Annotated in this window: 63 protein-coding genes and 2 tRNA genes (2 of these 65 running past the window's edge); 55 read left to right on the top strand and 10 right to left on the bottom strand. The window is 31.9% G+C overall.

Going from position 1 to position 57,671, the window contains the following annotated elements; genetic code table 11:
* The 44 genes from tuf to EDC58_RS07285 all read left to right on the top strand — a co-directional run.
* Positions 1-377, top strand: partial view of an elongation factor Tu gene (gene tuf, locus EDC58_RS07510; protein ID WP_123352908.1) — the end only. It extends 823 nt beyond the left edge of the window; the window shows 377 of its 1,200 coding nt (coding positions 824-1,200); its start codon lies off the left edge, out of view; the stop codon is at positions 375-377.
* Positions 378-408: 31 nt separating this feature from the next.
* Complete coding sequence (gene rpmG / locus EDC58_RS07505) at positions 409-561, top strand: 50S ribosomal protein L33 (protein ID WP_007475321.1); 153 nt, start codon at positions 409-411, stop codon at positions 559-561.
* A 51-nt stretch (positions 562-612) separates the two neighbouring features.
* Positions 613-689: transfer RNA gene (locus tag EDC58_RS07500), tRNA-Gly, on the top strand.
* A gap of 3 nt (positions 690-692) precedes the next feature.
* Positions 693-768 (top strand) — tRNA-Trp (locus EDC58_RS07495).
* A 26-nt stretch (positions 769-794) separates the two neighbouring features.
* Positions 795-983, top strand: coding sequence for a preprotein translocase subunit SecE (gene secE, locus EDC58_RS07490; protein ID WP_123352900.1), 189 nt, complete (start codon positions 795-797; stop codon positions 981-983).
* Between the two features lie 8 nt (positions 984-991).
* The gene (gene nusG, locus EDC58_RS07485; RefSeq protein ID WP_123352899.1) at positions 992-1,534 is read left to right on the top strand and encodes a transcription termination/antitermination protein NusG; all 543 of its coding nucleotides are present in this window, start codon (positions 992-994) and stop codon (positions 1,532-1,534) included.
* Positions 1,535-1,544: 10 nt separating this feature from the next.
* A complete protein-coding gene (gene rplK, locus EDC58_RS07480; protein ID WP_123352898.1) occupies positions 1,545-1,970 on the top strand; it encodes a 50S ribosomal protein L11 in 426 nt (141 codons plus the stop codon).
* 40 nt (positions 1,971-2,010) lie between these two features.
* Positions 2,011-2,712: a 50S ribosomal protein L1 gene (gene rplA / locus EDC58_RS07475; RefSeq protein WP_123352897.1), complete on the top strand. Its 702-nt coding sequence runs from the start codon at positions 2,011-2,013 to the stop codon at positions 2,710-2,712.
* An 83-nt stretch (positions 2,713-2,795) separates the two neighbouring features.
* Positions 2,796-3,278 carry a 50S ribosomal protein L10 gene (rplJ, locus tag EDC58_RS07470; protein ID WP_123352896.1) on the top strand — a complete coding sequence of 161 codons (483 nt, stop codon included), beginning with the start codon at positions 2,796-2,798 and terminating at the stop codon, positions 3,276-3,278.
* A 29-nt stretch (positions 3,279-3,307) separates the two neighbouring features.
* Positions 3,308-3,682: a 50S ribosomal protein L7/L12 gene (gene rplL / locus EDC58_RS07465; protein WP_123352895.1), complete on the top strand. Its 375-nt coding sequence runs from the start codon at positions 3,308-3,310 to the stop codon at positions 3,680-3,682.
* A gap of 77 nt (positions 3,683-3,759) precedes the next feature.
* A complete protein-coding gene (gene rpoB, locus EDC58_RS07460) occupies positions 3,760-7,899 on the top strand; it encodes a DNA-directed RNA polymerase subunit beta (RefSeq protein ID WP_123352894.1) in 4,140 nt (1,379 codons plus the stop codon).
* Positions 7,886-12,397 carry a DNA-directed RNA polymerase subunit beta' gene (gene rpoC, locus EDC58_RS07455; protein ID WP_123352893.1) on the top strand — a complete coding sequence of 1,504 codons (4,512 nt, stop codon included), beginning with the start codon at positions 7,886-7,888 and terminating at the stop codon, positions 12,395-12,397. Before rpoB ends, rpoC begins: the two co-directional genes overlap by 14 nt.
* A 113-nt stretch (positions 12,398-12,510) precedes the next feature.
* Entirely contained in the window at positions 12,511-12,882 is a 372-nt protein-coding gene (locus tag EDC58_RS07450; protein WP_123352892.1) for a hypothetical protein, read from the top strand.
* A gap of 10 nt (positions 12,883-12,892) precedes the next feature.
* Positions 12,893-13,378: a hypothetical protein gene (locus EDC58_RS07445; RefSeq protein WP_123352891.1), complete on the top strand. Its 486-nt coding sequence runs from the start codon at positions 12,893-12,895 to the stop codon at positions 13,376-13,378.
* Between the two features lie 3 nt (positions 13,379-13,381).
* Positions 13,382-14,239: a hypothetical protein gene (locus EDC58_RS07440; protein WP_123352890.1), complete on the top strand. Its 858-nt coding sequence runs from the start codon at positions 13,382-13,384 to the stop codon at positions 14,237-14,239.
* Entirely contained in the window at positions 14,236-14,874 is a 639-nt protein-coding gene (locus tag EDC58_RS07435) for a C39 family peptidase (RefSeq protein WP_123352889.1), read from the top strand. The genes EDC58_RS07440 and EDC58_RS07435 overlap by 4 nt, the downstream gene beginning before the upstream one ends.
* A 66-nt stretch (positions 14,875-14,940) precedes the next feature.
* Positions 14,941-15,324, top strand: coding sequence for a 30S ribosomal protein S12 (gene rpsL / locus EDC58_RS07430; RefSeq protein WP_123352888.1), 384 nt, complete (start codon positions 14,941-14,943; stop codon positions 15,322-15,324).
* A 215-nt stretch (positions 15,325-15,539) separates the two neighbouring features.
* Complete coding sequence (gene rpsG / locus EDC58_RS07425) at positions 15,540-16,010, top strand: 30S ribosomal protein S7 (RefSeq protein WP_123352887.1); 471 nt, start codon at positions 15,540-15,542, stop codon at positions 16,008-16,010.
* An 80-nt stretch (positions 16,011-16,090) separates the two neighbouring features.
* Positions 16,091-18,172, top strand: coding sequence for an elongation factor G (fusA, locus tag EDC58_RS07420; RefSeq protein ID WP_123352886.1), 2,082 nt, complete (start codon positions 16,091-16,093; stop codon positions 18,170-18,172).
* Between the two features lie 37 nt (positions 18,173-18,209).
* Positions 18,210-19,160, top strand: a complete 951-nt coding sequence (locus EDC58_RS07415; protein ID WP_136779826.1) for an extracellular solute-binding protein — start codon at positions 18,210-18,212, stop codon at positions 19,158-19,160.
* A 542-nt stretch (positions 19,161-19,702) separates the two neighbouring features.
* On the top strand, positions 19,703-20,602 hold the full coding sequence (locus tag EDC58_RS10020) for a hypothetical protein (RefSeq protein WP_211325238.1): 900 nt from the start codon (positions 19,703-19,705) through the stop codon (positions 20,600-20,602).
* Positions 20,589-21,290, top strand: a complete 702-nt coding sequence (locus EDC58_RS07405; protein ID WP_123352883.1) for an ATP-binding cassette domain-containing protein — start codon at positions 20,589-20,591, stop codon at positions 21,288-21,290. Before EDC58_RS10020 ends, EDC58_RS07405 begins: the two co-directional genes overlap by 14 nt.
* Positions 21,287-21,742, top strand: coding sequence for a chromate resistance protein ChrB domain-containing protein (locus EDC58_RS07400; protein WP_123352882.1), 456 nt, complete (start codon positions 21,287-21,289; stop codon positions 21,740-21,742). Before EDC58_RS07405 ends, EDC58_RS07400 begins: the two co-directional genes overlap by 4 nt.
* A 56-nt stretch (positions 21,743-21,798) precedes the next feature.
* Positions 21,799-22,623 carry a TolB family protein gene (locus EDC58_RS07395; protein ID WP_123352881.1) on the top strand — a complete coding sequence of 275 codons (825 nt, stop codon included), beginning with the start codon at positions 21,799-21,801 and terminating at the stop codon, positions 22,621-22,623.
* Entirely contained in the window at positions 22,620-23,660 is a 1,041-nt protein-coding gene (locus tag EDC58_RS07390; protein WP_123352880.1) for a FlgD immunoglobulin-like domain containing protein, read from the top strand. The genes EDC58_RS07395 and EDC58_RS07390 overlap by 4 nt, the downstream gene beginning before the upstream one ends.
* 9 nt (positions 23,661-23,669) lie before the next feature.
* Complete coding sequence (locus EDC58_RS07385) at positions 23,670-26,399, top strand: FlgD immunoglobulin-like domain containing protein (protein WP_123352879.1); 2,730 nt, start codon at positions 23,670-23,672, stop codon at positions 26,397-26,399.
* 9 nt (positions 26,400-26,408) lie between these two features.
* Positions 26,409-26,783 carry a hypothetical protein gene (locus tag EDC58_RS07380; RefSeq protein WP_123352878.1) on the top strand — a complete coding sequence of 125 codons (375 nt, stop codon included), beginning with the start codon at positions 26,409-26,411 and terminating at the stop codon, positions 26,781-26,783.
* Complete coding sequence (locus EDC58_RS07375; protein WP_123352877.1) at positions 26,783-30,283, top strand: RHS repeat-associated core domain-containing protein; 3,501 nt, start codon at positions 26,783-26,785, stop codon at positions 30,281-30,283. The genes EDC58_RS07380 and EDC58_RS07375 overlap by 1 nt, the downstream gene beginning before the upstream one ends.
* Positions 30,270-30,593: a hypothetical protein gene (locus EDC58_RS07370; RefSeq protein ID WP_123352876.1), complete on the top strand. Its 324-nt coding sequence runs from the start codon at positions 30,270-30,272 to the stop codon at positions 30,591-30,593. The genes EDC58_RS07375 and EDC58_RS07370 overlap by 14 nt, the downstream gene beginning before the upstream one ends.
* Positions 30,594-31,010: 417 nt before the next feature.
* Positions 31,011-31,343, top strand: a complete 333-nt coding sequence (locus tag EDC58_RS07360; RefSeq protein ID WP_123352874.1) for a toxin C-terminal domain-containing protein — start codon at positions 31,011-31,013, stop codon at positions 31,341-31,343.
* Positions 31,270-31,929: a hypothetical protein gene (locus EDC58_RS07355; protein ID WP_170151129.1), complete on the top strand. Its 660-nt coding sequence runs from the start codon at positions 31,270-31,272 to the stop codon at positions 31,927-31,929. The genes EDC58_RS07360 and EDC58_RS07355 overlap by 74 nt, the downstream gene beginning before the upstream one ends.
* A gap of 111 nt (positions 31,930-32,040) precedes the next feature.
* Complete coding sequence (locus EDC58_RS07350; RefSeq protein ID WP_136779821.1) at positions 32,041-32,343, top strand: hypothetical protein; 303 nt, start codon at positions 32,041-32,043, stop codon at positions 32,341-32,343.
* A complete protein-coding gene (locus EDC58_RS07345) occupies positions 32,340-32,711 on the top strand; it encodes a hypothetical protein (protein ID WP_123352871.1) in 372 nt (123 codons plus the stop codon). Before EDC58_RS07350 ends, EDC58_RS07345 begins: the two co-directional genes overlap by 4 nt.
* 625 nt (positions 32,712-33,336) lie before the next feature.
* Positions 33,337-33,924: an RHS repeat-associated core domain-containing protein gene (locus tag EDC58_RS07335; RefSeq protein WP_123352869.1), complete on the top strand. Its 588-nt coding sequence runs from the start codon at positions 33,337-33,339 to the stop codon at positions 33,922-33,924.
* Positions 33,925-33,971: 47 nt separating this feature from the next.
* Entirely contained in the window at positions 33,972-34,430 is a 459-nt protein-coding gene (locus EDC58_RS07330) for a hypothetical protein (protein WP_123352868.1), read from the top strand.
* An 11-nt stretch (positions 34,431-34,441) separates the two neighbouring features.
* Complete coding sequence (locus EDC58_RS10410; protein WP_123352907.1) at positions 34,442-34,801, top strand: RHS repeat-associated core domain-containing protein; 360 nt, start codon at positions 34,442-34,444, stop codon at positions 34,799-34,801.
* Positions 34,785-35,150 (top strand): hypothetical protein, encoded by a 366-nt coding sequence (locus EDC58_RS07320; RefSeq protein WP_123352867.1) that lies wholly within the window; start codon positions 34,785-34,787, stop codon positions 35,148-35,150. Before EDC58_RS10410 ends, EDC58_RS07320 begins: the two co-directional genes overlap by 17 nt.
* Positions 35,128-35,550 (top strand): hypothetical protein, encoded by a 423-nt coding sequence (locus tag EDC58_RS07315; protein WP_123352866.1) that lies wholly within the window; start codon positions 35,128-35,130, stop codon positions 35,548-35,550. Before EDC58_RS07320 ends, EDC58_RS07315 begins: the two co-directional genes overlap by 23 nt.
* Before the next feature lie 427 nt (positions 35,551-35,977).
* Positions 35,978-37,186 (top strand): ATP-binding protein, encoded by a 1,209-nt coding sequence (locus EDC58_RS07310; protein ID WP_123352865.1) that lies wholly within the window; start codon positions 35,978-35,980, stop codon positions 37,184-37,186.
* Between the two features lie 63 nt (positions 37,187-37,249).
* Positions 37,250-37,744 carry an RHS repeat-associated core domain-containing protein gene (locus EDC58_RS10315; RefSeq protein ID WP_123352864.1) on the top strand — a complete coding sequence of 165 codons (495 nt, stop codon included), beginning with the start codon at positions 37,250-37,252 and terminating at the stop codon, positions 37,742-37,744.
* Positions 37,744-38,328, top strand: a complete 585-nt coding sequence (locus EDC58_RS07300) for a hypothetical protein (RefSeq protein WP_123352863.1) — start codon at positions 37,744-37,746, stop codon at positions 38,326-38,328. The genes EDC58_RS10315 and EDC58_RS07300 overlap by 1 nt, the downstream gene beginning before the upstream one ends.
* A 135-nt stretch (positions 38,329-38,463) precedes the next feature.
* Positions 38,464-38,772, top strand: a complete 309-nt coding sequence (locus EDC58_RS07295) for a hypothetical protein (RefSeq protein WP_123352862.1) — start codon at positions 38,464-38,466, stop codon at positions 38,770-38,772.
* Complete coding sequence (locus tag EDC58_RS07290) at positions 38,769-39,083, top strand: hypothetical protein (RefSeq protein ID WP_123352861.1); 315 nt, start codon at positions 38,769-38,771, stop codon at positions 39,081-39,083. The genes EDC58_RS07295 and EDC58_RS07290 overlap by 4 nt, the downstream gene beginning before the upstream one ends.
* 65 nt (positions 39,084-39,148) lie before the next feature.
* Positions 39,149-40,147 (top strand): M99 family carboxypeptidase catalytic domain-containing protein, encoded by a 999-nt coding sequence (locus EDC58_RS07285; RefSeq protein WP_123352860.1) that lies wholly within the window; start codon positions 39,149-39,151, stop codon positions 40,145-40,147.
* On the opposite strand, the gene EDC58_RS07280 is transcribed toward EDC58_RS07285, so the two are convergent.
* Together EDC58_RS07280 and EDC58_RS07275 are read right to left on the bottom strand one after the other, a co-directional pair.
* The gene (locus EDC58_RS07280; protein ID WP_123352859.1) at positions 40,144-40,581 is read right to left on the bottom strand and encodes a hypothetical protein; all 438 of its coding nucleotides are present in this window, start codon (positions 40,579-40,581) and stop codon (positions 40,144-40,146) included. The genes EDC58_RS07285 and EDC58_RS07280 overlap by 4 nt on opposite strands.
* Before the next feature lie 407 nt (positions 40,582-40,988).
* Positions 40,989-41,384, bottom strand: coding sequence for a DUF6858 family protein (locus EDC58_RS07275; RefSeq protein WP_123352858.1), 396 nt, complete (start codon positions 41,382-41,384; stop codon positions 40,989-40,991).
* A 109-nt stretch (positions 41,385-41,493) separates the two neighbouring features.
* Between EDC58_RS07275 and EDC58_RS07270 the strand changes: the two genes are divergently transcribed.
* Genes EDC58_RS07270 through EDC58_RS07250 form a run of 5 tightly spaced genes read left to right on the top strand, consistent with a single transcriptional unit; the run spans position 41,494 to position 45,209 of the window.
* Positions 41,494-42,537: a M99 family carboxypeptidase catalytic domain-containing protein gene (locus tag EDC58_RS07270; RefSeq protein WP_123352857.1), complete on the top strand. Its 1,044-nt coding sequence runs from the start codon at positions 41,494-41,496 to the stop codon at positions 42,535-42,537.
* A gap of 9 nt (positions 42,538-42,546) precedes the next feature.
* Positions 42,547-42,849, top strand: coding sequence for a hypothetical protein (locus EDC58_RS07265; protein WP_123352856.1), 303 nt, complete (start codon positions 42,547-42,549; stop codon positions 42,847-42,849).
* 25 nt (positions 42,850-42,874) lie between these two features.
* Entirely contained in the window at positions 42,875-43,114 is a 240-nt protein-coding gene (locus tag EDC58_RS07260; RefSeq protein WP_123352855.1) for an HP1242/YdcH family protein, read from the top strand.
* Positions 43,086-43,934 (top strand): peptidoglycan metallopeptidase Pgp3, encoded by an 849-nt coding sequence (gene pgp3, locus EDC58_RS07255; protein ID WP_123352854.1) that lies wholly within the window; start codon positions 43,086-43,088, stop codon positions 43,932-43,934. The genes EDC58_RS07260 and pgp3 overlap by 29 nt, the downstream gene beginning before the upstream one ends.
* 60 nt (positions 43,935-43,994) lie before the next feature.
* A complete protein-coding gene (locus EDC58_RS07250; protein ID WP_123352853.1) occupies positions 43,995-45,209 on the top strand; it encodes an L-cysteine desulfidase family protein in 1,215 nt (404 codons plus the stop codon).
* Here EDC58_RS07250 and EDC58_RS07245 read toward each other — a convergent pair.
* Genes EDC58_RS07245 through nadA form a run of 3 tightly spaced genes read right to left on the bottom strand, consistent with a single transcriptional unit; the run spans position 45,201 to position 47,864 of the window.
* Positions 45,201-46,019, bottom strand: coding sequence for a PhoH family protein (locus EDC58_RS07245; protein ID WP_123352852.1), 819 nt, complete (start codon positions 46,017-46,019; stop codon positions 45,201-45,203). The genes EDC58_RS07250 and EDC58_RS07245 overlap by 9 nt on opposite strands.
* 49 nt (positions 46,020-46,068) lie before the next feature.
* On the bottom strand, positions 46,069-46,896 hold the full coding sequence (gene nadC, locus EDC58_RS07240) for a carboxylating nicotinate-nucleotide diphosphorylase (RefSeq protein ID WP_235823197.1): 828 nt from the start codon (positions 46,894-46,896) through the stop codon (positions 46,069-46,071).
* Positions 46,893-47,864: a quinolinate synthase NadA gene (nadA, locus tag EDC58_RS07235; protein WP_123352851.1), complete on the bottom strand. Its 972-nt coding sequence runs from the start codon at positions 47,862-47,864 to the stop codon at positions 46,893-46,895. The genes nadC and nadA overlap by 4 nt, the downstream gene beginning before the upstream one ends.
* Before the next feature lie 61 nt (positions 47,865-47,925).
* Here nadA and plsY point away from each other — a divergent pair, with 61 nt between their 5' ends.
* Genes plsY through EDC58_RS07210 form a run of 5 tightly spaced genes read left to right on the top strand, consistent with a single transcriptional unit; the run spans position 47,926 to position 51,297 of the window.
* The gene (gene plsY / locus EDC58_RS07230; RefSeq protein WP_123352850.1) at positions 47,926-48,534 is read left to right on the top strand and encodes a glycerol-3-phosphate 1-O-acyltransferase PlsY; all 609 of its coding nucleotides are present in this window, start codon (positions 47,926-47,928) and stop codon (positions 48,532-48,534) included.
* Positions 48,535-48,542: 8 nt separating this feature from the next.
* Entirely contained in the window at positions 48,543-48,869 is a 327-nt protein-coding gene (locus EDC58_RS07225) for a dihydroneopterin aldolase (protein WP_123352849.1), read from the top strand.
* A gap of 40 nt (positions 48,870-48,909) precedes the next feature.
* On the top strand, positions 48,910-49,578 hold the full coding sequence (hsrA, locus tag EDC58_RS07220) for a homeostatic response regulator transcription factor HsrA (RefSeq protein WP_123352848.1): 669 nt from the start codon (positions 48,910-48,912) through the stop codon (positions 49,576-49,578).
* 1 nt (position 49,579) lies between these two features.
* Entirely contained in the window at positions 49,580-49,834 is a 255-nt protein-coding gene (locus tag EDC58_RS07215; protein WP_123352847.1) for a YfhL family 4Fe-4S dicluster ferredoxin, read from the top strand.
* Positions 49,834-51,297, top strand: a complete 1,464-nt coding sequence (locus EDC58_RS07210) for a Ppx/GppA phosphatase family protein (RefSeq protein ID WP_123352846.1) — start codon at positions 49,834-49,836, stop codon at positions 51,295-51,297. The genes EDC58_RS07215 and EDC58_RS07210 overlap by 1 nt, the downstream gene beginning before the upstream one ends.
* On the opposite strand, the gene EDC58_RS07205 is transcribed toward EDC58_RS07210, so the two are convergent.
* Both EDC58_RS07205 and bamA read right to left on the bottom strand, forming a co-directional pair.
* Positions 51,294-52,595, bottom strand: a complete 1,302-nt coding sequence (locus EDC58_RS07205; RefSeq protein ID WP_123352845.1) for an APC family permease — start codon at positions 52,593-52,595, stop codon at positions 51,294-51,296. The two genes, EDC58_RS07210 and EDC58_RS07205, sit on opposite strands and share 4 nt — an antisense overlap.
* Before the next feature lie 10 nt (positions 52,596-52,605).
* The gene (gene bamA, locus EDC58_RS07200; RefSeq protein WP_123352844.1) at positions 52,606-54,786 is read right to left on the bottom strand and encodes an outer membrane protein assembly factor BamA; all 2,181 of its coding nucleotides are present in this window, start codon (positions 54,784-54,786) and stop codon (positions 52,606-52,608) included.
* A 71-nt stretch (positions 54,787-54,857) separates the two neighbouring features.
* Between bamA and EDC58_RS07195 the strand changes: the two genes are divergently transcribed.
* Positions 54,858-55,685, top strand: a complete 828-nt coding sequence (locus EDC58_RS07195; protein ID WP_123352843.1) for a prephenate dehydrogenase — start codon at positions 54,858-54,860, stop codon at positions 55,683-55,685.
* On the opposite strand, the gene EDC58_RS07190 is transcribed toward EDC58_RS07195, so the two are convergent.
* From EDC58_RS07190 to EDC58_RS07180, 3 genes are all read right to left on the bottom strand, one after another.
* Positions 55,678-56,199 carry a thiamine phosphate synthase gene (locus EDC58_RS07190; RefSeq protein ID WP_123352842.1) on the bottom strand — a complete coding sequence of 174 codons (522 nt, stop codon included), beginning with the start codon at positions 56,197-56,199 and terminating at the stop codon, positions 55,678-55,680. The genes EDC58_RS07195 and EDC58_RS07190 overlap by 8 nt on opposite strands.
* Positions 56,200-56,202: 3 nt before the next feature.
* Complete coding sequence (locus tag EDC58_RS07185) at positions 56,203-56,883, bottom strand: F0F1 ATP synthase subunit A (RefSeq protein WP_123352841.1); 681 nt, start codon at positions 56,881-56,883, stop codon at positions 56,203-56,205.
* Between the two features lie 89 nt (positions 56,884-56,972).
* Positions 56,973-57,671: the 3' portion of a TIGR02757 family protein gene (locus EDC58_RS07180; RefSeq protein WP_123352840.1), read on the bottom strand. Its footprint extends 18 nt past the window's final position; the window shows 699 of its 717 coding nt (coding positions 19-717); the start codon falls outside the window, past its right edge; it ends in the stop codon at positions 56,973-56,975.

The raw sequence follows: 57,671 nt of genomic DNA, 5'->3' as shown, positions 1-57,671 counted from the left end.
AAGCTGGTGACAACGTAGGGGTACTTCTAAGAGGTATCGGAAAAGACGAAGTTGAAAGAGGTATGGTTCTTGCTAAACCTGGAAGTATTACACCTCATACAAAATTTGAAGCAGAAGTTTACGCATTAACAAAAGAAGAAGGTGGTAGACATAAACCATTCTTTAACGGATATAGACCACAATTCTACATCAGAACAACTGACGTAACTGGTACTATTCAATTACCAGAAGGTGTAGAAATGGTTATGCCTGGTGATAACGTAAAATTAACTGTAGAATTAATCGCTCCAATCGCACTTGAAGAAGGTACAAGATTCGCTATCAGAGAAGGTGGTAGAACTGTAGGTGCGGGAGTTGTAACTAAAATTATCGAATAAGGGTTCTCCCCTTATTTTTTAAAGGATAAAGATGAGAGAAATTATTCATCTAAAATGTACTGAGTGTGGAAGATTTAACTACCACACAACAAAAGAAAAAAGAAAACATCCTGAGAAATTCGAGATTAGAAAATATTGTAAATGGTGTAATAAACACACTATTCACAAAGAATCTAAACTTTAATTTCGGGCTCTTTGCCCTTTCATTAGACTCTATAAAGTTAGGGTCTAATGAGCGGGCGTAGCTCAGTTGGCTAGAGCGTCAGCCTTCCAAGCTGAGGGTCGCGGGTTCGAGTCCCGTCGCCCGCTCCACTTAGGGCAGTAGCTCCAATGGTAGAGCGGCGGTCTCCAAAACCGCTTGTTGGGGGTTCGAGTCCCTCCTGCCCTGCCACTAACCAATTTTTGGAAGAGGTAATTATGGATAAAATAAAAAAATTTATCAATTATGTAAAAGAAGCAAAAGAAGAATTAAACAAAGTAATTTTTCCAACAGCTCAACAAGTAAAACAATCATTTATAGCTGTAACATTAATGGTAACGGTAGTGGCGTTATTTTTAAGCTTGATTGATTTAATTATGAGTTCAATTCTTAAAGTAGTATTATAAGGAATATTATGGATAATAATAAAAATATGCAATGGTACGCTCTACAAGTTTATTCAGGTAGTGAACTAACTGTAAAAAAAGCTATTGAGAACTTAAAACAAGAATTGAATTTGCATGATAAAATCGGCGAAGTAGTAGTGCCTACCGAAGAAGTTATCGAAGTAAAAAACGGTAAAAAGAAAATTTTTGAGAGAAGTATTTATCCAGGATATGTATTTTTAGAAGCGGATTTAGATACTGCGTTGTGGCATAAAATCCAATCTCTTCCAAAAGTTGGTAGATTCATTGGTGAATCTAAGAAGCCAACTCCTCTAAAAAAAGAAGATATTGAAAAAATATTGGAAAAAGCAAAACAAAAATCTGCGCCTAAACCTAAAGTTAGCTTTGAAGAGGGCGAAGTGGTAAGAATTATCGAAGGTCCTTTTGCTAACTTTACAGGTGAAGTTGAAGATTTTGATTATGAAAAAGGTATGCTAAAACTAAACGTTACGATTTTCGGTAGAAGCACACCTGTAGAAATTCATTACACAAAAGTAGAAAAAATAGTATAAAGGATTCGGGATGGCAAAAAAAGTAGTAGAAGTATTAAAACTTCAAATCCCAGCTGGTAAAGCGAACCCATCACCTCCTGTCGGTCCAGCACTTGGACAAAGAGGTATTAACATTATGGAATTCTGTAAAGCTTTCAACGAAAAAACTAAAGATATGATGGGCTTTACAATTCCTGTTGAAATTACTGTTTATAACGATAGAAGTTTTACTTTTATCACAAAACAACCACCGGCAACTGACTTATTAAAAAAAGCTGCTGGTATTCAAAAAGGTAGTTCAAATCCTCTAAAAGAGAAAGTTGGAAAAATTACAACTGCTCAACTTAGAGAAATTGCTGAGAAAAAACTACCTGACTTAAATACAGATGATGTAGAAGTAGCAATGAAAATTCTTGCAGGAAGTGCAAGAAGTATGGGTATTGTAATAGAAGACTAAGACCACAGTGTGGTAGCAAAAATATTGCGTAGGAGTGAAAATGGCAAAAAAACATGGTAAAAGATATTTAGAACTGCTAAAAAAAATCGATAAAGATGTATATTCATTAAAAGAAGCAGTTGAAAAAGTAAAAGAATTAAAATCTGCAAAATTTGATGAAACAGTAGAATTAGCTTTAAGACTTGGAGTTGACCCAAGACATGCCGACCAAATGATTAGAGGTAGCGTAGTACTTCCGCACGGTACTGGTAAAGAAGTTAAAGTAGCAGTACTAGCAAAAGGTGAAAAAGCAGACGAAGCAAAAGCTGCTGGTGCTGATATCGTAGGTGAAGATGAAGTACTTGAAATGATTCAAAACGGAAATCTTGATTTCGATATTTTAATCGCTACTCCTGATATGATGGGTAAACTTGGTAGATTCGGTAAAATTTTAGGACCAAAAGGTCTTATGCCAAACCCTAAAACAGGTACTGTAACTATGGATGTTGCTCAAGCTGTTAAAAATGCTAAAGCTGGGCAAGTTAATTTCAGAGTTGATAAAAAAGGTAATATGCACGTTGGAATTGGAAAAGCAAGTTTCAGTGCTGAACAATTACTTGAAAATGCAATTGCTTTCGTAGAAAAAATTAATAAAATGAAACCGGCAAGTGCAAAAGGTAGATATATTCAAAATGCTGCACTAAGCCTAACAATGAGCCCAAGCGTAAAACTTGACGTTAACGAATTAGCTGAATACAAATAGGCCGAGTGCCTAAGTCCAAGTGACTTAGAAAGCAGGTGGGTTAATCCCTTAATACCCTGCCGAGTCTAAGAGAAAGGAGCTTTATGAAGAAAGAACTAAAAAAACAAATCGTTGAAGAGCTAACTCAAGAGTTTACAAAAGAAGTTAGCGTTTTTTATGCTGATTTTAAAGGTCAAACTGTAAAAGAACTAGAAGCTTTAAGAAAACAAATCAGAGAAGCTGAAGGTAAAACAAGAGTTGTAAAAAACACTCTTGCAAGAATCGCATTTGCAAATAACGGAATCGATGTTGATTTCGAAGAAAATAATATTTTCGTATGGGGTGAAGATCAAATCACTCTTGCAAAAATTTTAGTTAAACATGCAACGGCTCATAAAGACTCTTTTAAAATTAAGGGTGCAGTAATTGAAGGTGAAGTAAAAGATGCTGCATATGTTGAAGAAGTAAGCAAACTTCCAACAAAAGACGAGCTTCTTGGTATGGTTGCATTCATGATGAAAGCTCCTATTGCAAAATTTGCATGGGGACTTAACAAATTAATCGAGAAAAAAGAACAAGAACAATAAAAAATATAAATTAAATAGGAGGAGTAGATATGGCTTGTACATTTGAACAAATTTTAGAAACTATTGAAAACTTAACAGTAAAAGAACTTAACGAATTAGTTAAACTTTTCGAAGAAAAATTCGATGTAAGCGCACAACCTACAGTAGTAGCTGGTGCAGCAGGTGGAGCAGCTGGTGGTGCTGGTGAAGAAAAAACTGAATTCGATGTAATTCTTAAAGATGCTGGTGCTAAAAAAATTAACGTAATTAAAGTTGTAAGACAAATTACTGGTGCTGGACTTAAAGAAGCTAAAGAACTAGTTGACGGTGCGCCAAGCACAATTAAAGAAGCTGTAAGTAAAGAAGAAGCTGAAGAAATCAAAAAAGCACTTGAAGAAGCAGGAGCAACTGTAGAAGTTAAATAATTTCTCTTGCTTTTTTTCTTTTTTTATGATATATTAACTTTTTTATACCTCTACACAAATTCTGCGCAGGAGAGCCTATGTTAAACCAACTAAAATCAGCAAATAGATTAAGACTTGATTTTTCTAAAATTCCACAAATACTTGATATTCCGAATTTACTACACTTACAACAAAATTCGTTTCAAGATTTCATAAATGTTAAAGAACCTGAAAAAAGCGGTATTCACAAAGTATTTAAGTCTATGTTTCCGATTACGGATGCGCAAAATAGAATTACTTTAGAATATGCGGGAATTGAATTTAAAAAACCTAAATATACCGTTAGAGAATGTATGGAAAAAGGTCTTACATATTCTATACCTATTAGAATCAAAGTCAGACTTATAGTACATGAAAGAGATGAAAAAACCGGTGAAAAAATCGGTATTAAAGATATAAAAGAGCAAACTTTATTTATTAGAGATATTCCTTTAATGACTGAAAGAACAAGCTTTATTATTAACGGCGTTGAAAGAGTTATCGTAAACCAACTTCATAGAAGCCCGGGTGTTATCTTCAAGCAAGAAGAAGCACAAAATTCAAATAAATTATTATATTCGGCACAAATTATCCCTGATAGAGGTAGTTGGGTTTATTTTGAATATGACGTAAAAGACGTTTTATATGTTAGAGTAAATAAAAGAAGAAAAGTTCCTGTTACGATACTTCTTAGAGCTATGGATTATAGCAAAGAAGATATTTTAAAAATGTTTTATCCAATAATTGATATTTTTGTAAAAAATAATAAATTTTTAATGAAATCGACTCAACTTGAAGTTGGAAAATTAGATTATGATTTAAAAGATGAAGACGGAAATATAATAGTTCCAGCAGGTAAAAGAATAACAAAAAGAAAACTAAAAGAAATTCAAGAAAAATATGAGTTTGTTGAATATCCTATCGAAACACTTCTTGATAGACATTTGGCAGAACCGGTATACGATCCGGTAACAGGTGAAGTTTTATTTGATACGTTAACTGTTTTAAATGAAGTAAAACTTAAAAAAATAGCTGAATCTCAAATTGAGCATTTTAAAATCGTAAATGACTTGGCTGACGGTGTTGATGACGGTATTTTGAGAGCTTTTCATCAAGATATGGAAACATTAAAAATTTTAAAACAAACTGAGGGCATCGAAAACGAAAACGATTTGGCAAGAATCAGAATTTATAAAGTTATGAGACCTGGGGAGCCTGCAAACCCTCAAACTGCAAAAGAGTTGTTTGAAAAATTATTCTTCGATCCTGAAAGATACGACTTAACAAAAGTCGGGCGTATGAAAATGAATCATAAACTAGGTCTTAACGTTCCTGATGAAGTAACTGTTTTAACATATCAAGATATTATTAAAACTATTCAATACTTAATAGGTGTTAAAAACGGTGTTGGACAAATTGACGATAGGGACCATTTAGGAAACAGAAGAATCAGAAGTATCGGAGAATTGCTTGCAAACAAACTTCAAGACGGTCTTGCAAAAATGCAAAAAACTATTAAAGACAAAATGACGACCGTTACGAATGTAAACGACCTGCTTCCTATGGATTTGGTAAATACTAAACTTGTAACGACAACAATTTTAGACTTTTTCGCAACAGGTCAGCTTTCTCAATTTATGGACCAAACAAACCCACTTAGTGAAGTTGCACATAAAAGAAGACTTTCAGCACTTGGTGAGGGTGGTGTTACAAGAGAAAGAGCCGGATTTGAAATTAGGGACGTTCATCCGAGCCATTACGGAAGAATTTGTCCGATTGAAACGCCTGAGGGACAAAACATCGGTCTTGTTAATACTTTATCAACTTATGCTAAAGTAAATGAATTCGGATTTATCGAAGCTCCTTATAGAGTGGTTAAAGACGGTCGCGTTACTGACGAAATCGTATATTTGACAGCAACTCAAGAAGAAGAAAAAGTAATCGCTCCCGCTTCTGTAAGAATTGACGAGCAAACGGGAGAAATTCTTGATGATTTGGTAGAAGCGAGAAAAGACGGCGAAATTATTCTTGTTGATAAAAAAGAAGTGGATCTTTATGACCTAAACCCTAAAATGATCGTAGGGGTCGGTGCGTCACTTATTCCGTTCCTTGAACATGACGACGCAAACAGGGCGTTAATGGGATCGAACATGCAACGTCAAGGTGTTCCGCTACTTAGAAGTGAGGCGCCGATTGTCGGTACGGGAATGGAAAAATACGTAGCGCGTGATGCGTGGCAAATCGTAAAAGCTAAAAGAGGCGGAAAAGTTATTAAAGTAGACGCTAAAAACATCTATATTTTAGGTGAAGACGAAAACGGTGCGTATATTGACCATTACGGACTTGAAAAATACCTTAGAACCAACCAAAATACATGTTTTGACCAAAGACCGATTGTAAAAGTCGGAGATGTTGTAAAAGCCGGAGACGTTATTGCCGACGGTCCAAATATGGATAACGGGGAAATCGCACTTGGTAAAAACGTTCTTGTTGCATTTATGCCGTGGAACGGATACAACTTCGAGGATGCTATCGTTTTAAGTGAGAGAATTATTAAAGACGACGTATATACATCTGTACATATTTATGAAGAAGTATGTGAAGTTAGAGAGCTAAAACACGGGCTTGAAGAATTGACAGCGGATATTCCTGGTGTAAAACCTGAGCATTTAACTCATCTTGACGAGAGCGGAATTATTAAAGTAGGTACATACGTAAAACCTGGAATGATTTTAGTTGGTAAAATTTCACCAAAAGGTGATGTAAAACCTACGCCTGAAGAGAGATTATTAAAATCTATTTTCGGTGACAAATCAGGACATGTCGTAAATAGTTCTCTTTATGCACCTGCAAGTATGGAAGGTGTGGTAATAGACGTTAAAGTTTACACTAAAAAAGGTTATGAGCTTGACGAAAGAGCTAAAAAAGCTTATGAAGAAGAAAAAGCTAAAATTGAAGAAATTTATCAGAATCAATTAAGTATTATCGATAAAGAAGAGATTTTAGCACTTGCAAACTTACTTTCAAGCAAACCTTTAATCAAAGACGTTGAACTAAACGGAAAAACATACAAAGCCGGCGAAACTATTCCAAAAGAAGAGTTACAAAACATTAACAGATTCTTATTACTAAGTCTTGTTGAATATTTCGATGAAGAAACTCAAAAAGAATTCGAAAACGTAAAAGCTAAATATCAAAAAGAAAAAGAAAAAATCAGACGTGATTACGACGAAAAACTTGAAGTGCTTGAAAGAGACGACATCCTGCCAAACGGTGTTGCGAAAATGGTAAAAGTATATATTGCAAACAAAAGAAAAATCAAAGTCGGTGATAAAATGGCAGGTAGACACGGTAACAAAGGTATCGTAAGTATTATCGTACCTGAAGAAGATATGCCTTATATGGAAGACGGAAAAACTGTTGATATCGTATTAAACCCTCTTGGGGTACCTTCAAGGATGAATATCGGGCAAATTCTTGAAGTGCATTTAGGACTTGTAGGTAAAAAATTGGGAGAACAAATTCAAAATATCCTAAAAGAAAAACAAGACGATATGATGAATAAACTAAGAGCCAAAATGAAAGAAATAGTAAAAGTGGCTCATTTCGGAGAACATTTTGAAAAATTCCTTGATAGCTTAACAAACGAAGAGTTATTAAAATATGCTCAAGATTGGGCTAAAGGAGTTAAATTCTCAACTCCTGTATTCGAGGGTGTTACTGAAGAAGAATTCAAAAAACTATTCGAACTTGCAGGAATTCCGGAAGATGGAAAAACTCAACTTTATGACGGAAGAACGGGTGAGCCTATTAAAGAGAGAGTTAATGTCGGATATATGTATATGTTAAAACTACATCACCTTGTTGATGATAAAGTTCACGCAAGAAGTATCGGACCGTACAGCTTGATTACTCAACAACCTGTAGGTGGTAAAGCACTATTCGGTGGACAAAGATTCGGGGAAATGGAAGTATGGGCACTTGAAGCTTACGGTGCGGCATACAACCTAAAAGAGATGCTAACTACGAAATCGGACGATGTTGAAGGTAGAAATAGAGCGTATAGAGCTCTAACAAGAGGAGAAAACGTTCCGATTGAAGGGCTTAGTGAAACATTCTTTGTATTATCTAAAGAGCTTAGAGCACTTGGACTTGATTTAGAGTTTTATAAAAAGGAAGAAGACAATGAAGAATTTTAAATACGTAAAACTTGACTGGGACGAAGAAAACAGACCGCAAGATATCGATGCGGTACAAGTAAAAATAGCAAGCCCTGAAGAGATTCTTTCTTGGTCTCACGGTGAAGTTAAAAAACCTGAGACTATTAACTATAGAACTCTAAAACCGGAACGCGACGGGCTTTTCTGTGCGAAAATTTTCGGTCCTATTAACGATTACGAATGTCTTTGCGGTAAATACAAAAAAATGCGCTACAAAGGAATCGTGTGTGAAAAATGTGGTGTAAAAGTTACTACTTCAAAAGTAAGACGTGAAAGATTCGGTCATATTGAGCTTGTAACACCTGTAGCGCATATTTGGTATGTAAGTAACCTCCCAAGTAGAATCGGTACGCTTCTTGATATAAAAATGAAAGACCTTGAGAGAGTTCTTTATTATGAAGCGTATGTTGTTTACGAACCTGGCGATGCACCTGTAAAAAGAGGTGACGTATTAGTTGAAGAAGAATACCGAAAACTTGTAGAGTTATACGGAGATACCGGTTTCCATGCTGAAATGGGTGCTGAGATTATCAGAAAAATGCTTGAAGAATTAGACCTGCCAGAAATGTATTATTCTCTAAAAGAAGAGCTTAAAAACACAAAAAGTGAAGCGAGAAAAAAAGAGATTGTTAAAAAACTTAAAATCGTAGAAGGATTCCTAAATAGCGACAATAGACCTGAGTGGATGATTATGTCTGTTATTCCGGTATTACCGCCTGATTTAAGACCTCTTGTAGCACTTGACGGAGGTAAATTCGCGGTAGCTGATGTTAACGACCTTTATAGAAGAGTTATTCACAGAAACCAAAGACTTAAAAGATTAATCGAACTTGACGCGCCTGAAATTATTATCAGAAACGAAAAAAGAATGCTTCAGGAAGCGGTTGACGCACTATTTGATAACGGAAGAAGAGGTAACACTATTAAAGGCGCGAACAAAAGACCTCTTAAATCTTTAAGTGATATTATTAAAGGTAAAACGGGAAGATTCAGACAAAACCTTCTTGGTAAAAGGGTTGACTATTCAGGAAGAAGCGTTATTGTTGTGGGACCAAATCTAAGAATGGATCAATGCGGTCTTCCTAAAAAAATGGCGCTTGAATTATTCAAGCCTCATCTAATCGGTAAACTTGAAGAGAAAGGTTACGCAACAACTATCAAACAAGCAAAAAAACATATCGAAGAAAAAACTCCGGAAGTTTGGGAATGTTTGCAAGAAGTGGTAGATCAATATCCGGTATTGTTAAACAGGGCGCCAACACTTCATAAATTATCTATTCAGGCGTTCCACCCGGTACTAATCGACGGAAATGCGATTCAATTGCATCCGCTTGTTTGTGCGGCGTTTAACGCCGACTTCGACGGTGACCAAATGGCGGTACACGTACCTTTATCTCAAGAAGCGATTGCGGAAGCTAAAATTTTAATGTTAAGTAGTATGAACATTCTATTACCGGCATCAGGTAAAGCTATTGCTGTACCAAGCCAAGATATGGTACTTGGTGTTTATTATATTTCACTAATCAAAGACGGCGTAAAAGGCGAACATAAACTATTCGCAAGTCCGGAAGAAGTGCTTATTGCTTTTGATGAAGGTGCTGTTGATTTACATGCGAAAATCAAAGTAAAAGTAAAAGGCGAAATAGTAGAAACTACGCCTGGTAGAATGATTTTACACTCAATTACGCCTGATTTCGTACCGGTTGAGATGTATAATAAAATCATGAAGAAAAAAGACATTTCGGCGTTGGTTGATTATGTATATAAAGTGGGCGGACTTAAAGTAACTGCCGAATTCCTTGATAAATTGAAAGATTTAGGTTTCAGATATGCTGCGAAAGTCGGGGTATCTATCTCTATGGCTGATATTATCGTACCTGAAGACAAACCTAAAATTATTCAAGAAGCATTGCAAAAAGTAAAAGAAGTTCAAGAGCAATATAAAAAAGGTCTTTTAACAGAGCAAGAAAGATACAACAAAATTATCGATATCTGGACAAAAGTGGATAACGATATTAAAGAAAAACTTCTTGAAATTATGAAAAAAGACAAAGACGGATTCAACTCAATTTATATGATGGCGGATTCGGGAGCAAGAGGTAGTGCGTCTCAGATTAAACAGCTTGCAGGTATGAGGGGTCTTATGGCAAAACCTAACGGAGAAATTATCGAGACTCCAATTATTTCGAACTTTAAAGAAGGTCTGAACGTACTTGAGTTCTTTATTTCGACTCACGGTGCGAGAAAAGGTCTTGCGGATACGGCTCTTAAAACGGCGAGTGCGGGATATCTTACAAGAAAACTTGTTGACGTATCTCAAAACTTTAGAGTTACAATGCAAGATTGCGGTACTCACGAAGGTGTTGAAGTTACGGATATTACCGACGGTTCGACATTGGTTGAGTCTCTTGAAGAGAGAATTTACGGAAGAGTACTTGCGGATGACGTATATGACCCTATTACTAACGAAGTGTTATTTACTGAGGGTACGCTAATTACTGAAGAAGAAGCGAAAGAGATTGTAAGAAAAGGTGTTAAGTCTGTAAAAGTCAGAAGTGCTCTTACTTGTAAAGCGCCTAAGGGAATCTGTGCTAAATGTTACGGAATGAACTTGGCTGAGAGAAAACTTGTAAAAGTAGGTGAAGCCGTAGGTATTATCGCAGCTCAATCAATCGGTGAGCCCGGTACTCAGCTGACACTTAGAACGTTCCATACCGGTGGTATTGCGGGAAGTACGCAAGAAGAAAGACAAATCGTAGCGAGCAAATACGGATATATCAGATACTACAATATCGAAACATATGATAGAGACGGAAAAAGAATCGTTGCAAACAGACGTAATGCGGCTGTATTGTTGGTGGAGCCTAAGCTAAAAGCGCCGTGTGACGGAATCGTAAAAGTTGAAACTCAACACGAAGAAGTGATTATCGAAGTACATTGTGATGATGGAAGTATCAAAAGATATTCTTTAAGAAAAAACGATATCGTAAAAGGTACCGAGCTTGCAGGTATTGCAGGTAAAACGGAAGGAAAACTATATATTCCTTACAAAGACCAAAAAGTAAATAAAGACGACGCTATCGTTGAGGTAATCAAAGAAGCTTGGTACGTACCTCAAAGGATACCTTACGGTGCGGAGCTTAAAGTTGCGGATAACGAGCCGGTACCTCAAAAAGTTGAAAGTAAAGCAAGCGGTATTATTAAATACTATAAATTGACAGGTGATCATCTTGAAAGAGTTTATGACCTAAAAGCCGGAACTGAAATCGGATATGACAATGAATTTAAAGGTCTGTTTGCTGTAGTTGTTGATGCAAACGACAGAGAGGCGGATAGATATTATATCGTTAGAGGTTCTAAAATTCTAAAAGACGATAATGCAGAAGTAAAAGCCGGCGAAGTAATTGCGGAGCCGATTAGCGGTGAGAGCAAAGTGGTTGCGGAGTGGGATCCGTTTGCTAACCCAATCTTAGCTGAAGCTGACGGCGTTGTTAAATTCGAAGACGTTATCGACGGATTTACGGTTACGACTCAAATTGACGAGCTTACGGGTGAGTCAAGAATTATCGTAAAAGAGTATTTACCAAAAGGATATCATCCGAGAATCCTTCTTGCGGCAAAAGACAAAGTATACGAATACGTACTTGAGCCTAAAACGGTTATTCACGTACAAGAAGGTACTGAAGTTAAACAAGGGGATATCCTTGCTAAAACACCAAAAGCGGTTGCAAAATCAACGGATATTACAGGGGGTCTTCCGAGAGTTAACGAATTATTCGAAGCAAGAAGACCTAAATCACCTGCAATTATCAGTGAAATTGACGGATATGTGAAATTCGGTAAATCTATTAGAGGTAAACAAAGACTTATCGTAGAAGGTGAAACAAGCGTAAAAGAATATCTTGTACCGGCGGATAGACAAATCTTGGTGCATGAGGGAGATTTCGTTCATGCGGGTGAGAGACTCACTGACGGACAAGTTTCAAGTTATGATATTTTAAATATCCTTGGAGAAAAAGCGTTACAACAATATATCGTTAGCGAAGTTCAAAAAGTATATAGACTCCAAGGGGTTAATATCAACGATAAACATATCGAACTTATCGTAAATCAGATGCTAAGACAAGTAAGAATCGTAGATAGCGGCGATACTAAATTTATCGAAGGCGATTTGGTAAGTAGAAAAATGTTTAACGAAGAAAACGAAAGAATTAAAAAATTCGGTGGAGAGCCGGCTATTGCGGAACCTGTGCTTGTAGGTATTACAAGAGCTGCGATTCAAAGTGACAGCTTTATTTCGGCGGCATCGTTCCAAGAAACGACAAGAGTTCTTACGGAAGCAAGTATTCAAGGAAAATTCGATTACCTTGAAGACTTCAAAGAAAACATCGTACTTGGTAGGGTTGTACCTGTTGGTACTGGTATGTTCTATCACAAAGACAGAGACCTCAAACTTGAACACGGAGAGGATGAATAATCCTCTTTTTTCTTCATTTTTTCTTTTTTTCAATCAAAAGTGTCAGTGAAAAACCTTGACTTTTAGAGAGAGAGAGTATAATAGCCTCCTAAATATTTCAAAAGGAGGAAGTGATGAAAAAAGTACTTAAAGTTTTGTTGGTATTATTTTTTAGTGTCGGACTTGCTTCTGCTTCAAATCTAAAGCAGAATGATATTGATTTTGCTTTTAGTGGTGTTAAATCTTCTGAAATTGTTTTGTTAAATAAAACCGATATGACGAAAATAAAAGGTGCAGGTTGGTTTAAACACTTTAGACATTCTCTTAGACATTTCGGACATTCAATTAGACATTGGAGCCATTCTATTTATAAAAAAATTAGAAGAATACCGAGATGGAGAAGATATAGACTTGCTTTACAGGCAATTGGTGTAATTGGAGCTATATATACTGGAGGTGCAATTTATCCTACTTTTCAAGGTTTTGCTTATTCTATTGCATGGTAAAGGAGCTATAATGAAAAAAATTATTTTTTTCTTTTCTTTTTTTGTTTTTTTGTTTGGTATGTCATTTTCAAACGATTATAAAAAATATGTTAGTGTTGGTTTAGGAGTTTGCAAAAGTAAAAAATATAATGGGTTTAATATTTCAACTGATTTTGGTTATAAAAATAATAAGGATAGATTTTATTTAAATCTTTCTAATTTAAATTTTGATACACAAAATGATTTAGGATTATTTTCTTACTCATTAAATTACGATAAATTTATATTTAATGATGTAAATTTTATGCCTTTTGTAGGGTGTGGTATAAATTTTATTGAAATAGGTGATGATAATGGAGTTTATGATAATAAGTTTGGTTTTAATTTAAAGGCTGGATTATTATATAACTTTGGTACTCATTGGTCTCTAAATTTAAAAGAAATTTATACATATATAAATCATAAAGACATAAAATACACATATGGAACTACATTAAATTTAGAGTATCAATTTTAAAAAATGAAAAAAATATTCTTTTTATTATTCCCTTTCCCTTTTTTATTGTTTGGGAAAATGTTTACAATAGAGGACAATAATAAAATTAATATTTCAACCGGATTTAATTATATTAATTCTTGTTCTTCAAATAGTAATACTAATTTGATTGTCTTGAAAACTTTGAATGGTGATTTTGTAAAAGTTCCTGTTAATAGTGTAAATAATCAGTTAAAAGAATATATTGATACTTATATGTCATTCAAATATTCAGTTAATGAAAAATTATCTTTTATTGCTACTATTGACTATTATTTTTCTTTTTTAAAATCTTTGAATGAGCCTTATAAAACTATTTATCAAAAAGGATTTAATTATTTAAGTATCGGTACATTGTATAACATAAAACAAGAAACTGAAACTCCTGCATATTATTTAAAAATTACTACAAATGCAATAGAAAATATTCAATTTGATAATAATAGAAAAAATAAAAATTTCACAAATTTTAATTTTACAATAGGTAATTATTGGACTATTGATCCTTTAGTGTTTAATTTTGAATTTAGTTATATTCTGTATAGAAAATTAAATTATAGACAAAATTCGATAAAATATGGAAATATATATGATGTATCTCCGAATGTTATATTTAATATTAATCCTTTAATTTCAATAGGGTTTGGTGTTGATGTGCAATATTCTAAAAAAGATAAGATAAACGGTAATTATTCCGATAATGATGTTGTATTATTATTGCCAAATTTTTCGTTAGTCTATCAAATTGGTATACACTCTTCTTTAAATGTTAAATATTCTTGGCAAAATAATTTAACTCCTCAAAACACAATATCTATTGAATACTCTTTAGATATCAAATGAAAAAAATATTATTTCTTGTTTTAGGCATTTTACTTTTGGCAAAAAATTATAATTTGCCTAAATCGGTGTTATTCTCTTCACACAGTTGGATTAATTATAGGGATAAAAATGTGGAAAAGCAAAATTTTGATTATAGTTGCGGAAGTGCTTCTTTGGCTACTATTTTACATTATTTTTATAATAAAAACATAAAAGAAAAAGATGTATTGAAATATTTTTTTAAAAATAAAAAAAACGATGAGGTTTCTTTTTTAGATTTGTCAAATGCAGCGAAATATTTTGGTTTTAAAGCAGAAGGAATTGAAATTAAAAATATTAATTTATTGAAAAAATTAAAAATTCCAGTAATAATTTATTTGAATTTAGGGGGTTTTTATCATTTTAGTGTTTTGAAAAAAGTTAAAAACTATAAGGTTTATTTAGCTGATCCTACTTTTGGAAATACTGTTTTACCTTTTAAATATTTTGAAAAAATTTTTTTTCTAAAAAAAGGATATATGCTTCTTATTTTACCTAAAAATAAAAATATTGATATAAATTGGGATTTTGTAAAAATAAGAAATGGACAGGATGATAAAATTATTGATTTTTTAAAATTTAAAAATGATATTCCTTTCCCTTTTCGAGGGAAATAATAGTTTGTAAAAAATTGGAAATCTTGATATAATTCCGCACTAAAAACTTTATGAAAAAGGAAGGAAATGCCTACTATAAACCAATTAGTAAGAAAAGGTAGAAAAAAGGTGATTAAAAAATCTAAATCACCAGCACTTGTAAGCTGTCCTCAAAGAAGAGGGGTTTGTACGAGAGTATATACTACTACTCCTAAAAAACCAAACTCAGCGTTAAGAAAAGTTGCAAAAGTTAGACTAACTTCTGGATACGAAGTAATTAGTTACATTCCTGGTGAAGGACACAACCTACAAGAGCACAGCATCGTGCTTGTAAGAGGTGGTAGGGTAAAAGACTTACCAGGGGTTAAATATCACATCGTTAGAGGTGCTCTTGATACTGCGGGTGTTAAAGGAAGAGTACATTCAAGAAGTAAATACGGTACTAAAAAAGCTGACGCTGGTAAAAAATAATTTTTTAATAGCGTGTTAGAGTTGAGGTAAAAATAGCATTCGTTGGTTTTGGTTATAGTAGGAGCATAATAAGTGAAAAGTGTAAAATATAAAGTGAAAAGTTATTGAGTTTTAATTTTTCACTTTTAACTTTTAACTTGAAATTGCTCCTCACTGCCAAAAGGTAGAGTAAGGGTCGTCTGATGACGACTAAAAACTGAAGAGAAGGAGACATAATGAGAAGAAGAAGAGCCCCAAAAAGACCTGTAATGCCGGATCCGGTATATAACAGCGAAGTAGTTACAAAATTTATTAATAAAGTTATGTGGGACGGTAAAAAAACATTAGCTGAAAGAATTGTTTACGGAGCGATCGAGAGACTTAATGAAAAAGAAGAAGGTACAAAAGGTATCGATATTTTCTTTAAAGCTATCGAAAACGTAAAACCTCTACTTGAAGTTAGAAGTAGAAGAGTTGGTGGTGCTACATATCAAGTACCTATGGAAGTAAGACCTGAGAGACAACAAACTCTTGCAATCAGATGGATTGTTGATGCTGCAAGAAACAGAAACGAAAGAACAATGGTTGAAAGACTTGCAAACGAACTTTGGGATGCTGCTAACGAAAGAGGAGCAGCGTTCAAGAAAAGAGAAGATACTCATAGAATGGCTGAAGCTAACAAAGCGTTCGCTCACTTCAGATGGTAAGAGAATAATGGATAGAATATATAATTTTTTCTCTTTCCTCTTTTCCTCAATAACACTACAATTACAAACAAGGAGATAATATGCCAAGAAAAACGCCTATTGAAAAGGTAAGAAATATCGGTATTGCTGCTCACATCGACGCAGGTAAAACAACTACTACTGAGAGAATTCTTTACTACACAGGTGTAAGCCACAAAATCGGTGAGGTGCACGAAGGTGCGGCTACTATGGACTGGATGGAGCAAGAAAAAGAAAGAGGTATTACAATTACTTCTGCGGCTACTACATGTTTCTGGAAAGATCACCAAATCAACATCATCGATACACCGGGGCACGTTGACTTTACTATCGAAGTTGAAAGAAGTATGAGAGTACTTGACGGTGCTATTGCGGTATTCTGTGCTGTTGGTGGGGTACAACCTCAATCTGAAACTGTTTGGAGACAAGCAAACAAATACCATGTACCAAGAATTGCATTTGTAAACAAAATGGACAGAATCGGTGCTGATTTCTATAACGTTGAAAAACAAATCAGAGAAAGACTAAAAGCTAACCCTGTTCCGATTCAAATTCCTATCGGTGCTGAAGATAACTTCAAAGGTGTTGTTGACCTTGTAAGAATGAAAGCTCTTGTATGGGAAGACGAAGCTGCTCTTGGAAGTAAATATGAAATTCAAGATATTCCAGCTGAACTTCAAGAAAAAGCTGAAGAATACAGAGAAAAACTAATCGAAGCGGTAGCTGAAACTGACGAAGAATTAATGGAAAAATACTTCGCAGGTGAAGAGTTAACTGAAGAAGAAATCAAAAAAGCTATCAAAAAAGCAACACTTGAGCTTGAAATCGTTCCTATGCTTTGCGGTACTGCGTTCAAAAACAAAGGTGTTCAACCACTACTTGATGCGGTAATCGATTATTTACCTGCTCCTACTGAAGTTACTTGGATTAAAGGTATCGACCCTAAAACAGGTGAAGAAATCAGCGTAAACCCTGGTGATGATCAACCGTTCTCAGGACTTGCGTTTAAAATTATGACCGACCCGTTCGTTGGTAAATTAACATTTACAAGATTTTATTCAGGTGTTATTAAAGCGGGAAGTTACGTACTTAACTCAACTAAAAACAAAAAAGAGAGAGTTGGTAGACTTCTAAGAATGCACGCAAACAAAAGAGAAGAAGTTCCTGAATTCTACAGCGGAGAAATCGGAGCTATCGTCGGTCTTAAATATACATTGACAGGGGATACTCTTTGTGATGAAAGCAGACCTATTATTCTTGAAAAAATGGAATTCCCTGATCCGGTTATCAGCGTAGCTGTTGAACCTAAAACTAAAGCCGACCAAGAAAAAATGGCGCTTGCACTTCAAAAACTTGCTGAAGAAGACCCGAGCTTCAGAGTAACAACAGATGAAGAAAGCGGACAAACTATTATTTCAGGTATGGGTGAATTGCACCTTGAAATTATTGTAGACAGACTTAAAAGAGAATTTAAAGTTGAATGTAATACAGGTAAACCTCAAGTTGCATACAGAGAAACATTCAAAAACCAAGTTGAACAAGAATACAAATACGCAAAGCAATCTGGTGGTAGAGGTCAATACGGACACGTATTCATCAGAATGATTCCACAAGAGCCTGGAAAAGGTTATGAATTCGTTGATTTAATTAAAGGTGGGGTAATTCCAAGAGAATACATCCCTGCAGTTGATAAAGGTATTCAAGAAGCGGCTCAAGCAGGTGTACTTGCCGGATTCCCGGTAGTTGACTTTAAAGTGGAACTTTTCGACGGAAGTTACCATGAAGTTGACTCATCTGAAATGGCGTTTAAGTTAGCTGGTTCTATGGCGTTTAAAGAAGGTATGAAAAAAGCAAATCCTGTTATCTTAGAGCCTATTATGAAAGTTGAAATCGAAGTTCCTGAAGAATATATGGGGGACGTTATCGGTGATATCAACAGAAGAAGAGGTCAAGTAAACTCTATGGAAGATCAACATGGAATCAAAAAAATTACGGCATTCGTACCTCTTGCTGAAATGTTCGGGTATTCAACAGACCTAAGAAGTATGACTCAAGGTAGAGGTACTTACTCAATGGTATTCGATCATTACGAAGAAGTACCTAACAACATCGCAGAAGAAATCATCAAAGAAAGACAAGGGTAACCCCTTGTTTTTCTTTAAAATTAGAAACAAAGTGTCGATGATTTTTATTATTTTAATGGGATTTTTTTTTAGCGGTTGTGAAAAAGAAAAATATTTAGTTGTATATACTTCCGTAGATGAAGTATATTCATCTAAAATATTTAAAGAATTTGAAAAAGAAACCGGCATAAAAATAAAACCGGTTTATGATGTTGAGTCTGCGAAAGCTGTTGGATTGGAGAAGCGTCTTTTACTTGAAAAGAATCATCCTCAGGCTGATATTTTTTGGAATTCGGAACCTTTAAGGACTGCTCGATTAGCAAAACAAGAAATTTTTCAATCATATCTTGAATTTAATGTCTCTTTATACAGAAACTCTAACTATTATGATAAAAATAAAAAATGGTTTGCATTGGGTGAGAGATATCGTGTTATAATCATAAATAAGAATAAAATTAAAAAGATTCCTAAAAAATTTAAAGAAATTTGGAATTATAAAAAAATAGCAATTTCAAATCCTTTTATGGGCACAACTGCTACTCATTTTGCAGCTTTATATCATAAATTGGGAGAGAAGGGTTTTATCGAGTTATTAAAAAAAATAAAGAATTCAAAAGTTGTTATTTTAGCAGGGAATTCAGTTGTAAAAGATATGGTTGCTAAAGGTAAATATGTAGTGGGTATAGTAGATACAGATGATGCTAACGTAGCTTTAAAACATAAACTTCCTATTAAAATTATTTATTATAATCAAACAAATAATGGTGTGTTCGGCATTTTTTCTACGATTTCAATTATTAAAAACGCTCCTCATCCTGATTTAGCGAAAAAATTTATGAAATTTGTTTTAAATAGAAAAACCGAAAAATTTCTAATTGACGAGGGTTTATTTAAATCGTCCGTTTTTAAAAACGGATATCGATATAATATTAAATCTTGGACTTTAAATCCGAATATATATATAAACGATTTAAATAAAAGTACAGGTTTACTTAGAAAGTTTTTATGAAATTACAATTATCATTTTTATTGTGGGTTGTGTTTTTTTTAATTCTATTTTTGCCGTTCGTATTTATTTTTTTTAAAATAGTTAGTTTTTTTGATTTTGATGTTTTTAAAAACTTTTTTTTATCTATCGAATTTATTAACTCGTTTTTAATTTCCTTAGTTACTTCAATATCGGTTGTTATATTTTCTATAATTATTGCACTGTTTTTTATAACAAATAAAGAAAAACTTTTATTCGTATTTTTAATTGTTTTATTCGGTGTTTCTAAATATACATACCTTTCGTTGTTTGAAAATTTTATTCATAATGATTTTTTATTGGTTATTCTTATTAATTTTTTGCATTATTTACCTTGGGGAATAGTTTATTTTGTTTTTATATTAAAATATGAATTTTCAGGTTATTTGTATCATTTTAATAAATTTGAGTTTTTTTGGAGGTATTTTAAGTTTATCGTTTTGAAAAAAATTTGGAAACATATCGGTTTTTTTTTAATTTTTATTTTTTTGTCTTCTTTTTCTTCTCAAGAGATAGCTTCTTTTTTGGGAATAAAAAACATTTCTGAAAAAATCATATCTTTTATAATGCTGACGGATAATATTAATCAGATATTTTCAATCGTTTCTTTTCAGGTTATTTTAATTTTTTTGCTCTCTTTTTATCTATTGTTGATAGATAACGAATATATAATTAATAGAAAATATCTTAATTTTTCGAATTTAGTTTTGTTCGAAAATCAAAAAATTATAAGTAGTATAATTTTATCGGTTTTTTTTATATTGTTGCTTGTTTTAATTCAAAGTTTAATATCGAAAATATTTTTTCAATCATTAAAAATAGATGAGAATTTAGTTGTTTTTATAAAAACGCTTTTGATTTATACTCCTATAACGTTATTTGTAATATTTTTGGGAGAGCTTTTAATTATCGGTTTAAAAAAGTTTTTAAAGGTTCATTATTATAAAGGTTTATTTTTCTTTATTATTGTATATTTATTAATTCCTCATTCTATAATAGGATTTTTTATTTTAAATTTTTTTGGTGAGATTATTAATAATTATTACGTATTGTTTTTTTTAGGAAATATTTATATTTCTTTACCAATAGTTTTGATTATGTTGTATCTGTTTCAAAAAAGAACAGATAGCTTTTTAGCAAATAAATTATCAACAATTAACTATATAATGAAAGTATTGGTGTTTGAGAAATTTATAATATGGATTGTGATTTTTTTTATGACATTAATTTATTTATTGAACGATTTATCAATTACAATATTATTATCGCCTCCCGGATTGGAAACATATATCGTAAAAGTATACAACTTGTTACATTATGGAGATTATAATACGGTAAAATTTTTAGAGTTAGTGCAAATTTTATTTGTATTAATAAGTACGGGAATGATTATTTTATTAAGGTTTAGAGATGATAAAAGTTGATTATTGTAATTTGAAATTTAAAAACGGTTTTGAACTTAATGTAAAAAATATTGTTTTTAAGCAAGGCGAACAAGTACATATTATCGGTGAATCAGGAAGTGGTAAGAGTGTATTTATTAAAGCTATTTTGAATTTGATTAAAAGTAAATCCGAAATTTATAAAATAGAAAAAGAAGAGAAAATCTTTAATACCGATATTAGATTTCGAAATAATATCGCATATTTATCACAGAATAATTTGATTTGGGAGCATTTGAGTGTTGAAGAACATATTAATTTTGTTTTATCAAATGGCAAAACTTTAAAATATCAAAAAGAAACGGATGAATTTCTTGAAATTTTCAATTTACAAAATAGAAAAAAAGAAAAAGCTAAAAATCTTTCTTTTGGCGAGCGCCAGAGGCTATCTTGTGCTGTAGTTTTAGCCTCTAAACCTAAATATTTATTTTTAGATGAACCTTTTTCAAATTTGGATGTAGTAAATATCAATAAGATATCTTCAATTTTAAAAGAGTTTTATAAAAAATATAATTTTTGTGTAATAAATATTACACATAATTATATCGGAATTGATAATTCGGATAGAGTAATAGTTTTTGAGAATGGAAAAATTGTATTTGACGGTTTATATAAGGATATGGATTCGAGTAGGTCCGAGTGGATTAAAGAGTGGAGAGGGTTGATATGAAAAAATTTTTTATTTTTTGCTTGTTTTTATATTTTGCGTTTGCGAAAAGCTACGTGGGATATTATCCCTTAGAGCCTGATACCGCTTTGACTTTTTGGGCAATACAAAAATATAAGGATAAAGATGCGAAGTTTTTTTTAGTTGATAAAAAAAGTGCGATTAATTTGAAAAAAACTATAAAAATAAATACTTCCGATGCAAAGATAAAAAGAAACGGAAGATTTACCGCTTTTGAGATATTTTTGTATAAAAATAAAATAAAAAGCAATGAGTGTATAAAAAGATTGATTAAGATAGATAAGGTATTAGAAATTATGCCGTGGATGAAGAATCAATTTCCGGATATTTTAGCTTTTGAAAATAGATTGAGAAATTTATCTCCTAAAAAGAGCGGAAAAGTAAAATTGAAACGATTATTTTTATTTATAGATGAATTTTGTAAAAAATATTAAAAAGTATTTGACAAAAAAATTAAATTTAGATTAAATTCTTTTTAAAAAGAGTGTCAATGAGAAATATCGTTTTTGTTTTGTTTCTTATAATGTTTTCTTATGCTCAGTCACCTAAATTTTCTTTTGTGGGATTGAAAAATTCCAAATGGAATTTATATATATGTGAGAATAGTCATTGTAAAGAGATTAATACTGAATATGAAATAAGAAACTATGATATATATGGCAAAAAAATAGTTTATTTAGGTTCGGATGAAAATTTAAGGTTAATAAAAGACAAAAAAGAGTCCGTCTTAATTTCTTCAAAAAAAGATTCTTTTACACAGCCTTATTTTTATGACAACGGAGAGAAAATAGCGGTAGTAAAATTAAAAAATAAAAATAGTAAAAAAACAGAAATTATTAGTATAGATTTAAAAAATAGAACGATATCCTTACTTCATTTTCAGCATTCTACTTCTTTAGAGCCTTTTATTCAAAATAATAATTTAATTTATTCGAATGTAAGTTGTGTAAACGGTTGCGGTCATGTAATAGAAGAAATTTGGATGAAAAATTTAGATACCGGCTATGCGAAACAATTGACACTAAGAAATACTATCTCTTTTCAACCGTTTGCAACGAAAAACGAAATTTATTTTTCATCATTAATAGACGGAAAATATCAAATATTCAAATATGAGACCAAATCGAATAAAACAAAAAGAATTACTTTTAGTAACGGTAATGATTTATTCCCTGGTGTATATGATAAAGGAATTATTTTTATTAGAGAAAGAGACGGAAATTCTTTTATAGTAAAGCGAGAAAATGGGAAAGAAACAATTTTAAAAATTGATAGCGAGATAAAAAAAATAAGAAATTTAAGGATAATTAGATGAGGTATGTTTTTTTGTTTTTGACATTGATTTCTTTTTTATTTTCTGAGAATTTTATTACGTTAAAAAAATATAATAAAAACTCTTTTTCACCGATAAAAAATGAGAAATTTAATATTTATTTTATATTGAATAAACCTGCAAAAGTTATATTAAAAATTTATACTCCCGACGGAAACGAAATAAAACGAATAGAAAAAAAATTTAAAAAAGGAGAGCATTATATTGTTTGGGACGGAAAAGATAAATGGGGAGAAATTGTTCCTGATGAAGCATATATGGTGAGTATTGAAGCAACTGATGATAAAAATTCTCAAACACTTAGTTTTGAAAATACCGGAGGGGAAATTCTAAAAGATTTAAATGCTAAATATGATAGATTCGGAAATATTTATTATAAATTGTCAAAACCTGCAAGAGTTTTAATAAGAGCGGGGATTTTAAACGGTCCTATGTTAAGTGTTATATCGAATTGGGTTCCGAAAGACAAAGGTTATATAAGACAGCATTGGGATTTAAAAGACAAAGACGGAGTCGTAAATTTTTCAACTATACCTTTTGTTATTAGTGTGAGTGCTTTTGCTCTACCGGATTTTTCAATTATTACGTACGGAAATAATAAAATAGATTATTTGACATATTATAAAAATCATAATTTTAAATGTAATAAAAAACTTTCGAATTTTAAACCGCAAATAAATGGAAAAAATATTTCTTATCACTATTATTTATGCAGAATCGATGATGTCGATCCGAAAGTGAATATCAAAATACCGAGTATTGTACAAAACGATAAAAGAGTGAGAATTAAAGTATTAATGGATAAGAAAGACGAAAAAGAATTTAATTCAATTAAGTACGAAGTGAGTTTTTTTGTGGATTTTAAGTTTGTATCTGAAGAAGAAATGGGATATGTTCCTTTGACGTGGAGTTATTTGCCAAACGGTTTGAGCCCAGGTGAGCATATTATGACCGTTAATATAACGGCTTTTAATGGAAAAGTGGGTGTTAAAAATATTAAATTCAAAGTACAGAAATAAAGGGTTGAAATGAGAAGCAGGTTTTTTTCTTTAGTTTTTTTAATTATGAGTTTGTTTTTTCTCGGTTGTAATAGTGATAAATATGTTATAGATTCCGATATGAAAGATGGAACAAAGTTAAACAATAATACTCCTGAAATTACTTTTTCGATTAAAAACGTATACGCAATGAAATTAGATTTAGATAATAGAAAAATTTTAATAAATAATAAAGATTATACAAACCAATCAATAGTAGACCAAAATAATAAATTAGGAGAAACTTTTATTATTTTACATCCCACCGAAAAATTTCCGGAAGGAAATGTAACGATAGAACTAAAAATACCTTTAAAAAAGCAATTTCAATATAGTAATTTAAAACCCGGATATAAGAAAATAAATATATATATTGATTCGGTTGCTCCTGAAATTAGTGTAATTTCTCCTGATATTAATAAAACGATTAGAGATAAATATACTAGTTTTGAATTTAATATAACCGATAAAGGCTCAGGGGTTAATAGTGATTCAATTCAAGTAAATATTAATAATAAATTTATAAATTATTTTACATATAGCAATGGAAAATTAAAAATAACACCTCCAAAAAATAATCCTCTACCGGATTATGATATTAATATTGAAATAATTGCAAAAGACAATCTTCAAAATATAGCGATTAAAAAATTTGCTTATAAAGCTCAATATGATAGTATTCCTCCTAGTATAGAGTTAATAAGCCCTATTGAAAATATTATAACGGATCCGATGACGCCTCTTGTGTTTAAAATTTATGATGATGAAAACGGAAGCGGAGTAAATATTAATTCGGTATATATTGAGTTTAACGAAACGAATGAAACGTATGCATTAAAATATGATGGAAATGATACTTTCGAATATGTGCCTCAAAATCCTTATAATTACGGAGATTTGATATTTAATGTTTATGCCAAAGATAATGCCGGAAATTCAAAAATAATGACTTTTAATTTATATGTAAAAGAACAAAAAACACTAAAAGCAACTCCTGTTGCTTATCCGGATACTGCATATGCTCCGGCAACTATTAAATTTTCACCTGAAGTTGAAACTGATAATGCTATTCAAGATTATTATTGGGATTTTGACGGTGACGGAATATATGATAGTCATGATATAACCGCACAAAGTTATTCGCATATCTATTATCAACCAGGAGATTATAATGTAACATTAAAAGTGGTGGATTTAAATGGAAATACTGCAATCGGAAATGTTATCGTTCATATATTAAATAGACCTCCGAGTGTAGATGTGAGTATATCTCCATCTAACGGTCAGGTTCCTTTAAAAGTTAGTTTCAACGTAACTGCGAGTGATAGTGACGGAATTGATTATTATGCTTGGGATTTTGACGGTGACGGAATTTATGATTATAATTCTACTACAACAGGTACTACTTCGTATACTTATACAAAAACCGGAGTATATAAGGCTAAACTTATCGTAGCGGATAAAAAAGGAGCCGTAACGGAATATACCGCTCCTACGACTACAGTTTTAGCATCGGATGAAGGCTCTCCTACTGTTACTGCCATAGTTTCCCCAAATAGTGGAGATGCTCCTTTACAAGTAAGTTTTTCTGCAAATGTGGAAGATCCTTTAAATAAAGGAGTGAAATTATACGAATGGGATTTTGACGGAGACGGAATTTATGATTATAACTCAACAGAAACTGCAAATACTCAATATACATATGAAAAAGCGGGTACGTTTTATCCGGTAGTAAGAATAACTACGACGGATGATAGAGTGACTTATGATGCTGCGGAAGTAAAAATTAATCAAAAAATAACTTTAACGATTCAACAACATACTATAGATTTGTTTAATGCTGAAACATCTGAGATTCAAGTGGAACTTGGAGCGGCTTCACCGGTTGAGGTTGTTGTAAAAGACAGGGAAAACAATATAGTAAAAGTTTTGCAGACTTGGGAAGAACTTGCAAAAGGTGTTTATGATTATACGTGGGACGGGAAAGATGATAACGGAAATGAACTTCCGCAAGGTGATTATTATGTCGTGGTTAATTATAAAATCGATGACAAATTATTTACATATGATTTAAGAGATACTACCGGAGGAAATACATATAATCCTTGGAGAACAAATTCAGACAGGTATATATACCCTTTTGAAAATAAACCAATGACAATTACTTTTAGAATAGATTATCCTTCAGAAGTTATATCTTTTGTTGGATATAGTTGGTCAAATACTAGGGTAATTACTTTTAGAAACAGAGAGCCTTTGGGAGCTGGGACATATACTGACGTATGGTATTCACAAAACGATAATGGAGCTTTTATCACTCCGCCTCCCGGAAGTTACTTTTTATATGGAATTTGGGCATATAGACTTGCTGATAATGTAATCTACGTTAGAAACGGTGCCGAGGTTGATAACGTTCAAGTTTCTCCTTCTATTTTTAGTCCTGATATTAATGCAAATGATAAGAAAACTTTAAAAGTTTCATTTTCATTAAATAAAAAAGCGAAAATCGAACTTGAAGTTTACGATGCTGAGCTCGGTATGCTTGTAGCTACAAGAACCTATAATAACATAGAAGCCGGAGATACGTATGTATTGTTTGACGGTAAGGATAATAACGGTGTTTATCTAAGACCGGGTAAATATACCGTAGGTATTCGTGCGGTGGATGAAACCGGATATAGGTCAATTATGAAATATAACGTATTCAGAATATATTATTAAGGAAGGAAAATGAAAAAAATAGTATTTTTATTTTTTAGTTTTATATTTTTGTTCGGCATGAGTCCTAAGAAATTTTTTGAATTACAAATTAAATCGTTAGAAATTTCGTTACAGGGGTCAAAAGATTATTTGAAATGTTTGGAGAGAAAATGTACTTCAAAAGAATTGGATTTATTAAATAAAAAATATTATCTCAAGCAACAGAAATTATATAAATCATACAATATCTCCGAATCCGAAGCCGCACTATACTATACGAAACATAAAAGAGAGTGTGATGAATACTACCGAAATAATCCTGATATCGTAGAGATGATTGATGATTTACAAAATGAAATCGAAAACGTACATAATCAAATAGATTCATATCGCGGAGGTAAATAATGAGAATTATCGGGTTATTAATATATTTATTGTTAGTGATAGGGAATTTCAGTTACGGGTATAATTATTCTTGGTCTACTCATGAAGATATCGCATCACCTGTATTTCCTAACGAAGACCCTGGTGAGTGTGATGAAAAAGACGGATGTAAGGGGGGCTCTTGTAATAGGACTTTTTCACCGGTATATATGAAGACCGGACATTTAATAATAAAAAGAGTTGATATTACATTGCAAGGCAAGCCTTCTTTATATGTTGAGAGAGACTATTCTTCTCAAGAACCCAGAGCCGGGATGTTCGGGAAAGGGTGGATAAGCAATTTCGAGATAGGAGCCGTTTTTTATGTGGATTATGATGAAGACAATACGAGTATAAGACAAAACAAAATTTTATTAAGACTTCCCAACGGTCTTAGGTATATAGCAAAAACTGATGGAAATATAACGGTTGATGATAACGGTACGGTAACAACTACGGGTGATGTTACGAAAGTGATATTACCTCCGGGACTTGAGGGGTATAAAATTGAGCCTCTTGTATATACTGATAATAAATACAATAAATTAAAAAACGACATAGTTTTAATAACTCCTACGAACACTAAATACATTTTTTCAAAAGATTGCGGGAAGATTTTAAAAATAGTGGATAAAAACGGGAATGAAATAAGTTATGAATATGATGACAACGGATATTTGTTAAAAGTATATACTTTATCTCAAGAGTTGAATTTCGAATATGACGATAACGGATTTGTAAAAAGAGTGTTTGATAAAACGGGTCGTAGTTGGAGTTATGAATATGACGACAAAGGAAATTTAGTAGCGGTAACCAATCCTTTAGGCGGTACTACGGAATATACGTACCAAGACTACTCTCCGTATGCCGATAGCGAGGTTTATTCACAGCTTACGAGCGAAACCGACCCTGAGGGAATACCTGTAATAAAAGTTACGTATAACGGGTCGAAAGTCAGAACTTATAGTGAGGGTGAGAACGTATATACATATTCTTTTAACGGCAATACGGCTCAAAAGACCGATTCGGTAGGAAGCGTGTATAAAGCCGAATGGAACGATGCCGGACTTATTACTAAAAAAACAGATCCTCTTGGTAGAGTGACTCAAATATTATATGACGATAATTATAGATTTATAGGATATATAAAACCAGATGGTTCAAAAGTCACATATACGAAAGATTCATTAGGAAGAGTAATAGAAAAAACGGATGAACTGGGTAATGTTACCAAATACGAATATTTAGGTGAGACGAACTATCCGGTAAAAATCACATCTGCCGAAGGTAGGGTGGTAAGTATTGAATACGATTCTCACTACAACCCGATAAAAATCACCGACCCGAAAGGCAACGTAAAGACGTTCAAATACGACGAGAGAGGTAATGTAGTAGAAATAACGGACAGTCTCGGAAACAAAACACAAATTGCATACAATGAATTCAATCTGCCCGTTAGTATAACGGATGCGTTGGGGAATACTCAAACGATAGAATATGATGATTTAGGAAGAGTAATCAAGACAACGGATGGAGAGGGCAGAGGAGTTGCATATCAGTATGATGATATGGACAATATACTTACAAGCACGAATACGTTCGGAAACAGAGTTACATATTCGTATGACAAAGCTTCAAGACTTTTAAGTATAACAGACCCGATAAGCAATACTACGACGTATACGTATGATAATTACGGAAGAGTTGCCACAATCACAAGACCAGATAGTACAATCACTACGTACTATTACAACAAAGACAATACGATAAACCGTATAGAAAGATATGACGGCAAAACGGTTTCATATACTTACGACAAAGCAAAAGAGATAACAAAAGAGGATATTAACGGCCAGAGTGTAACGTTTACGTATGACCTAAACGGCAGAGTCACCAAACTTCAAAACAACATCTCAACGGTTGAGTTTACATACGACAAAGCTTCAAGAATAATAAAAGAGCTTCAAAACGGCATAGAAGTATCAAAAACATACGACAAAGATTCATATCTTACATCAATAACGTTCAATAATCATACTACATTAATAAAAAGAGATTCTTTAGGACTTCCGAGTCAAATAGACGATATTTCTTTTGCATATGACCCTAACGGAATATTAAAAGAGACAATATATCCTAACAATACGAAAGAGCAGTATTCGTATAACTCAATCTATAATCTAATAAACCTAAAAACAGCCGATATCAATCTAAACTATACGTATGACAAAAGCTCTTTTATAATTTCAAAAAACGATATCGCTTACAGTTATGACTTGGAAGGCAAACTTATAAAAGCTTCAAACGATACGTTTGATTATGACAAAGCGGGGAATATATTAAATGACAATGCAAAATACGATACCAAAACGAATCGTCTCTTATCAAACGACAAATACGATATAACATACGACTCATCAGGCAATATCAAAACCAAACAGGATAAAATTAACAAAACCACATCATATTATACGTTTGACACAAGAAACAGACTGATAAAATATGAAAAACAAGACGAAAACAATAACACAATCACCCTCATAACATACGAATACGACCCTTTAGGCAGAAGAATATCAAAAACAACAAACGGCCAAAAAGAGTATTATGTCTATAATGAAAACGACATAATAGCCGTACTTGACAGTAACAAAAACGAAAAAGCATACATAACCCACTATGACGGCATAGACACACCATTAAGCATAACAACAAGTGAAGGAACATACTATTACCATAGAGACCACCAGGGAAGCATACTTGCCCTAACGGACCAAGACGGTAACGTAGTTGAAACCTTTACATACGACAACCATTACGGTAGAATAATTAAACATACAAAGACAAAAGAAACAAACAACCCATACACATACACCGGAAGGGAATATGATAAGGAAGAGCTGTATTACTATAGAGCGAGATACTATGACCCTACGATTCAAAGATTCATAAGCGAGGACCCGATAGGCTTTACCTCAGGAGATTTTAACTTTTACAGATACGTAGGTGACAATCCGGTTAATTTTACGGATCCGAGTGGGGAGTGGATTGCAAATTTAATTGGTGCCATAATTGGTTTGGGATATGAAGTGTATAATCAATATAAGCAAGGAATATTAGGATTTAATGAAAGAAGCATTAAACGACTTTTAGTTGCTACAGCTACAGGAGCATTGGGAGGATATGGAAGTACATTTATAAAAGCATTTTTCTTTGGTTCAGTTGCAAATATGATTAATAATGGATATCAGCAATTGGATAATCCGTGTTTTAATGGGTTTGATTTTAATCAATTATGGAGAAGCGGTGTATTAGGTGGCATTGGTGGAAGTATTGGATATAGTGGAGGAAGAATTGGTGGTATGTTGTATAGACCTGTTGATATAATGAAATATGAGTTTAAAAAGGTACCTCCATCTCATTATGAAAAAGAAGGAACAGCAATAGGATCAGTAATAGGAGGAGTGGTTGCAAACCAATAATATATTATATTCATTGGATATCATTAATTTAATAATAAATGGGATATTTACATTTGCATGTGTTTTTATAGGAATACCTGTGGGAATATATATTTTATGTAAAGCTTATGATGCTTTTAAGGAATACGGATTATTTAAATTTACTTCAAAAGATTATCTTTTTAAAGGAGAGGGGGTTAAGTATTTATTTATAGAAATATTATTTATGGGTATTGTTATGATAAGTGGGACGATATATATTTTGTTTTATTTTAAAGGTGGTTTATTGTTATTGTGGATAGATTATTTAAAACATCTTATTTTTGGATAGACATTTTATAGTTTTAATAATCAATATGGAAACTTATGAGAAAATAATAAATCTTTTTTTAGTTTTTATGATGATTTATTTGCTTATGTTCGGGGCAAATAAAATGTGTAAAAATGTAGTATATTTTTTAAACAATATGAATAAGAAAAACGTTTTTGTCAATTTTTTAGTAGGTATGATAATATTAATTATTGCTGTTTGGTTTTTATATTTTAAAGATGAGGGATGTTTGTTTTTGTGGATAAAATATTTATTTGAAATAATTAATACATATCTTTGTAGCTTTGTGAGATGTAAATGAGATATTTACATAAAGTATAATAAAAAGAAGAATTTTAGTTATATGCAGGGGATAATCCGGTTAATTTTACGGATCCGAGTGGGGAGTTTGCAGCACTCATATATGGTGATCCATTATTGTATACTAATCCTGTCGGGTGGGCAGTATTAGGTGCTACAACTCTTGCAATAGCCGGATATGGTATTTATGAGTATTTTCATGCAGATGATGAAATAGGTATAGGTGTTTGTTATTCGGAAGAATTTGATCCGACAAAATGGCCAAGATTAAAAAAAGGAAATCAAAAGAGACCTGGATTTAAGAACCCGAAAGATGGATCGGTTTGGGAAAAAGACTTAGCTGGGCATGGAGGTAGAAAATGGAAAAGGTGGAAAAATGAAAGAGAGTGGAGGAAAGGTAAAAAAAGAGAAGGGTCTTATGATGAAAATGGAAATAGAATTGCAGATTAAAAAAAATTGTGAAATTCCAAATTTAAAACCAGATTTTTCATTTACAGATGCAAAATTAAAAGTTTATGATAATGAATTATTTTTTAAAAATAAAAAATATAAAATGTATTTATTGGATCAATTTCCTGAAACTTTAGAAGAAGAAGAAGATATTAAATTAAAAATTATTGATAATGAGTTTTGTAGATTAAAAGAAGAAAATAAATATATTAAATTTTTACAAATTATTTTTAAAAAGAATTCATCCCAAGCTAAACTTTTTGATTTAGGAACAGATTTTTCTGATATCGAAATTTGTTTAGATAAGATTAACAGGATGGACCAAATAGATAAATATATTATATTAAATTTATATAAAAACTTTTTTAATTCAAATATATATCATATAAATGATGAAATTCTTTTTAATTTTTTTATTAAAGGATTTTTGAGGGAAGCAATTAGTGGAATTATATATTTTGATAACATAGATATATTTATTAGCTATGGTTATGATATGGTATTACCAATTTATATTAATAGTGAAGAAAAACTGATTAAATATAAAAAAAAAGCTAACGAATTTGGTTTGTTTATAAGAAGATAATAATTTTCAGTTAATTTTAACTTTTACAGATACATAGGTGACAATCCGGTTAATTTTACGGATCCGAGTGGGGAGAATCCTGTAATAGTTATTCCGATAGTGTTAGTATTTATGGATAGTTATTTAAACGCACCTGAAACTGAAAATGATGTATATAGTGGAATGACACCGATGAATGAATTCGGGATGTATTTGATAGGACCTAAGTTTTTAAAAGATACAAGACCAAAAAGTGGTTTTTTTCATAATGCTCACCATAATTTTGGAACTAAAAAAAATCCTGCTTGGAGGAAACATATTCAGTTTCAAACTCATAAACTTACAGGCAAAAATACACCACCTATAAGAATTCCATATGGACCAAAGTATCCGTTAAAATATGGAAAATATCCGAAAAAAGGTCAAAAACAATGAAAGATACAAATGAAATCATAAAAATTTGTTTAAATATTGAAAATTATATACCACCAAATAGAATTGATGGGGTATATATTGGTAATGTAAAAAAGTTAGTGACTTTTGTTGATAAAATAATGAGAGAGAGTTTTTATATTTATATTGTGGGAGAGATAACAAATTTATCTGAATTTAGAGAAATAATTAACATTGAAAACAATAAATATCTTGTGTTTGTATCAAAAAAACTAAAAGAGAACTTTTATAGTTTTATATCTGAAAATTTAATAGAAAGTTTTTATTTGATAGATAATAATAAAAATGTAATTTTATTAATTGATGATTTTCCTGAAGATATTACAATTAGTATCGATTATGTTGTATGATGTTAAAGTTTAGAGTTTACAAGAGTTATTAGGGGATAGTTGTGTTGAATATTAGTGTAAAATTAAAAGATTGCTTATTTATTATGTTTAAAAATGAGAAAAATTATAAAGGTTTTCATATTATTATAATTTCAAATGATAATTTAAATAAAGTTATATCATATAAAAATCATGATATAAATTTATTTGCAAGAAAAATTATATTGGGATATTAATATGACAATGTTAGAATATATAAAATATATATTGAAAATTATTAAATTTTTATGGTTTGGAAGCATTAGCAAGAACATAGTATATCTTGGGGATAGATATATAAAGATAAATAGAATATTGCTATTAATAATTTTGGTTTGTCATTATATGTTTTTTCCCATTATTATTTTTTTTCTTTTCGGAATGTTTTTAAATTTAAATTTCAGTGTTTTAATTAGCGGTGTTTTTGCATTTTTTATTATGTTTATCGTTGATTTTTTCATTGCTTGTCTTTTGTTGATGTTGACGCAAAAAAGATTTAATAATAAAAAAAATTAATAAAAATAAAAGTTTTATTACAATAAATAGTGTCAGACCTTTACATACGACAACCATTACGGTAGAATAATCAAACACACAAAAACAAAAGATACTCAAAACCCATACACATACATCGGGAGAGAATACGACACAGAAGAACTATTACTATAGAGCCAGATACTATGACCCTACGATTCAAAGATTCCTAAGCGAAGACCCAATAGGCTTTGCGAGTGGGGATTTTAACTTTTACAGATACGTAGGGGATAATCCGGTTAATTTTGTGGACCCGTGGGGATTATGGACAAAGCTTTGTTCTAGAAAATTAGGAGATAAGAAAGGTCCAGATAGAAGTATATACAATCCAATAAGTCATCAATATTTAGTAGTAAATAATAAAATATTTAGCTTTCAAGCAGGTGGAAATTCATTTTTAGATATGATATGGTCCCAAGGACGTGTTGAAATTGGTGATAGTTCTGGTGAGTTATCAAATAGAGATAGTTGTGTAGTTGTTTTATCTGATGAATATGATAATGATGTTTACCAAGCAATAAAGGAAGAAGGGGAACCAAAATATAATGTTTTAGCTTATCCAGGTACAGTTATGTATACATTTGGGGCAAGAAATTGTCAGTCGTATGCAAGAGATATTATTTTGAAAGCGATAATATTGCATCTAAAAAGAAAGTTTTAAAATTTATTTAAATTATTTTGTGATAAATGATAAGGGAAAATAGTGTTTTGAAAAATATTTTTTTAGATTTGACAGAATTTTTTAAAATATTGTTTTTAGGGGCTTCTATAATATTAACACCCAATTATATTACAATAAAAAAAACAAAACCTTTTGTATGGGAAAAAAAATTAACAGTAATAAATCCTAATGCAAACTTAGAAATTGATATTTCAAAAAGTAATATAAGAAATTTAATTAAAATATATAATTTCCAAGATTTTGTAGATTCAGCAGAAAGTAATAAAATTTATGATTATTTCAATAAATGTCCAATTAAAGTATATGGAATTTATAAAAATAAAAAGATTCTTTTTAAGGGGCCGAGTTTTTCATATAAAGGAGATAAATTCAGTTTAAGATTTTATTTATTAAAGAAAGATATTGATTACCTTGATGGAATAATAATTATAACCGGATGTGATATAAAAAATATTAAACTTGTTTGGCATAATTCAGGCATGTAATATATAATTAAATTGCAAGATACTATGACCCTACGATTCAAAGATTCATCTCAGAAGACCCGATAGGCTTTGCGAGTGGGGATTTTAACTTTTACAGATACGTAGGGGATAATCCGGTTAATTTTACGGATCCGAGTGGGAAAGTTGCAGATAGTATTAAAAATGCAGTCAGTAATGCTTTGGGATTATGTAAAATGAATGGTGATATGAATTGTGATTTTATTTTAAAGAGAGGGAGAAATTTTTGTATAAAAAATGCAGGATTTGGTATGTATATTTGTATGCAAGCTGTAACAGAGATGTATGGAGAATGTATGTTTGATAATGTAAAATGTTGGAAACAAGGAGATAAAAATGAAACGTGTAAATAAGTTTTTTGTATTTGTAATTTTTATTGTTTTTATTTATTTGCTTGTTTCTTTTTCTATTTATCAGTCTGTTAGATTTAATGCTCTTAGTTCTATTACCGAATGTTTGATTTTAAAAAAGTTGCACGAAAATAATTTGAGTTCAAAAACGAATCAATTATGTGATTTTAAATTGGCAATGTCGAAAGAAATAATTAATCGAAAATATAATCCTTTTAGTATATCGACTATGAAAGAGATGTTTTATATTATCGGCTTTTCTATAAAACGTGATATTTGTCAGAATAGTTTTTATAAAGACAGTAAAAATAAAAAGATAAAAGAGTATTATGTTGAATTTTGTAATGAGTAAAAGTTTATATATTTATAATTATTTTAAAGCAAAAAAATGTTTAATAAAAAAAGATTTTTTGTGTGCATATGAAAATTTTGTTAAAGCGGAAAAGTATAATGATAAGGATTATTCACTTTATATTTATAAAGGAATAAGTGAGTTTTTTTTAAAAGAATTTGAAAGTTCTTTATACACTTTACAGAGAGCTTTATTAATGATAGAGAGTGATAAAAAACTTAATAAAGATGAAAAAAACTATTTAAAAAAATATTTATTTGGGTTCATTATTGATATATTAAAAATTTTAAACAAGGAAGAAAGTTTAAATGAATATTTAAAGATATATAAAAAATTAAAATTTGATAGAAAAAATATAAATAAAAATTTTTTCTATGACTATCCTTTAGAGAGTGATTAAAAGTAACTTCTATAGAATATCAATCGAGTATTGGTGTGATTTATTAGGAGTATTACAAAGTTATGATAGGATGAAAGTTGTTGTAGATAATAAAGTTAGTAGAGTTAGCAAATTTTGAAATTAGTTGAAATAGAAAAACCTCCTAAAATTTTAAAAAAAAACTGATTGAAAATGAAGAGGATTTTATAAATTTTTTGCAAAACGAGCAATATGATTTGTCTTTGTCAGTTGGAATGAAAGAGGTTGAAAGGTTTAAAAAGATTGCAAATGAATGTTCTCTTTTTTTAAGGTGAGAAAATTACTTATTTTGAATATTTTTTACTATATGTCCTATTTATTGTATCAAGGTTCATTATTGATTATAGGATTGACAAAACACAAGTAAAAGTGTAAAATATATTTAACATTTTTAACTAAAAGGTAATAAATGGATTTTACAAAGTTTTTCAACGAACAGTTTGAGCTGATAAACAAATTAGATTTGGAATTTAAAAGAAGTGTTTATGATTTAGTGGATATTGAAAATAACAAATTAACGGCACTACTTGGTCAAAGAGGTGTCGGAAAGACTACTATTCTTCTTCAAAAATTAAAAGAAATAAACAGCGACAACGCTCTTTATATTTCTGTTGACAATCCTTATTTTTCTATCGTTAATCTTTATGAGTTTGCCAAAAAGTTCGAGCAGTACGGGGGCGAATATCTTTTTATTGACGAAATTCATAAATACAAAGACATTGCATCCCATTTAAAAGCGATATATGATATGACAAATTTAAAGGTAATAGTTTCAGGCTCATCTTTACTTCAAATTTATAAAGAAGCGGATTTAAGCAGACGGGTTTATGAGATAAAAGTACCGGTATTGTCTTTTAGAGAGTTTTTGGAGATTAAAGGTTATAAATTTAATAAATATTCAATAGATGAAATAGTAAATAATCATTTAGAAATAGCCAAAATTATCAGCTCACAAATTAAGCCTCTTAAATATTTCAAGGAGTATTTGGAATACGGGGGCTATCCATTCTTTTTAGAAGGGATAAGTTCTTACAAACAAAAGCTTTTAAACATATTAAATTACATTATTGAAGTTGACTTACCGTATACCGCAAATATCTCGTATGCAAATATAGACAAACTAAAAAGACTCATTTACCTGCTTGCTATATCTGTTCCTTTTACACCGAATATTCAAGAGTTATCCCAAAAAACAGGGATTTCAAGGCCTTCTTTGCTTGAATATCTGTATCTTTTGGAAAAAAGTGAGATTTTAATAAACCTTCATTTCAAATCAAGAGGCACGTCAAAACTTCAAAAACCGGACAAAATTTATTTAAACAATACAAATCTCATAAGGGCTATTACTGATAATTCAAATATAGGAAATGAAAGAGAAACGTTTTTTGTAAATCAGGTTAAAAGTTACTTTTTGAACAAAAAAAGTTTTTTTGATGAAAATATCGTTTTGGCAAAAAACGGAGATTTTATTGTAGGTGATTATACGTTTGAAATCGGAGGTAAAAACAAAGATTTTAAACAGATAAAAGGGATTGAAAACAGCTTTATTATCAGTGACGATATTGAAATAGGGTTTAAAAATAAAATCCCTCTTTATCTTTTCGGGTTTTTGTATTAGAGAGTATAGAAAAAACAGACTAAATAGTGTCAGACCTTTACATGCGACAACCATTACGGTAGAATAATTAAACATACAAAGACAAAAGAAACAAACAACCCATACACATACACCGGTAGGGAATACGACAGTGAAGAGCTGTATTACTATAGAGCGAGATATTATGACCCAACGATTCAGAGATTCTTAAGCGAAGACCCGATAGGCTTTGCCTCAGGAGACTTTAACTTTTACAGATACGTAGGGGATAATCCGGTTAATTTCGTGGATCCGAGTGGGGAGTTTTTACAATATGTTATTATTGGGCTTGGAACAGCTTGGGGTATTTACGAATTTTATCAAAAAGTAAAAGTTTATTTTGATTTTGCAAAAAACACTTCAAATAATTTTTCTGGTAAACAAAAAGAAGAAAAAAATTGTAGTGCAATAAAAGATTTGATAAAAAGATATGAATGTTATGACAAAGTTAGAAAAAAATATTTATATAAACAAATCAATGATACATGTACCTTTGGAAAAGAGGTTACTCCCGATATAAAAACGTTAAGGTATAAGTAATGAAGAATTTTTTTATTTTTTTATTTAAGATAGCATTAGTATTGTTTTTTATAAACGTATTGTTATTTATTTTTAATAATAATTATAAAAATTTTATTAGTGGTTCAGTAGTTGCTTTATATTTTAATTATAAAAATAAAACAGATAAATATTTGCAAATGATTAAAGAAGAATATCATATAAAATTAAATTTTCCCAAAAATAAATGGATTTATTATTTTAATAATTTAGATAAGAATTTTTTTAAAGTTGAAATAGTAAGTATTAAGCCTAAAAATTTTAAAAATATTCATAAAAAATTTCATATAAATATTGAAATTACATTAAGTAAAAAATTTAATTCAATGCAATATTTGAAATTTAAACAAAAACAGTGCAAAGATTTCTTTGTGAAAAAAGATATTAATATCGAGAATAATAAATATAAATTATTTTTTTGTAAGACAAAAAAAAGAATTTTTCCAGTAAATATAATAAGTGAGAATAAAACAAATTTTATTATAAATTATTGGCCGTTTGTAAAAAATGATGAGATGAGTATAAAACAAGTAAAAAGATTTTTGAAATATATTAAATTTATATAATGATATGCTTATATAATAATATTTTTATAAGAAAAATAAAAAATTTGTTATATCAATAGGGTCAGGGGCTAATATTGGCTTTATAAAAAATTACTTGATATAATGATTTTGTAATTTAATATGGAGATGTGGTTTATGCCGTTTATAGACAAAAACAGATATAAAATTTTTAGTTTTGGGAAAACTTATTATATAAAAGATGAATGTATTGAAAAGATAAAATATATTGATTCTTTTAGAGAGTTTTTTTGGATGGATAGAGCATATGCGTTATTGCCTCTTATGATAGTGTCTATGGTGTTAGCCGGAATATGGTGTGCAATAACCAAAGATTTTAAAGAAATGACTCAAATATCGTTATTAATATATATAATATTATATTTTATTGCTTCTGCTATTTTGTATTACAAAATCAAAAAAGCGATAAAAGAGTGCGAAGAATGAAAGAAAATATTTTATTTAAAGCTAAAGGAATAAACTTAATTTTAAACGGGATTTTTACTTTGACAATAATCTTTTATTTTTTGCCGGTAGGATTTCATATGGCATATACGGGAGTTAAAGCATTTAAAGAATACGGATTTAAAAAACTTCCTGAAAAATATACGGTTTTTTATATGGGAAAGATTAATTATGCTTGGGAGTTAATAGCGATAGGAATGTTTTATTTTATTGTTTCTATATGGTATTTGTTTTTTAAAGACGGAGGATATTTATTTTTGTGGGGTGATTATATATTAAAAGTAGTATTTTGAAAAAATTTTTCGTGTTTATTTTGTGTTTAAGTTTTTAATCTATAATTTCTCAAAAAAGATTATCAATGAATAGAATTTTTTTATTACTAATATTTTCTTTATCATGGTTGTTTGGTAAGTTGTATATTGAATTGCCGCAAAAAAGAATAGATTACTTTTATATAAAAGGACATAGCAAAGGGTCTAAGATTGTTATTGTCGGAGGGATTCACGGAAATGAAACGGGTGGATTTACAACTGCCGAATATTTAAAAAATTTAAAAATAGATAAAGGTGAAATTTTAGTAATTCCAAGAGCCAATCCTATCGGGATAATGGCTAATGTGCGTGGATATAACGGGGATATGAATAAAAAATTCGATAATAAAAATCCAAAAGATAAAGATTATCGTTTTGTTGTAGAAATAGAGAGGTTGATATTAAAGTTTAAACCGAAACTTCTTTTATCGTTACATGACGGATACGGCTTTGTAATAAGAAATAAAAATGCTTGGGGACAAGCGATAATTATAGATGAGAATAGATATGGGGATTTTAATTTAAGGAAAATTGCTAAGTTTGTTAAAAAAGAATCCAATAAGCATTTAAGGTATAAAATAGATATAAAAAATACTCATACATTTACGAAAAAAGGAGCTTATAATAAAAACGGATTGACGGGTTGGAGTTTGAAAAACTATATTTTAGCTTTTGCTTTGGAAGCTTCGAAGAATATTTCTTTAAAAGAAAGAATCAAAACTCATCTTGAGATGATTAATAATTTTTTAAGATATTACAAAATTAGTTCGAATATAAATGAACTGAAAAGAGATATAAAAATCAAATATCCGAAAGTAAAAGTTAAGCTTTTGATAAATAATAAATATGTTGAGGTTAGCAAAAAAATTACTCTTGTTTTAAAACCGGCCACTAAAATAAAAGTTCTTAATTTACCTGGGGGAGTTTATTTGAAGCCAAGAGGAATAGATTTGAATTGGAGAAGTTTTTATTTTAAAAATGTGATTTTTGATGTGATGTACGGAAATAAAAGGCTTTTTACATTTCAAATAAAAGAGAAAAATTAAATTTTCTCTTTTATAGCATTTAGGTTTAGTGTTTTTAGATAAGAGACGTATTTTTTGTAATCCGTTCCGTTAAACAGTAATTTTAGGGCGTATTTATTGTTTAGTTTTACTGCGATAACTCCTTTTTTTAGACCTTTATCGATATAAACTGCTGCTTGGTAACCGTTGATTTTAAAGTGTTCCAATAAGAAATCTTTTGTATTGTTGTTTACGTTTAGTTTTAGAATCCCAGGGATTTGATCTTCTATTCCGATATAGATAATGTCGTTGTTGCAGTCGTACTTTTTAATATCTAAATAGTTGTCTTTTAGAGGTATCGGAGCGTTTTGAGGAGTGAAATAACTAATTCCTACACATTGTCCGAAGTTTTGTGGTAATACGTCTTTTGCAAACCCTAAAGCGGCAATAGCTGCTATTAATAACAACCTTTTCATTGAGCCCTCCTTTTTTAATTTATATTATACATCATTCATCATTAAATGTAAATTAAATGATTCAAGTGATTATATTATTCTCAATAAGTGTGTTTATTTTGTAATCAAAAAGATGAAAAAAATTTAAAATTATTGTTTATAACTATTGTGAAAGACATTAAAATTGCTTTTTATGAAGATAGTAGAATGGATGAAAATAAAAGTTTGTTATTTTTAATTTTGATGATTGTTTTAGATGAAAAGTTTGTAAGTGATATTTTGGAAAAAGAATTTAGGGGTTTCTTTTAAAAGAATGAAAAGCAAAATACTGTCTTTATTAAAAGAACAAAGCCTTTTAATTTGGAAAACGGTAATTCAGTTTAATAAGTACTAGGATAAAAAGCGGAAAAACCCGCGGTCATAATTTTTTAAAGGTTGTTTTTTAGCTCTTTTACCCAGCTTTCCATTACTTCGTTTGCGATTAAAGCCGGAGCTTCTAAAAATGCTATTTCGAATTTGTCTTCGAATTCAGTAACACCGATGCTTCTTGGTCTTACAGCTGAGATTTTTCCGTTTGGAAGTTTGTTTCCAAAACAAAACATTACTATTTTACAATCTTTGATTTCAGGTGCGATTTCGCCTTCAGGTAAATTTTTAGTGTGAGTGAAGTGGTCGAATTCTCCGATATAAGTAGCTACCGGATGAGCATTGATTTTTTCTTTGAAATATTCGATAATTTCTTGTGCGCTTTTGTAGTGAGTTTCGTTTTTATCGATATCAAGTACGAATACAGGGTATTTTTCTTGAAGTACCATTTGTTTCATTTGGGCTCCTTTTTTTTGAGCCGAAGTTTACATTAATAAGTTTAAATTATGCTTAATATAAGAAAAAATTATTAAAAAATGGTGTATAATTATAGAAAAAAGGGTTTTTTTGAATAGGAGAAATTTTTTAAAGACTGCGACACTTTTAAGTGTCGGTACGCCGTTGTTTGCTAAAAACGACAGTAGATTGTATATCGAGCTGCCTAAGAAGCCTTTTGAATACTACGAAAAAAAAGGCAAACAAAAAGGCGGCAGAGTATTGATTATAGGTGGTATTCACGGAAACGAAATAGGTGCATATAAAGCTGCCAATATGCTTGTGGATACCGATTTGAAAAAAGGTGAAATGTTAATAATCCCAAGAAGTAATTTCACTTCAATTTTAGCCGATGTCAGAGGTTATAACGGAGATATGAACCGAAAATTCGAATCAATTTCAAAAAACGATCCCGATTATCATTATGTAGAGCTTTTAAAAGAGGCGATTTTAAGCTATAAACCCGATGTAGTAATCTCTATGCATGACGGATTCGGATTTGCTATAGAAAACAAAAGAGCTTGGGGACAAAGCGTAGTGATTGACGAGCTTAAGTATAAAAATTTCGAGTTATATAAAGAAGCGAAATTCGTTCAAGAAAACGCAAATAAATATTTAAAACGAAAACTTGCGATTATCAACACCAAAACATTCACCGGCACTATTCATAAAGAACAAAAAAAAGCGTTAACCGGATGGTGCTTAAAACACGACGTAAAAGCGTTTTGTATCGAAGCGTCAAAACAATTGCCGTCCATTCACGATAAAATCCATACTCATCTTGTAATGTTAAGAGAATTTTTTAAAATATATAATATCGAACTTGATGGAGGAATCGACTATTTAGTTGATAATATCGATAAATTAAACAGACTCAAAAAACCAAAAATTACTCTTGAGATAAACGGAAAAAAAGAGATTTTAACATATTCGAAATTACTAAAAGTTCCTTCTAAAAGCGAGATAAAAGTAGTTAGTATCGAAGGTCAAAGAGGGGATTTTATAGTACCTCACGGAGTTAATTTGAATTGGAGAAGTTTTCATTTTAATAATTTGAGATTTCATATCAAAAACGATTATAAAACATTGTATCATATCGATATAAAAAGAGTATAAAGGATAAAGATGGCGTATGAAATTATAGTCAATGATAACGAAAAAACAATCGAGCTTCACAGTGATGAATGCGATGTGTTAATAGGAAAAAAAGAGGACGTGGAATTTAATAATAATGTTTTGTATATTACTTTTAATCTTTTTGAAGAGATTGAAGAGTTTTTGAAAAATCACGAAAATTATGAAGTTATCGAGTGCGAAGAGTGCAAACCTAAAGAAAACAGAGACGTTTTGGATGAAGAATATGACGATTTTTACGAAGAATTCGACGAAGATGAAGACATAGACTCTACCAGGTGTGATATATTTTGATATAATAAGAAAAAAAGGAGAAGAAATGTTTAAAGAATGTTGCCCTGAATTAATCCCCGTAATGGAAGAACTTGCAAAAGAAAATCCTCATATCGATAAACTAATCCAAAGACACGCGGAACTTAATAAAATCATCGACGAAGTTGAAGCCGGTAGAGAACATATGGAAGAGCTTGAACTTGAAAAACTAAAAAAAGAAAAACTTCATATAAAAGACGAAGTATATCAAGCGGTGCTTGAATACAAAAAACAAAAAGGATTATAAAATCCTTCTTTTTCTTCTATTTATTCCAGTTTTCTTATTTGCCGAAATTTTCATTTACAATCCAGTTGTTAAAAACGGTGAAGCGGTTTTGATTTTTAGTAATCAAAAGCCTGAATTTATAAAAGTTTTTAATAAAAAATATCAGTTTTTCCCTACAATTACGAATAAAAAATATAAATTTTATACTTTAATTCCCGTCAGTTACTATCAAAAAAGCGGTGTTTATGAAATTAAAGCCGTTTTTAAAAATGAAATTGATACAAAAAAGTTAGTTGTTAAAAAAGGAAATTACAAAAAAGAGTTTTTAAAAGTAGCAAAAAAACATGTCTCTCCTCCTAAAAGCTTAATCAAAAGAATAAAATCCGAATACAAAGAAGCGATGAAAATCTACAATACTTTCGATAAACATATATATTGGCACGATAAGTTCGTTTTGCCGATTAAATCTTCCGTAACTTCATCGTTTGGAAATGCAAGGATGTTTAACGGAGTGTTGAGAAGTTATCATACCGGAATAGATTACAAAGCTAAAAAAGGTACACCTATAAAAGCGGTGAATGACGGAGTAGTAGTGCTTGCAAAAAAGAGGTATTTTGCCGGTAATTCAGTTGTGGTTTCTCACGGAAGAGGAGTGTATAGCTGTTATTATCATCTAAGTAAAATAGTCGTAAAAAAAGCTCAAAAAGTAAAAAAAGGCGAGATTGTCGGCTTAAGCGGGCAAACCGGCAGAGTTACGGGGCCTCATTTGCATTTTTCCATGTGGCTTGATGGCGTAATAGTCAATCCTTCTTATCTAATTACACTTCTAAATAAAATATAAGCAATTTTTTTCTATCCTTAAAAAATCTTTTGTTTTATACTTCTGAAAAAAGGATTTTTGATGTATGGCGCAAAAGAGATAATTCTAAGCGAAATCAAACCTGCACTTGGTTGTACCGAACCTGCCGCTATTGCTTTAAATGCCGCTTATCTAAGAGAGTATGGGGTTTATGATGAAAATTTAAAGCTAACCATTAATACTAACCTTCTAAAAAACGCAATGTACGTACCTATCCCCAATACCTCTAAAAGATTTGGTGTGAAACTTGCCTTTGCTTTGGGGTATCTTTTCGGAGATGTAAATGACGAACTTAATATATTTAAAAATTTAAACGAAGAAAAAGTAAAAAAGGCCTTAAAATTCAGTGAAAAAGTAAAAGTTGAATTGATTGAAGGAAGCGAGCTTTTTATAAAAAGCGAAAATACCTATGCCGAGGCCGTAACGATTAAATTTCACGACAATATCGAATATGTAATTTCAAAAGGTGAATTAAAAGAGTTTGAAAATCATCAAGAAGAGGTTGAAGTTAAAAGTTATGTACTTGAAGATAAACCTTTTGATATCGTTTATGATTTGATAGAGCAAGAGAAAAGTTTCGAGTTTGTAAGAGAGGCTGTTGAACTTAATATGGCGTTGGCCGAATATGGGATGAATCACGATGTAGGAATAAACGTCTCAAAACAATTTTCAGGCGATTCTTTAAAAGATAAAATATGCAAAATAACTACGAGTGCGAGCGATTCGAGAATGGATGGTGTGAATATGCCCGCTATGAGTCTCACAGGAAGTGGCAATCACGGGATAAGTGCGACGCTTCCGGTGTGGGTGTATGCGAAAGAAAAAGGTTTTAGAGAAGAGGAGGCGTTAAAAGCGGTTGCTTTAAGTATGCTTATAACTATTTACGTTAAGCTTTTTATCGGAAGACTCTCGGTAATATGCGGTGCGGCGGTTGCTAGCGGATGCGGAGTGGCAGGAGCTATCGCTTATCTTGAGAGTGATAGAGAAACTTCAAAAAAAGCGGTAAAACACGTGATTCAAAACATCAGTACCCTTTTGTGTGACGGCGGAAAAATGGCTTGTTCGCTAAAAGTATTGCAAGGTGCGTCGGTAGGATATGATAGCGCCAAATTCGTCTTAAACGCAATGCAGGTGTATGAAGACGGTATAATGTTTGAGGATGTTACGAAAACAATAAAAGCCTTAAAAGGTATAAAAGAAAAGATGAGCGGAGTTGATGAGGAAGTCGTAAAAATAATGAAAGAGAAATTACTCTAAAAGTTTTATTGCTATTTCGGTTAGTTTGTTTCTGTATATTTTTTGCAAATCAACCCACGCAAGCGCTTCGTGAGGGAGTACTTGTTGGAGTCTAAACAGACCACTGTCTTGTTTGTCTATAGTGGAGTAGGTTTGGTGTAAGTCTCCAAGTAAAAAGAGTTTGCTTCCCTCACTCATACGCGACAAAATCATACTCATATATTCGCGCGTAACGAGCTGAACTTCGTCAACTATTAAAATCTCGCCTTCTAAAATCGATACCCCCTGAATCATATTTAAAGGGATTATTTCGAATTTTTCAAAGAAAAGTTGGGATTTGATATTGTCGTAGTTGTAGCCTTTTATATCTCTAAATAGGTAATTTAACGCACTCAAAAATCCTCCAGCCCATTCGAGCATTTTTTCATCTTTGCTTCCCGGTAAAAATCCGATGTCGTAATCACTGCTGATACCGATAGGCGGTCTTGTTATGAATATCTTTTTTTTAGTCAACGCTAAAGCTGTGGCTGTTGCAAGAAGTGTTTTTCCGCTTCCGAATCTTCCTGTAATTAATGAAGCGGGAGCTTCTACCATTGCGTAAATAGCGCATTTTTGATAAATATCAAGCGGTTCGAAAATTTTGGCGTTTTTGATTCTGAGTTTGCTGGTTTCGGGAATATTGTCAATTCTTTCGATACCTTTGTTAGGGTTATAGCAGTATGCAAGGTCTCTCATTCCGTCGTTTGTAATTAGGAAATCCCAAGGTTGTAAGTCTTTGTTAAATTTATTTTTTACGTATTCTTTGAATTCTTTAACGGGTCCTATACCCATAAAATGGGGAAGTTCGAAATTTTTATCTTCTATTAAAATTTTCGCTCCTTTATATGATTTTCATTGAAAAATCTTTGAATGTCGCTTGGTGAATAATAGCGCCGCTGCTTATTGCGTCAACTCCCGTTTTGATGAATTCGTCTATGTTATCAAGTGTTACGTTTCCGCTGGCTTCAAGTAATACGTAAGGGTATGTTTGGTCTCTGAATTCTACGACTCTTTTTATCGTATCGAAGTCCATATTATCGCACATTACGATATCGGCACCGGCTGCCATAGCTTCTCTTGCTTGGCGTTCGGTTTCGCATTCCACTTCTATTTTCGTAGTAAACGGAATATGCTCTCTTGCAATAGTGATAGCATCAGCAATAGACCTAAAAGTCGCTAAGTGAGTGTCTTTGAGCATCAGACAATCGTCAAGTCCGAGTCTGTGGTTTGTGACTCCACCGCATTTTGCGGCGTATTTTTCGAATGTTCTTAAAAGAGGTCTTGTTTTTCTCGTATCTAAAATTTTTAAATGTCCGTCTATTTTTTTTATGAATTCAAAAGCATTGCTGGCTATACCGCTTGCGTGTTGGAGAATATTTAGCATACTTCTTTCTATTGATAATATATCTTTTGCACTTCCGTACACTTCAAAAATAATGTCGCCTTTTTTATATTCGCTTCCGTCTTCGAAATTAAAATCAAATTTAACATCAGCAAGTTCGCTAAAATATTTAATATATTCTATTCCGGCGATAATACCTTCACTTTTTGCAACTATTTTGGCTTTAGTGTTACCTTTGATAAGTTCTCTTGCCAAATCACCTCTGCCAATATCCTCGTTTAGGACTTGTTTTAGAAAGTCGACTATTTGATGTTTCATTAGATTCATGATAACTCCATCATACGATTTAGCGCTTTTAGCGCGTTTTCTTTTACGTTTTCATCTACGTTTACGACGTTGTAGGCTCTGCCCTCATCAATTGCCACAAGCAAATCGTAAAGCTCTTTTAGAGTGGTTTCGTTCATAGAAGGACACTCCGGTTTTGTCGAGCTTAGGATGAAAATATTCGGGTTTATTTCTTTTTTCATTCTGTTTACGAAATTAAATTCGGTTCCTATAGCCATAGGCTCGTTTGGATGTTCTTTTACATATTTTAAAATCTGGCTTGTGCTTCCTACGAAATCGGCTAATTTAACTACTTCGGGAGAACATTCCGGATGAACTACGATTTTGATATCAGGGTATCTGTTTTTGAAAAATTCTACGTGTTCTGGCATAAAAAGCTGATGAACCGAGCAGTGTCCGTCGTAGCAGATAATATCTGCTTTTTCCCAATCTTTTTCTCCGATGATAGACGAGCTCACCCCCATCATACTCGCTACGTTTTGTCCTAAGTTTTTATCCGGCAGGAAAAAGACTTTTTTCCCTTGATTAAGAGCCCAAGATACGATTTTTTTAGCGTTTGAGCTCGTACATGTAAGACCTCCGTTTTCTCCTACGATAGCTTTAACTTTAGCACTTGAGTTGATGTATGTAATAGGAATAAAATCGATATTTTTTTCTTTTAGAAGTTTAATGTTTTCTTCCACTTTTCCTTCTTCAGCCATTCTTGCCATCGAACAGCTCGCAAGTTTAGGCATGTAAACGTCAATGTCGGGATTTAGGATTTTAGCGCTCTCTCCCATAAAACTTACACCGCAGAAAATAAGAGGGTTTTTAAGAGCTTTCGTTTTTTTTGCAAGTTCCAAACTATCGCCCGTTAAGTCGGCAAGTTCGAATATCTCGTCTTTTTGGTAATAGTGTGCCGCTAAGGTGATGTTATGCTTTTTTAGTAATTCTTTGACTTTATTTACCATTCAAAGCCTTTTTGTAGTATTTTACCAAATTTAAAGTATAATTTCATAAAAAAGGGATTTAATGAGTAACATTATCTGGTATATAATCGCTTATCTCGTAGGCGGTATTCCTTTTGGGTATCTGATAGCTAAATACGCGGCCGGAATTAATATCAAAGAGCACGGAAGCGGTAATATCGGTGCTACGAACGTACTTAGAGTTTTGAAACAAAAAGACCCTAAAAAAGCGAAAAAACTTGCAGCATTAACGCTTTTTTTGGATGCATTTAAAGGTGCTGCTGTGGTTTTGGCGGCAAAGTTTGCCGGAGTATGTGACGCTACTCTTTGGACTTTGGCGGTTCTTGCGGTAATAGGGCACTGTTTTTCTCCGTTTTTGAAATTCGAAGGCGGAAAAGGTGTGGCAACGACGGCGGGAGTTTTACTCGTACTCGTACCAAAAGCCGTACTTGTGGCACTTGTGGTTTGGTATTTGATGGCTAAATATGTAAGAATTTCTTCATTAAGCTCACTTACCGCCATAATCGTAGGTATTGCGAGTACTTATATTTTATATCCGAATCTATCTATCCAATCTCACGCGCCGCTTTGGATTATTGCTTTTATAGTTATTTATAAACACAAAGAAAATATTTATAGACTCGTAACAGGTCAAGAAAAACGCGTAGTTTAGGAGGAGTGATGTATAAAATAGTAATCGAGGATTTGAGTTTTAAAGCGATTTTAGGACTTTTGGAAAAAGAGAGAAACGAAGAACAGCTCGTAGTCGTATGCGCTCAAATCGAATACGAAGACAAAAAAAACTTTATCGATTATGCAAAAGTATGCGATATTATTCAAAATATAATTATCGAAGGAAAGTTTGCTTTAATAGAAGACGCAATCGACGTAATAATTGAAAAACTCAAAAACGAATTCCCTCAAATGAAATCCATACATTTAAAAATTAGAAAACCCGAAATTTTAAAGAATGCTTTAGTAGGAGTGGAAACTTTAAGAAAATTTTAATTTTTTGTTATAATTTTGTCAGTTTGAAAAAGGAGTATATGTGCGTCTTTTAATTGTCGAGAGGGATGAAACTTTAAATGAGCTTATAAAAAAATCGTTACACGAAGCGGGGTATAAAACTGACGAAGCCTATACCATAAAAGATGCCAAATATTTTTTGGATATCAGACATTACAATTTGGTAGTGGTGGATGCTAATTTCGGAATGAGCGAGCTATTTAAATTTATAGACTATGCAAAAGATATATATCCTTTAATAAAAATCATAGTCATCTCCGATGACGTTTCGGTTGAGAGCGAGATTAAAACTCTTAGAATGGGAGCGGACGATTATATAAAAAAGCCTCTTAATTTCGATTTGTTAATTACGAGAATCAACGTGGCTTTAAGAAGCGGAAAAGAGTCTCAGATAAAAATTAAAGACTTGATTATCGTAAAAGACGAAGAGAAGATTATTTATCAAGGAAAAGAGACTTATTTAAAAGGCAAAGCGTTTGAAGTTTTTATGCATCTTGCGAGATATCCTAATCAAGTTATCTCAAAAGAACAGCTTTTGGATGCTATTTGGGAAGAACCGGAACTCGTAACTCCTAACGTTATAGAAGTTGCAATAAATCAAATACGTCAAAAGGTTGACAAAGTTTTTAAAATTGATACAATTAAGACCATTCGCCGAAGAGGCTATAAATTTTGTTATCCAAAGGAGTAGCATGTCATTAAAGATTACTGAGGAATGCATTGCATGTGATGCTTGTGTTGACGAATGCCCAAACGGAGCAATCGAACCGGGTGATCCTATTTATGAAATTGATCCTGATTTGTGTACCGAGTGTATCGAATACGGAGGAGAGCCTCAATGCGTACCGGCATGTCCTGTTGACGCGATTGTTCCGGACCCGGATAACGTAGAAACGGCAAAAGAATTAAAACTAAAAGCGGAACTTATTCATAAAGACGAAGAGTAATGGCAAAAGTAACGGCCGTTATTGATATTGGATCGAACTCAGCCAGAATGGCTGTGTTCAAAAAAACCAGCCGTTTTGGCTTTTATCTTTTAAGAGAAGAGAAAAGCAAAGTAAGAATCAGTGAAGGTGCTTATGAAAACGGGGGAAATTTGCAAGATTTTGCTATTGAAAGAGCTATTAAAGCGTTAAGAGAGTTTCTTTTAATAGCAAAATCTTTAAAAACTCGAAAAATCCTCTGTGTCGCTACAAGTGCCGTTAGAGACGCTCCTAATAAAGCCGAATTTCTAAAGCGTGTAAAAGACGAATTGGGACTGAAAATCAAAGTAATAGACGGAGATAAAGAAGCTTTTTACGGCGGTGTAGCTGCGGCAAATCTTTTATATGAAAAAAACGGCGTTACTATCGATATCGGTGGGGGTTCTACCGAGTTTGCGTTGATTGTGGATAAAAGAATCGAAGCTACGATATCTTTGAAACTCGGTACCGTCAGATTAAAAGAGCTCTTTTTTGATAAAGGCGATATCGAAGGGGCTAAAAAATATATTAAAAACGAACTTGAAAAATTAGGAAAAGTTTTCGATTCAAAAAAAGTCTTCGGTATCGGTGGGACTATTAGGGCGCTTTCTCAAGCTATTATGAAAAAAATAGAATATCCTCTTGATATTCTTCACGGCTTTACGTATGAAATAAAAGAGCACAAAGATTTTCTTGAAAAAATTATAAAAATGAGTGATGAAGAGCTTCTAAAAGCCGGTATTAAACCCGAAAGACTTGACGTTATAAGACCCGGGACTTTAATTTTTCTTGAAGCGTTAAAATATTTAGGTGCAAAAGAAGTGATTACCAGCGGTGTGGGGGTTAGGGAAGGTGTATTTTTAACGGACCTTTTAAGAAACGACAACTATAGATTTCCCGATAATTTTAACCCGTCGGTCAGAACGATTATAGACGTATATCAAATCGATAGAAAAATAGCGTCATATGAGACAAAAATAGCTCTTGAAGTTTTCGATTTATTAAAAGAAGAATTTAAACTTGACGATAAATATAAAATGCACCTAACTTACGCTATAAAACTATCTCGTGCGGGTGAGCTTGTAGATTTTTACGAAGCTCACAAACATACCGATTATATTTTGTTAAACTCTCTACATTACGGATTCAGACATTGCGATAGGTTGTTGATTTCTAAAATTATCCGTTTTCATAAAAGAAAAAAAATCAAGAAAAAAGAGATAGAAAAATTCAAATGTCTTCTTCCTAAAAAGGATATAGTAGAAAAACTTTGTAATATCTTTTGGGTTGCAAAGCTTATAAATATCAATCTTTCGATGCCTCAAGTCGAGATAACTTTTTCTAAAAAAGATAAAAAAATTATTATTAAAGGTGAAAACCTTTATCTTGCAAAAGAGCGCTCAAAAACAAGAGAGCTCTTTTTTGATTTGGAGATTGTGAATAATTAAATTTTTTCTCTTAAATCCTCATCAAGAACTTTTTTCATTTTTCCGCCGAGTTTATGGTAGATTATAGTGATAGCCACCACTATTACTACGACCCAAGCACTGCTTTCAAGGGCGCTTGGGTTATGAAATAGATTGTATCCGATTAAAATAGCAGCTGAAACGAGACATAAAAAAGCTCCTAAGAGAGAAATAAAAGGATTAGAGTTCGTTATTTTTCTAAGTTTGAAGTTTGCATAGTTTACAAGTCCGAAAATTACTAAAAACCCGAAACTTCCCGCTACCGAGATATTTTCTATATTAAAACTCGTAGCGAAAATAACTCCCAAAAGACCTAAAATTATCATTCCCTCATATCCGTTTTTTATTTTTTTTGCGAAATCTTTTGGAATTTCTCCGAGCTTTGCAATCAAATATCCGGCTCTACCGGCTCCGTAAATTGTAGCGTTTATAGCGCTTGCGGTTGAGAGCATGGCGGCTACGGCAATAATAACGAATCCTAATTTTCCAAGAAGAGGTTCCGCTGCAATTGCCAAAACATAATCTTGAGCTTTTTTTGCCGTTTCGAAATCAACGTTTAAAATTGTTACGACTGCAATACTTACATATAAAGCAATTACAAAAATAACGCTTGCATAAAACGCTCTTGGTAGTGTTTTTTGAGGATTAATAACGTCTTTTGCCGAATTTGCGATAAGCTCGAATCCTTCGTAAGCCAAGAAAATAATAAGTCCTCCGGTTATGATTTTTAGGTATGATTCCCAAAACTGAGGCTCTAATCTTTCATAATGAGTACCCGTATAAAAGCCAATTGCGACGAAAATTAAAAGAATCGCCACTTTCGTATATACTAAAATATCTTCGGCTTTTCCGGTTAAAAAAGCTCCCAAAAGATTAATAAAAGTAAAAATACCTATAACACCTACCGCTAAAAGTTTATGAAGCCATGTTACGTCGTGTCCTAAAAAAAGAGCGCTTCCGTATGCTCCGAATGCCGAAGCGTATAGAGCGAGCATTATTACATAAGAAACCAAAAGAAGATTATTTACCGTAGCTGAAAAAAGATTGTTTCCGAAAGCCTGCACTATATATTCGATACTTCCACCCTCACTCGGAAATTTAACGGATAATTTTGCGTAAGAGTAAGCTGTAATAAGAGCGATAGTCCCGGCGATTAAAAAGGCGATAGGTGCGGCACCTTTTGCAAGATCGATTGTAAGACCCAAAACGGCGAAAATTCCGCCGCCGACCATTCCTCCAACCCCGATACTGAAAGCTTCGAGGAAGCCTATTTTTCTCATTTTTAAATCCTTAGAAAGTAGTTCCTATAGTAAATTCGAATCTTTGTAAATCATCACCTTTTTCACTTTTAATAGGCCATGCCCAAATAAAACTTAAAGGTCCCATAGGTGTAATCCAGTCTATTTGGAACCCGTACGAACTTCTTGTGATGTTTAATTTATCTTCACCGACTGCTCCGTAATCGATAAATCCGGTCAACCACATTCTGTTTTTTCTGCTAAGCGGAGTAGAAATTTCGGCTCCAGTGATAAATTCGTATTTACCTCCAATTTCGTTTCCTTCACTATCTTTAGGAGCTATTGAATACCAACTAAAACCTCTAACGGTAGAAGTTCCACCTAAATAAAATTTTTCATTTATAGGTAGATATCCGTTTTTGGCTATCGCTCCGCCTTTTACCCTATATTTTAATACCGCTACCGTTTGATATGTTTTATCCGTTAGAGGATAAAAGTATTTAAAATTAGCGAGTGTTTTTATAAACTTTTCATCTCCGCCTATACCTGCGAATTCAGAGCTGATTCCCGCTTTTATTCCGGTAGTCGGGAAGAAATAATCATCCGTATCGTTATAACCGAGAGCCAAAGTGATATAACTTTTCGTACTTTTAGGCATAATATATTCGGTAGTATTATAATCGCTCAGTTTGGTTCTTACGTATCCGTAAGTGATACTTGCACTTGTGAATCTATTTAATTGTTTACCTAACCCTATGCTAAAACCTCTCTCTTTAGAAGTATACGAAATACCCTCAAAAGAAGTATCGTAAATTGAAGTACTAAGAGAATATTTACTGTCTAAAACTCTTGGATTGAAAAGAGTGATTTTATATGTTCTGTTTACAGCACTTACGTCTGCATTAATAGATAAACTTTGCCCGCTACCGAATACGTTTTTTTCACTTAATGCTAAATTAAATCCTAATTTCGTATAACTTCCGTAGCTAATTCCGGCTCTTAAAGTTCCGCTTAGTCCTTCTTTAACATTTACAAGTAAGTTTACTTTATTCGGAGATATTTTTTTCATTTTAATTTTTACATTTTCAAGGTAACCGGTTCTTTTTAAAGCGTTTTGAGAATCTCTCATGTCTTTATATGAGTATTTGTCTCCCGGAGCTAAATAAATGTTTCTTCTGACTACTCTATCAAGAGTTTTATTGTTTCCTGAAATAATTACGTTGTTAATATAAACAATTTCACCCGGAATTACTTTATATGTTAAATAAACGTCTGTTTTTTCTTTTTTTATTTGAGGATAAACTTTTACAAAGGCATATCCTTCGTTCATGAAGGCATGTGAAATATCAAGAAGGTCTTTTCTAAGGGCCGAGACGTTGAAGTATTTGTCTTTTTTGAGTTTTAATTCAGGGAGTTTTACTTTTATGTTTTTAGGATAATCTATTTTTATCTCTTTTACTATATATCTTTTCCCTTGATATATTTGATAATCTATATCCGCAAAATAACTGTCAAGATTTGTTTTTGCCAAAGGAAGGTTTACTCTTGAATCCATGTAACCTTTATTTAAAAGATAATCTTGAAGAGCTTGTCTGTCTTTTGGTAAATCATAAACTTTTAATTTTCCTGCGTTAGTAAAAGGAATCCAACTCCAAAAAGTACGAGGTCTGTTTTCTATTTCGTCAAGAAGGTCGCTTTTTGGAATTGTAGTACCGTAAAAGTTTACGTTTCTGATGTATACTTCTTTACCTTTGTTTACGATTATATGTAATACGATTCTATTTTGGTTTAAATGTTCTATTTCTGTTGCAACTACCGTATTGTAGTATCCTTTTGCTGTGTAATATTGTTTTATGAATTCTTTAAGCTTTTCAAGTTTTTGTTTTGATAATAATTCACCTTTTTTAGGTAAAATCATTTCTTGTTTTAATAATTTTTTTACATCTTCCGAAACGTTTGTTAAATGAATTTTTGCAATTGTAGGTTTTTCTTTACATATAAAAGTTAAAACTCCGTTTGAAAAATCTGCTTTTATTTCTTCAAAATATCCGGTTTTGTATAGATTTTTTATGGCTTTGTCTATTTTTTCTATATCGAATTGAGAGTTTGGTGTGATTTGTGTGATTGTTGAAGCTGTTATCGGTGAAATGTGGATTAAACCTTTGTAATCTACTTTCGTAATCGTTTGTGCGAAAATAATTATAGGCAATAAAAATATTAATAGTCTCTTCATATTATCCCTTCTTGTGATTTGGGTAAAATTATAGCGTAAATGTGGTATAATTTTTATTAAAAAGAGGTTAAATGGTTTGCGGTATAGTGGGACTCGGGCTTATGGGAGGAAGTTTCGGTCTTGCCTGTAAGGGATATTTCGATAAAATTATAGGCATAGACCATAACATCCAACATCAAGAAGATGCTTTGAAATTAGGGCTTGTGGATGAGATAGGAACTTTTGAAGATTTAAAACAAGCCGACGTTATCGTACTTGCAATACCTATTAGAGGTATAATTAACGCACTTAATCATCTCTCGAAACTAAACCTCAAAAAAGATTCTTTAATCATTGATTTCGGCTCTACAAAAGAGAGTATCGTAAACGAATGTCCTAAAAACATAAGAAAAAATCTCGTAGCTTCTCATCCTATGGCCGGGACGGAATATTCCGGTCCGCAAGCTGCAATAGCCGATTTGTATTACAATAAAGTTATGGTTGTTTGTAATATAGAAGATAGCGGAGAAGAGCAGGTAAAAAGAGCTTTTGATATTTATAATTATTTAAAAATGCAAATAAAAATAATGGACGCAAAAGAACACGACAGACATGCCGCTTTTATCTCGCATATGCCTCATATCGTGAGTTTCTCCATAGCAAACTCAGTTTTAAAACAAGAAGATAAAGACCATATCGTTACTCTTGCTGCGGGCGGATTTAGGGATATGAGTCGTCTGGCAAAAAGCAATCCTCATATGTGGAAAGATATATTCAAAGAAAATAAAAAAAATCTTTTAGATTCGATAGAAGCGTTTAAGAGTGAGCTGAAAAAAGCAAAAGATATGATTGAAAACGAAAAATGGGAAGAACTTGAAGAGTGGATGAAAACCGGAAATCAATTGCATAAAATTATGTAAAAAAATACCTGATACTTCCGAATCCCACCGCTTTTGTGTTTTTTATCTTTTCTACTTCCTTATCGCTTATAATTCCGCCGAGAGCTATTACTTTAGGGTGCATATTGCATATATGATTAAGCACTTCCGTACCGAGCCCGCATCTGTTTTTTGATTTGAATATAGGCGAAAAGGTAATGTAGTCGGCTTTTTGAGCTTTTTGAACTTCTAAAGGGTTGTGGGTTGAAGCTATAATTATTTTGTTTTTATATTCGGTGATTTCGTCAAGTCTTGAGCTTGGAATATGTACTCCGTCAAAATGTTCAAGTAGAGAATCATCTTTTAAAGAATCTAAATTAATAAATACTTTTGAATAATTTTTTGCGAAATTTGCAAAATCCATAATTTCGTTTTTGTCAAAATATTCTTTGTTTCTATAGCATACGAAAGTGGGTTTGTGTTTTTTTATAGCTTCTTTTATTTGTTGTAGAGAATATGAAGGGTCTGTTATAAAATAAGAGAGAAAAGAAGCCATTTATTAAAGAGCTTCTTCTTGTCCCGTAACCGCACCGTAGATGTATACGTATGTAAGTACCATGAAAACGAATGCTTGTAAGAATGCAGAGAATGTAAGTAATGCAAAACCTGCTAACGGGAATACCCAAGGTGCAAGCATTAACAATACCGCTAAGAATAAGTCGTCCCCTTTGATGTTACCGAATAACCTGAAAGCAAGTGAAATGATTCTTGAGAAGTGAGAAAGAATTTCAACAGGGAACATTAATGGTGCCAGCCATTTAACAGGACCTGCGAAGTGAGCGATATAATGTCCTAAACCTTGTGCTCTGATACCTTCGAAATGATAGTAAAGGAATACTAAAATTGCAAGTGATAGAGTTAAGTTTACGTTTGCCGTAGGAGCTTCGAATCCAGGAATAATACCGATGAAGTTACCCATAAAAATGAAAATAGCCAAACTTCCTGCAAGTGTTAAATATTTTCTTGCGATTTCTTCGTTTGCCACGTCTTTTCCGATGTATAAAATACCGCTGACAGTCGCTTCCATAACGTTTTGGCAACCGCTTGGTACGATTTGAAGTTTTCTTGTAGCGAGTTTAGCCACGATTACAGATAATAAAGCTGCGATAATGGTATGAACGATAAGTTGAACATACTGATTATGCCCTAAAAATCCAAAAAAGAGCCACAATTCATTCATGTAAATATCCTTTTTTAGTGAAATTGTATCATATTATTAATTTTTATTTAATAGTGAAATGTGAAAAAAAGAAAAATTGTAACTTTTGGTTATATTTTTATATCCATCTGACCGATTCTATAGAGTGCGAAGTCGTATTTTAAAGGGTCTTTAGGATCGAATTCTTTTAGTTTTTCCGTAAGCTCCATAGCCGATTGTAAATCGTAGGTTTTTCTTTTTAACAGACCTAATTTTAACGATACTTTATGGGTGTGAGTATCAAGCGGAATTATCAAATCGCTTTTTTCAACTCCTCTCCAAAGCCCTAAATCCAAAGAGTCGTCTCTAACCATCCATCTCAAAAACATATTCCATCTTTTATAAGGACTAACTCCTTTTGTTTTTTTAGGGGGAATTTTCCCTATCAAAAATTGATATCCATCCGAATTATAAGGGTTTATTTCGTACATCGTTTTGATGATTTCTCTTATTCCGTCGATAGGGTTTTTCGTTTTTTCGTAACCTTTTAAAAAAATTTCGTTTAAAGAGTATTTTTCTTTCATTTTTTTAAGAGTATATAAAAATTCTTCAACATCCTTTTTCGTTTGAAATCTATAGTATGCTCCGTTTGAGTTTAGATTTTCCAAATCCAAAGAATTTAAAAACTTAAGTATCGCTTTTACGTTTCCGTATGCAAACAAAGCGGCTACGAGGCTTATATATTCGTCGTTATATTTTTTTGCAATTAAAATCGGGTCCAATTTTTCTTCGTTTACTTCGTAAATATTCTCTTCAATAAGTTTATCAAG

The organism is Caminibacter pacificus (assembly GCF_003752135.1).
Lineage (GTDB): Bacteria > Campylobacterota > Campylobacteria > Campylobacterales > Nautiliaceae > Caminibacter > Caminibacter pacificus.
The sequence above is the reverse complement of the archived record's forward strand: the minus strand, read 5'-3'. Positions and strand labels throughout refer to the sequence as shown.

What these genes read in the sequence shown, in the direction of transcription:
- rpmG (WP_007475321.1), top strand. Translation starts at nt 409, where the DNA reads ATGAGAGAAATTATTCATCTAAAATGTACTGAGTGTGGAAGATTTAAC.
- secE (WP_123352900.1), top strand. Translation starts at nt 795, where the DNA reads ATGGATAAAATAAAAAAATTTATCAATTATGTAAAAGAAGCAAAAGAA.
- nusG (WP_123352899.1), top strand. Translation starts at nt 992, where the DNA reads ATGGATAATAATAAAAATATGCAATGGTACGCTCTACAAGTTTATTCA.
- rplK (WP_123352898.1), top strand. Translation starts at nt 1,545, where the DNA reads ATGGCAAAAAAAGTAGTAGAAGTATTAAAACTTCAAATCCCAGCTGGT.
- rplA (WP_123352897.1), top strand. Translation starts at nt 2,011, where the DNA reads ATGGCAAAAAAACATGGTAAAAGATATTTAGAACTGCTAAAAAAAATC.
- rplJ (WP_123352896.1), top strand. Translation starts at nt 2,796, where the DNA reads ATGAAGAAAGAACTAAAAAAACAAATCGTTGAAGAGCTAACTCAAGAG.
- rplL (WP_123352895.1), top strand. Translation starts at nt 3,308, where the DNA reads ATGGCTTGTACATTTGAACAAATTTTAGAAACTATTGAAAACTTAACA.
- rpoB (WP_123352894.1), top strand. Translation starts at nt 3,760, where the DNA reads ATGTTAAACCAACTAAAATCAGCAAATAGATTAAGACTTGATTTTTCT.
- rpoC (WP_123352893.1), top strand. Translation starts at nt 7,886, where the DNA reads ATGAAGAATTTTAAATACGTAAAACTTGACTGGGACGAAGAAAACAGA.
- EDC58_RS07450 (WP_123352892.1), top strand. Translation starts at nt 12,511, where the DNA reads ATGAAAAAAGTACTTAAAGTTTTGTTGGTATTATTTTTTAGTGTCGGA.
- EDC58_RS07445 (WP_123352891.1), top strand. Translation starts at nt 12,893, where the DNA reads ATGAAAAAAATTATTTTTTTCTTTTCTTTTTTTGTTTTTTTGTTTGGT.
- EDC58_RS07440 (WP_123352890.1), top strand. Translation starts at nt 13,382, where the DNA reads ATGAAAAAAATATTCTTTTTATTATTCCCTTTCCCTTTTTTATTGTTT.
- EDC58_RS07435 (WP_123352889.1), top strand. Translation starts at nt 14,236, where the DNA reads ATGAAAAAAATATTATTTCTTGTTTTAGGCATTTTACTTTTGGCAAAA.
- rpsL (WP_123352888.1), top strand. Translation starts at nt 14,941, where the DNA reads ATGCCTACTATAAACCAATTAGTAAGAAAAGGTAGAAAAAAGGTGATT.
- rpsG (WP_123352887.1), top strand. Translation starts at nt 15,540, where the DNA reads ATGAGAAGAAGAAGAGCCCCAAAAAGACCTGTAATGCCGGATCCGGTA.
- fusA (WP_123352886.1), top strand. Translation starts at nt 16,091, where the DNA reads ATGCCAAGAAAAACGCCTATTGAAAAGGTAAGAAATATCGGTATTGCT.
- EDC58_RS07415 (WP_136779826.1), top strand. Translation starts at nt 18,210, where the DNA reads ATGATTTTTATTATTTTAATGGGATTTTTTTTTAGCGGTTGTGAAAAA.
- EDC58_RS07405 (WP_123352883.1), top strand. Translation starts at nt 20,589, where the DNA reads ATGATAAAAGTTGATTATTGTAATTTGAAATTTAAAAACGGTTTTGAA.
- EDC58_RS07400 (WP_123352882.1), top strand. Translation starts at nt 21,287, where the DNA reads ATGAAAAAATTTTTTATTTTTTGCTTGTTTTTATATTTTGCGTTTGCG.
- EDC58_RS07395 (WP_123352881.1), top strand. Translation starts at nt 21,799, where the DNA reads ATGAGAAATATCGTTTTTGTTTTGTTTCTTATAATGTTTTCTTATGCT.
- EDC58_RS07390 (WP_123352880.1), top strand. Translation starts at nt 22,620, where the DNA reads ATGAGGTATGTTTTTTTGTTTTTGACATTGATTTCTTTTTTATTTTCT.
- EDC58_RS07385 (WP_123352879.1), top strand. Translation starts at nt 23,670, where the DNA reads ATGAGAAGCAGGTTTTTTTCTTTAGTTTTTTTAATTATGAGTTTGTTT.
- EDC58_RS07380 (WP_123352878.1), top strand. Translation starts at nt 26,409, where the DNA reads ATGAAAAAAATAGTATTTTTATTTTTTAGTTTTATATTTTTGTTCGGC.
- EDC58_RS07375 (WP_123352877.1), top strand. Translation starts at nt 26,783, where the DNA reads ATGAGAATTATCGGGTTATTAATATATTTATTGTTAGTGATAGGGAAT.
- EDC58_RS07355 (WP_170151129.1), top strand. Translation starts at nt 31,270, where the DNA reads ATGAAAGAGAGTGGAGGAAAGGTAAAAAAAGAGAAGGGTCTTATGATG.
- EDC58_RS07350 (WP_136779821.1), top strand. Translation starts at nt 32,041, where the DNA reads ATGGATAGTTATTTAAACGCACCTGAAACTGAAAATGATGTATATAGT.
- EDC58_RS07345 (WP_123352871.1), top strand. Translation starts at nt 32,340, where the DNA reads ATGAAAGATACAAATGAAATCATAAAAATTTGTTTAAATATTGAAAAT.
- EDC58_RS07320 (WP_123352867.1), top strand. Translation starts at nt 34,785, where the DNA reads ATGAAACGTGTAAATAAGTTTTTTGTATTTGTAATTTTTATTGTTTTT.
- EDC58_RS07315 (WP_123352866.1), top strand. Translation starts at nt 35,128, where the DNA reads ATGTTGAATTTTGTAATGAGTAAAAGTTTATATATTTATAATTATTTT.
- EDC58_RS07310 (WP_123352865.1), top strand. Translation starts at nt 35,978, where the DNA reads ATGGATTTTACAAAGTTTTTCAACGAACAGTTTGAGCTGATAAACAAA.
- EDC58_RS07300 (WP_123352863.1), top strand. Translation starts at nt 37,744, where the DNA reads ATGAAGAATTTTTTTATTTTTTTATTTAAGATAGCATTAGTATTGTTT.
- EDC58_RS07295 (WP_123352862.1), top strand. Translation starts at nt 38,464, where the DNA reads ATGCCGTTTATAGACAAAAACAGATATAAAATTTTTAGTTTTGGGAAA.
- EDC58_RS07290 (WP_123352861.1), top strand. Translation starts at nt 38,769, where the DNA reads ATGAAAGAAAATATTTTATTTAAAGCTAAAGGAATAAACTTAATTTTA.
- EDC58_RS07285 (WP_123352860.1), top strand. Translation starts at nt 39,149, where the DNA reads ATGAATAGAATTTTTTTATTACTAATATTTTCTTTATCATGGTTGTTT.
- EDC58_RS07280 (WP_123352859.1), bottom strand. Translation starts at nt 40,581, where the DNA reads ATGAAAAGGTTGTTATTAATAGCAGCTATTGCCGCTTTAGGGTTTGCA.
- EDC58_RS07275 (WP_123352858.1), bottom strand. Translation starts at nt 41,384, where the DNA reads ATGAAACAAATGGTACTTCAAGAAAAATACCCTGTATTCGTACTTGAT.
- EDC58_RS07265 (WP_123352856.1), top strand. Translation starts at nt 42,547, where the DNA reads ATGGCGTATGAAATTATAGTCAATGATAACGAAAAAACAATCGAGCTT.
- EDC58_RS07260 (WP_123352855.1), top strand. Translation starts at nt 42,875, where the DNA reads ATGTTTAAAGAATGTTGCCCTGAATTAATCCCCGTAATGGAAGAACTT.
- EDC58_RS07250 (WP_123352853.1), top strand. Translation starts at nt 43,995, where the DNA reads ATGTATGGCGCAAAAGAGATAATTCTAAGCGAAATCAAACCTGCACTT.
- EDC58_RS07245 (WP_123352852.1), bottom strand. Translation starts at nt 46,019, where the DNA reads ATGGGTATAGGACCCGTTAAAGAATTCAAAGAATACGTAAAAAATAAA.
- nadC (WP_235823197.1), bottom strand. Translation starts at nt 46,896, where the DNA reads ATGAATCTAATGAAACATCAAATAGTCGACTTTCTAAAACAAGTCCTA.
- nadA (WP_123352851.1), bottom strand. Translation starts at nt 47,864, where the DNA reads ATGGTAAATAAAGTCAAAGAATTACTAAAAAAGCATAACATCACCTTA.
- plsY (WP_123352850.1), top strand. Translation starts at nt 47,926, where the DNA reads ATGAGTAACATTATCTGGTATATAATCGCTTATCTCGTAGGCGGTATT.
- EDC58_RS07225 (WP_123352849.1), top strand. Translation starts at nt 48,543, where the DNA reads ATGTATAAAATAGTAATCGAGGATTTGAGTTTTAAAGCGATTTTAGGA.
- EDC58_RS07215 (WP_123352847.1), top strand. Translation starts at nt 49,580, where the DNA reads ATGTCATTAAAGATTACTGAGGAATGCATTGCATGTGATGCTTGTGTT.
- EDC58_RS07210 (WP_123352846.1), top strand. Translation starts at nt 49,834, where the DNA reads ATGGCAAAAGTAACGGCCGTTATTGATATTGGATCGAACTCAGCCAGA.
- EDC58_RS07205 (WP_123352845.1), bottom strand. Translation starts at nt 52,595, where the DNA reads ATGAGAAAAATAGGCTTCCTCGAAGCTTTCAGTATCGGGGTTGGAGGA.
- bamA (WP_123352844.1), bottom strand. Translation starts at nt 54,786, where the DNA reads ATGAAGAGACTATTAATATTTTTATTGCCTATAATTATTTTCGCACAA.
- EDC58_RS07195 (WP_123352843.1), top strand. Translation starts at nt 54,858, where the DNA reads ATGGTTTGCGGTATAGTGGGACTCGGGCTTATGGGAGGAAGTTTCGGT.
- EDC58_RS07190 (WP_123352842.1), bottom strand. Translation starts at nt 56,199, where the DNA reads ATGGCTTCTTTTCTCTCTTATTTTATAACAGACCCTTCATATTCTCTA.
- EDC58_RS07185 (WP_123352841.1), bottom strand. Translation starts at nt 56,883, where the DNA reads ATGAATGAATTGTGGCTCTTTTTTGGATTTTTAGGGCATAATCAGTAT.